Raw genomic sequence first — 57,671 nt, 5'->3', positions numbered from 1 at the left:
CGCGACAAGGCTTGGATAATTGATTTCGACGCCGTCGCAATCCGCCGACAAAGCATTGGTCCAATTGCCACCGTTGAATGCGGTATTCGTGCGTGTCGAAATCGATCTCGAGCTCATCCAGCAAGTTGATGGTGACACGCTCAAACATCTCGTTCTCGCCTGCGAGCCGATAGGCAGCATATTCGTCGTCGCCGGCAAGTACGCTCCGCTCCAATGCCATGATGGTTCGGATGCGAACGCGAGCCGCGTCGAGTCCTTCGATCAGGCGGTCATGAAGCGCTCGTGAAAACTCGGTATCGCAGCCGAAGCGGTTTGCAAGCACGACGAGCCGGAAACCGGAAAGCTTGGTGTGGAGCATAAGGTTCTGATCCGTGGTCATGATGTGATCTCCTTCATCTTGATGACGGAGATCGGCCACTCCGTGGCAAAGAGGGGTCAAGGAGCGCGGAACGCGACTTGCAAGCGGGGGAGCCGATTTTTCGGAAAGCGCAGCGGCGGAAAAATTGGGGGAGACCGCGCCGTTCTTGACGCCGGATTTGCTGGAGTACAATGGGGCGTCAGAGAGAAAAGAGACCCGCGGGCCAGAAGGGGTCGCGACCGTATCCGGCGTGAGCCGGCGGGAGTGTCGAGGGGTGAAACCCCTGACAGCCGGTAAGCCGGTCAATCCGGCGCACCGGCTCCTCGTGCCGCAGAAAAGCCGCCTCAAAAAGGCGGCTCGGCAACGATCGCACCGTCCTGTTCGGCAAGCGTCACCGCCAGATCAGCCTGGGCGAGTTCAAGCTCTACCTCGATCTGGCGGCGCTCGGCGGCGTCACAGGCGTTCTTCAGTTCGGCCCGCAGTTCTTCGATATGCTGTTCGATCGTCATCGTCTCATCTCCTTGAGTTCGTGAAAGACGAGACCGCGCGGCGGGAGGAGATGACGGGGTCAAGGAGCGCGGCAGCGACCGGCGGAGCCGGTGGGCGGGGGTGCCGATTTTGTTGGAGCTGAGGGCACCGGAGCGAAGACAAAATTGGGGGCACCGCTCGTCCTTTGACGCCGGCATTTCCTCCCGGCACAGATACTCCATCTGAGCAGACAATAGTTCCTCTCCGTATCGCACCGAAAAAGCCGGCGACAGGCTCGATGCCTGCCGCCTGCTTGTCTCTATCGCCGGTTTGGCCCCGCCTTGGCGGCGGGGCCCATCTTGATCTCAGTCGCGGTTGGGGCGGGACCAGATCAGCTGGTAGCCGTCCTCGCCTTCGACTTCGGTGAGCGTTGCGTAGATCGGGGCGGGGAAGCTCGGATCGTCGAGCTTGACCGAGAGGTAGTCGCGGTCCTGCTCGGAGCGCTTCTGCCAGGCCGCACCCAGCTCGACATTGCCCGCGTAGATGCGGAAGTGCGGGCCCTTGTCGGAGGGGTTTTCGATGCGGGCGATGCGGGCCTTGACGTTGAGGGCGAGCGTGCGGATCGAGCCGTTGAAGCCGGTTTCGGAGGTGGTGAAGGTGCCGATGGTTGCCATTGTCGTATTCCTTTGCTGTTTCGGGCCGCGCCCATCGCGGCCTCGATGGCTGTCGCAAGGATCGGGGACGATCGGTCCGCACCTGAAAGGCCGAAATGGAATGGAGGGCGGCCAGGAGAAACTTTGTTGTTCCGCGAGGAATGGGCGCATTGCGCGCAGGGGAAGAAAGTTTTGGAAGGCCGTTGCGGGAGGACGATCGAGGCGAAGCCGGTCTTCGATCAGACATGCCTCATCGAGCCCGCGAATGGAGCGCCGCTGCCCCTGGGAAATGGACGTGGCAATGACGGCCGCGCACAGTTGGGCCATAGCTCTGATCTCGGCGCATCGGCGGGCCAATCACTCCGGCTTTAGTTCAGGCCGTACCAGGTCCCGCGACCCGCTCCATGAAGGGTCAGATGCCCCTGCTCGGTCAACGCCCGAAGATGATCCTTGACGGTGTTGCGGCTTGCGCCTGTGGCCTTGGCCGCGTCCATCACCGTAACGCGCCCGCGCTCACGCGCCAGTTCGAGGATCGAGACCGACAACTCCGGCAGCTCGCCCAGCAGGAGGCGTTCACGTTCGATCTTACGCTCGAGCCGCTGCTTCTGGCGCTGCAGGCTCCGGAGGAAAAACTCGACCCACGGATTCCAGTCCTGTTGATCTGTCCGGATCGTACCCTGCGTTCGACGAAGCGCGAGGTAATAGGCTTCCTTGTTCTGCTCGACAACGCTTTCGAGAGAGCTGTATGGCACGTAGGTATAGCCCGCCCGAAGGAGCAGCAAAGTGGTCAAGGCTCGCGACAGGCGGCCATTGCCGTCCTGGAAAGGATGAATTTCCAGAAAGACCACCACGAAGACAGCGACGATGAGGAGAGGGTGAAACGTCCCATCCTTCTCCTGGGCCTGTTGCCAGGACACCAGTTCCGACATCCGGCCCGGCGTATCAAAGGGAGATGCTGTCGCGAAGACGACGCCCAGGCTTCGTCCATCTTCGTCGAAGGCTTCGACGTTGTTGGCAAGGGTTTTCCAGTTTCCCCTGTGTCGCTCATCCTTGGTCGAGTGAGCGAGTAGATCGCGATGGAGTTGTCGGATGTGATTTTCATTAAGCGGGATCGTGTCGAAGGCGGAGAAGATCGTTTCCATTACCTCGGCATAGCCTGCGACCTCCTGTTCGTCTCGGCTGGTGAACGAGCCGATCCGGAGGTTCGAGAGCAACCTTTCGACTTCTCGGTCGCTTAGCTTTGCGCCTTCGATACGGGTCGAAGAGCCGATGCTTTCGATCGTAGCAACACGGCGCAAACTGGAGAGCCGGTCCGGCGCGATACGACCCAGCGCTCGCCATGCACCTTTGAATTCGTCGATCTCGGCGATCAACGACAGGATCTCAGGCGTGATACGCAATGTCGCGAGATCGAGGGCCGTCATCCATTATCCCATCCGTTTCCATCCGAATGGGATATGACATACCGGGCTCCATTTTTCCATCCATTTTCATCCAATGAAGAAGAGCGGCGGAAAAAGTCAGAGCGTGGGAAAGGCCCCGCCTTGGCGGCGGGGCCCATCTTGATCTCAGTCGCGGTTGGGGCGGGACCAGATCAGCTGGTAGCCGTCCTCGCCTTCGACTTCGGTGAGCGTTGCGTAGATCGGGGCGGGGAAGCTCGGATCGTCGAGCTTGACCGAGAGGTAGTCGCGGTCCTGCTCGGAGCGCTTCTGCCAGGCCGCACCCAGCTCGACATTGCCCGCGTAGATGCGGAAGTGCGGGCCCTTGTCGGAGGGGTTTTCGATGCGGGCGATGCGGGCCTTGACGTTGAGGGCGAGCGTGCGGATCGAGCCGTTGAAGCCGGTTTCGGAGGTGGTGAAGGTGCCGATGGTTGCCATTGTCGTATTCCTTTGCTGTTTCGGGCCGCGCCCATCGCGGCCTCGATGGCTGTCGCAAGGATCGGGGACGATCGGTCCGCACCTGAAAGGCCGAAATGGAATGGAGGGCGGCCAGGAGAAACTTTGTTGTTCCGCGAGGAATGGGCGCATTGCGCGCAGGGGAAGAAAGTTTTGGAAGGCCGTTGCGGGAGGACGATCGAGGCGAAGCCGGTCTTCGATCAGACATGCCTCATCGAGCCCGCGAAGGACGTGGCTTGGCTCAGCGGCGGAAGGGATATGGCGATGGCAGCTGCGCCCCCGACTGCCTGCCGGGTCCCTGCAACGGCGGTCCCGCTGCCCCGTCCACATGTCAAAAATCAAACATCCGGGAACAGCCGAACAAGGGCGTTGCGTTCGCCGTTCTTCGGACTATCGTCGTGCGCGCGAATCGTCGCCTGGAGGATCTCTGCGTCAGCAGACAAAGGCATTTACCGTCGAAATCAGCCGTCCCGGAAGCTCAACCGATCGACCGCAGCACCTTGATCTGGTGCAAACTGGACCTTATTGCTGATCGTGACACGCCGACCGCGACCGAAGGCCGAGAGTTGCCGGCCGCTAGCGAGGCCAACGACCGGCGCTGACAAGTCTTCATGCATCAAGGCGCTCGTCGGCTGCGTCGGGTTGCAGCGAATGCAGGAACGTTACGGCCCGTTGCGCATGCGCCGCCGCCTGGAAGATCGCCCGTCTGTCGTCGGTCAGGAGCTTGAGCCAGGAGTTGAGGTAGGACGCGTGACCGGGGCGGGGCTCGAGCTCGGGAACAATCCCGAGGTCGGCGCACAGGAAGCAACTGCCGAGCTCCGCAATCAATTCCTCGCGGGCTCGCTTGGATTTGTCTTTGGCATAGCGGCTGAGGTCGCGACCGAGGCGGTGCGCCGGCGCCGTCCAATGCACGACTTCATGACTCAAGGTCGCGTAGTAGCTTGCCGCATCCTTGAAGTTCTCAAATGGTGGCATCTGAATGAGATCGGCGCCCGGCGAGAAGAAGGCATGGTTGCCGCCGTGGCGAATTAAAGCATCGGTATTGCGGAAGAACTGATCCGCATGCCCGACGCGATCGACCGGATCGACAACCGGCACCAGCCGGTGATGGTACTGCTCGGGAAGTCCCTCGATCTGTTCGACGTTGAATACGCTATACGCCTTTAAGAAAGGGATTTCCCGCTCGACCTCGCCGCCGCTCGCGTCGGTGTCGGACTTGGTGAAACGACTGGCGAATACGACGGTCGTGCCCGTCTCGCCTTTACGGACTGCGGCGCCCAGTTCGAGGGACTGCTTGAACGTCATCCATCTGGATGACGTATAACCCCGTGCGACACCCTCCGACCATAAAAGCAGCACGTTGACGCCAGAATAGGGTTGCCCATTGTAACGCAGCGGCCGGGTAATGCGGCCTGCCGTGTTCGCCGAATTCCATGGTTTCATCCACGGCCGCACGCCCTTCGCCAGGTCTTCGATGATCTTGTCGGTGATACGGCTGTAGAGATCGACCCGCCGATTTTCTGTGTTGCTCATATCCAAACCTCCGTTTCAAGGTCGCGCTCGTCGCGGCCCGTTGCGGAGGGCGAAAGCAGGAGCAGGTCAGCCGACGGATGCACCGGAACAGCCGCAACGAAGTGGAGGACGGCGAAGCCGTTGCGTCCGTAGGCGGCTCCTGCAGACCCGCCGAAGGAACGGGCCGCGACGGGCGTGCCATCGGCTTCATTCCTTTTCCCTGCTGGCCGGGTTGGGGAAACGACAACAGGCCGGCCCCGCCCTGGAACCGGCCGACTGGAGTTAGTGGAAAAGGCGGGGCCGGAGCTCCGGAGTGGCTAGTCGAAGGCGGAGATCTGCGCTTCGGCAGCCTTGCGATTGAGCGAGTGGCCCGGCTGTTCGACGGGGCGGTCGAACGGTTTCCAGGTCTCGCCGATCACCTGGGCATAGGCGGCGACGGCGCCTTCGGCCGCCATCCTGAGCGAATGGGCCTGTATGCCCATGTCGGCGGCGAATTCCCGTTTGCGCTGGGCGGCGCTGTCATAGCCAACGGGGCCGTCCAGGTCCTCGTCACGGGCATCGTTGGCGGCCTTGGCGGTGGCATCGCGGGCCTCGGTGACCGCGCGACTGTAGAACTGGCCGGCGCCGTGGGCCGAGCCGACGTAGGCGCCGACGATCCGCTGCAGGTGGATATGCATGGCCTTGTCGCCAAGCCCATCGGCGAGCGCATCGGCGGTTTCGATGACCAGCCGTTCGTGCAGGTCGCGGATGCCATCGCTGTCGATGACCGCGGTGCCGAAACTCTCGGCGATCTTCAGCGCCTGGCTGGTGTCGGGGCATGTCAGCCGGACCATCTCGATGGTGGCACCCTTGCGCAGCTGCACGACGCGGGCGGATTGGCGAGATGAGGTTACGGGCTTGGCCATGATCGTTTCCTTTCGAGGTCTTCCGAAGTCGTGCCGGCCCCATGCCGGCTTGCCCTTTGGTGCGGTCACCCCGAACCGGCGGAAAGACGGGCGCTTCAGGGTCCGGCCCCACCTGGACGAGCGGAGCCGGTTTGCGTGCGAAGAGGGCAAGCTGCCCTCGATGAAGCACGCGAACCTGCTCCGAGAAGGACGGCGGGGTCCGGCCGCGCCGCGGCGCGATAGCGGGCTTGAAGCGCACGGACGCCGGTTCAGACCGCAGCAAAACCGAAGGGCAATCCGGCGTGGAGCGGAAGATGACGTCCTTGAAACGAAACGAGAGGCCCCCCCCGCAAACTCCGTCTTCCCCACGCACTGGACATGACCGCTCGGCCTACCGCTTGGCCGGCTTAGGCAGCCGGTAGGATTGCAGCCAGCTCGGACCGTGCGAGTTGCGAAGGCCGCGAAGCAGACCGCCGTCATCATGCGGCGGCCCCCCATCCGGGCGTTGTTGAGGTCGATTTCCACCGGCGGCCATGCCTGGCGGCATAAGCCTGAAGCACCGCTTGCTGCTCCGCCGGCAGGGGCGGCAATACTTAACGGCGACAACGGGCAACACGCGTCTTTGGCCGGGCAGCCGGCTCTGCTTCCCTGGCCATAATGGCGACACGCATGGTGTCGACGGAGGCCTTTTCGGAGAGGTTGCAGTAACCGTGGAAGTACCGGATCGCCTCATCGATACGCAGCGCGAAGAACACTGACGTCACCCGGCCGGTCAGGAATTCCCGCATCGCGAACAGCGAACCGCGGATCCAGAGCGGCGGCAGGAACTCGAACATGTAATCTGCTCGGCCTCGGCGATCTCGAACCATTCGCCAGCGTAGCGGCGATGCGTCACCATCCGAACGATCCGGTCGCTGGGCATGGCGGTCGAACATGCGGAACATCTGCTGACGGGTTGCGATGCCCTGAAACACCTTGCGGATTGAAGAGGTCATCTGCGGCTCCCTTGCGCGGTTTTCAGGCCGAAGCGCGGCGCAGTCCTCTTGACCCTGCCATCCTCTTCAGCCCTTCATGACCCTTTCCTGCCACCGACATCGCGGCTGGCCGGGTCCAGGGCCGGCTCAAGCCGGGCGAAGCCTCCCTTGACGCGGCCGGCGCGCTTGCGGCACGCCTCTTCCTCTTTTCTTCCAGCCTCCCTGTTCCTGTTCTCATTCCGCTGCTTCACGCGAACCTTCAAAGCCTCGTTCCAATCCTCTTGCGGTGGGCGGAGCCGCATCCAGTCGCAGCCGGCCTCATTTGCAAGCGCCCGCAATCGCTCGGCAAACATGTCTCCTTGAGGATTGGCGTCGGTGGCGGCGACAAGCTGAACGTCGCGACGTGAGGCAAGCGCCCCAAGGGCTGCGGCCGTGGTAGGAGACCAGCCGCCGCCTGTGCTGAGATAGAGCGTGCCATCACGCAACCCCTCGATTGCCGCCAGGCTCATGGCATCGATGGCGGCTTCCGTCACAGCCAGGCGCATTGAAGCGTCAGGGCCGAGGCGGAACAGGACCTTCGCTCCCCCGTTCGCAAATCCGCGATATTGCGGGCCGCGCGCCTCCCAGCCCGTAATGTCGCCGGTATGGTTCGTATGAGCGGCCCATAAGCTGCCCTGCGGGCCTTCGCGAAGGAGGTCGCGTTTGATCGCCGCGTGGAGCAGGGATGTCGGAAGGCAGCGATCGTCGTGCAGATAACGCCATGTCGACGAGCCTGGCCACGGGCGGCGGCGTGCCCGCCAGCGATCGGAAAGGGAAAGGTCAGATTTGTTGACGGGGCTTCGCGATTGCCATTCGGGTGCGGAGATTTCGAAGCCCACCAAACCCGCAACCTTTTCGACGGCCTCGAGAAAGTCACAGCGATCAAGGTGATCGACGAGCCCGAAGACATCGCCCTTCGCCTCGCTGAGCGGGTCGAACCATCCGCGCCCTTCATGCGTGACGATGATGATTCCAGCGCTGCGTCGAAACTTCACCGCGCGACGGGTGCTTTCCTTGGCGTCAATGGCAAATCCGGCCTGTTCCAGCACCGCGGCGCAGCTTACGGCATCGCGCAGCGCTTCTATCTCTCTTCTCTCCATTTTCCTTCCGATCGCGAAGCGATCGCCTCCTGCTCGTCAGTTCCAACCATCTGCCGCTTTCGCGGCCGCGAAGAGCAAAGGCCGCAAGGGCGCGGCTGGCAATTTGGTGAATCATGCAAGGTCCGCCGCGGCGAAGCCTCCCTTGCGGCCTGCCGCTCGCAAGGGGCACGCCGCAGGCCATGCCGCCGGGCTCAATGCCAAGGCATGAATTCATGGACGATCTCAAGATCGTCATCGGCGTCGATTTCGTCGGACGGCAGGACGCCGTATTCGCCGTCCACGGAAAACAGGGTGACGGGGACCATCAGGTCGCGAGAGAGCTGGAAAGAGTGGGACTGGGCGAGAGTGAGATCGTGCGACATGTGAGAGGCTCCTTCGGAGCGGGCCAATTCCCGCTCGATGGCTCCTCAGAAGGCCGGGGCGGGGGGCGATCACCGCGACGCGAAGCGGAAGCGGCCGCAGCTTGCCTAGCGGACCCCTTGCGGGTTGATCGTGGAAGATCTGGAACCGGGCCAGGACGCCATCAACAGAAAGCGGGATTGGACTGGTTAGAGAGTGCGTCACGCGGCGACGCTCGGCTGCATCGACCAGGTTACGACCTACCGCCTGCGATCTCGAATGCCGGGCGGGCTCATCGGCCGCCTGCCTGCGCGATGCCATCAATCGACCGGCTTCTGGCATATTCGAACTCGGTGTTTCCCCTGATGAGAGAGGATTGAGATTGCCGACGACATCAGCATCGAAATCTCTTCGTCCGTTGAGCATGGCCGGGAAAGTAGGCTGCCGACCTCTATGAGGCCGCTTGGTGCCCTACGGGTCAGCTCTTGCAATGTGGATGCCGCTTTGGAGGGCTTTGCCATGCGCTTTGGCGAAATGCCCGTTGCAGTCGCTGGATCCAGTCCCCGACGCGAGCAACACCCCTCTTACGGCGGCGCCTTTTTCCGAAAGCGCCGGGGAAGTCAGCGCCATTTTCACGATCAGCGTGAATGACATTGAGGAAACCGCCCGGCGTGGTGTGACTGCCGGCCGCGATCTTCCGCGATCAGGTGGAGACGGACATTCTTGGCCGCCGCGTGGTCTCGATCTTCGAGCTGTTCGGCCACGTCTCTTGGCCCTGGTCGAACGAAGGGCAGAGCGCGTCTCGAAAGCCGCCTAGCGCTTTCCAAAGCGATCGCGTTCGTTATCAGCCCAGCGATCGAGACTTTCGGTCAATATTTATGAGATGACCGAGGTCATCTCATCTTTCGGTACGTCCAAAGTTGTGCCGGCGGAATGTTGCGCATCATGAAAGCCAGATGCCGGACCTCGTACCCGGCGGGAAGCGCGATGACTGGAGAGAGCAAGCCATAGGTGATTTGAACGACGGGCCTCCCTGTTGGCATCCGTTCGAGAAGATCGAGGATCAGCGACAATCGCTTTGAAGGCGGCAAATGAAGGAGAGGCACAGCGGAGATGACGCAGTCGAACTTTGCACCTCGCTCAGCGCCCAGAACGACATCCAGCGCGAAAGCGTCTCCACATCGAACGTCGACCTCGGGAAACTCCTGCTGAAGATGTCGACAGAATTCGGGCGAATACTCGATGGACAAGAGCTCCTTGGGCCGAACGCCGCGCGCCAGGATCTGTTTGGTGATCACGCCGGTTCCCGGACCTAGTTCCAAGACAGGAAAGCCAGAGAAAGGATCGATAACGCTTGCCATCTTCCTTGCCGTCGCAACGGAAGTGGGCGTTATGGCGCCTACCGATGTGCGGTCGCGCTTCCAGCCCTTCAGGAACACGATCTCATCCTTGAACTTCAACCCCATCCGCTGCCGCACGCCCATCTTGCCTCCGCTTCGACACTCGAACTGAATCACGGGAGCGACAAACACCGTCTAAATGCGACAAATGCAAGCCCGTGGCGGCATTTTCCGCTCGATTATCGCATTTGCTCATAAAAGAACTCGCGGCGAGCACAATTCACTACCCAGCCACGCCCTTGGTTGCCTCCCTGGTGAAGAGTCCGCAATGGCTAGCCCACGAAACGCTCCAATCCCATCGGGCAGGCTCTTGATGGTCGCTGATCGCCATGTCCGCGCCAACGTCGGCAATGTATCTTCAACGATCCTCCCAGTGGCAAACAAAGAGATTAATGAGCGGGTTTTTTTTCAACACTACAACGGTGCTGCAGACATACGATCCTGCAACGGCCCAGGGCCGGTCTTCTTACCGAGGCGCAGTTTCGCGGGCGCACTAAAATATCACTGTGGTTGCTAAAGACTTATCTAATAATCTGCGATAAGTTGCGGACAGGCGGGATTTTAAGCAACCGTCGTGGGAGGGAACATGAGTTCGATTGAAGAAAGTCTTCGTGCAATTGCGGAGCGTGTCAAGTCGCATTCCAGTACTATGGCGACGGAGGAAGCGGTGAAGACTGCGGTCGTTCTCCCGTTCCTGCGGGCTCTAGGCTACGACGTCTTTGACCCGTCAGAAGTCGTGCCGGAGTTCACCGCAGACGCTGTGGGGAAGAAGGGCGAGAAGGTTGACTATGCGATCAAGCTCGACAATCAGATCAGAATCCTGATCGAATGCAAACCGATTTCCGTGGCGTTGGAGCGCAAGCACCTCGACCAGCTCTATCGCTACTTCAGTGTCACGGATGCCAAGTTCGCGATCCTCACAAATGGCCGGACCTTCAATTTCTACACCGACCTTGAAGCGCCGAACAAGCTCGATGCTCGACCATTCCTGGTTTTCGACATTAGCGACGTCCAGTCGGGCATTTTGTCCGAGCTGCGCAAGTTCGAGAAGGCCACTTTCGACGTCTCGAACATTTTGGCCACCGCAGAGCGTCTCAAGTACACTTCGGGTATAAAGCAGGTCATTTCTAAGCTTATTGAGGAGCCGAGCGAGGAATTCGTAAAAATGGTCTCGCACGATGTCTACGAGGGCAGGATAACGGCTCCCGTACGGGAAATGCTGACAGGCGTCGTCCGAACCGCCTTTCGCGAAGTGATCATGGATACGGTGAAGAGCCGGTTGTCGAACGCTCTTGCGGAGACGCAGGAGGTCATCGAGAAAATTGATGCCCCCGTCGCCGAAGACCCTGAGGTCATAACGACCGAAGAGGAAGTAGAAGGCTACATGATAGTAAAAGCGATCGTTCGCGAAACCATCAGCGCCAAGCGCGTGGTCATGCGAGACGCTAAGTCCTACTGCGCGATACTCATCGACAACAACAATCGCAAACCGTTGGCGCGACTCCACTTCAACAGGGCAGTCAAGTACATCGGGCTTTTCGACGGGGAAAACGAAGAGCGCTTAATCGTCGATACGCTCGACCAAATCTACGAATACACCAACCGGCTGAGGGCGACGGCCCAAAAGTATGCCGCTGAAGCTGCTAAGGTAGCAGCGGAATAACGGAGCAATACGGCGGGCCGAGGGATTGAACAGTAATTGCTCAAACCTCGGCCCGCTAGGTCGTCTTAAAAGCCGGCTACCAGGACTCTCAAAAGGCTAGGCTGGCGGCGGCAGCCAGTCGACCGGTCACAGTTGTCGAGCGCTAACGCCGTTGCCTACAGGAGCTTGCTGTCTAGGATGGCGGAGTAGCCCAAAATCACCAATGCCGATGAGACCTTTCGAATAGTGACTTTATTACCCTGGGCAGTACGGATCGGGAACCTACGGATTCAAACCGGCATAATTCGAAAGAAATACCAGTCTTGCCATATTCTCGGGAGTTCCATTACAGTTAAAGCACACAGTGATCCTTGACCGCGCCCCGATCGGGCTGGCAACGAACCAATCGATTCGTCACATCTCCAAAAGCGAGCGAGACACAAAATTGTCGTCGAAGGTGCCGCGCATCGGACGAGGAGCCATACCCTAAGATTTCAATCGACCCCCATTTTTGTTTGGCACGGCATTTGTATGACATCAGCCGTGGTGGGACGAGTGGCGGTGAAACCGCAAGCGGCACGAAAAGCCTCCTCTGACAATCTGCTCGCAAATTTAGGGACGCGACCAAAGCCATTACTGCAAAGGGGTATGAGTGTATGAGCGCAAAGATTGTTCTGGATTGGAAGAAGACCAGGTTTCGTAACCTAGTTAAACGAATTGTCACCGCAAGTTTCAGCCTGCTGCTGCTGACCGGGGTGGCCCAAACCCAAGCACTGCCAAGACTGAAGATTGATCGCAACGCCGTCTCGGTGTCGGGCCTATCATCGGGAGCATTCATGGCCTCGCAGTTGCAGGTCGCGTATTCATCAAGTTTCATGGGAGCAGGCATTGTCGCTGGTGGACCTTATTTTTGCGCTATGGGCAATCTCACCTATACGGGTATCTGCATGGGCCAAGTGCCGCGCGTTCCTCCCAATCCTGCGATGTTGTTCGCTGCGGCGGAAATGTCTTCGAGGATCGGCGCCATCGACCCACTTTCCAACCTTGAATCGAAGAAGATTTACATTTTCAGCGGTACTGCCGATACGATCGTCAAGCAAAGTGCCGTCGATGCTGGCGTCCAGTTTTTCAAATTGGCCCGTGTTCCCGATTCAAACCTCGCCTATGTCAGCAATTACCCTGCCGGTCACTCGTTCGTTTCAAAGGTCTTCGGGAATTTGTGCCCGGCCAACGCAACGCCGTACATCAACGAATGTCCGAACGATTCTCCAAATATTGCCAACGACAACAATTACGACCAGGCTGGCGCGATTTTGCAGTTCATCTATGGCAACCTTCACCAGCCGGCGGCCAAACCAACTGGGAAGTTGAGGACGTTCGACCAGAAACTCTACGGGGCCGCCAACCCGGTGTCGAGCATGGCGGATGTGGGGCATGTCTTTATCCCCGACAGCTGTGCCAGGCCTGGGGCCACCTGCAAACTGCATGTCTCCATCCATGGCTGCCGCCAATCGCAGCAATCGATCGGAGACGATTGGTATACCAAGCTTTATCTGAATAACTGGGCGGATACAAACGATATCGTAGTGCTGTACCCGCAAGTCAATAAGTCACTCCGCAGGCCGTATAATCCCCGGGGTTGTTGGGACTGGTGGGGCTTTACAGGTAGCAACTATGCGATCAAGGGTGCCGTCCAAATGGACGCCATTATGAAGATGATCGCTGCTCTGGGCGCCTCCTGACGGCGAAGCGCCAAGACACATTTGTCGCCTGACGACATCCGTTCCGATTGAGTGGGCCGAGTGTTGTCGCACGCGGGCACCATAACCGCCTTGCACCCTGGGGCCGAGCGAATCTTGTCCACATTGGCGAGAATTCGACGCCCTACGGCATCTTCTCCCGAGCGTCGGAAAGGAATTTCACTTCAGATTTCCATCGTGCGAGAGATCGAACGCGGCGACCTTGTGCGCATGGACAGAGAGGTTTTTGTAGGTTTTTACGCGCAGCATCCGAATGAAAATGGCGCGCCAACTGCAATCCATTCGACATCGCGTCAACCTATCTCGGTTTTTGATTTTTTGCAGATTCGAAAAGATGGTGGCATTCTTAAGCGCTCGATCTCGTAGATGCTAAATATATGACTTTTAACAATTATTTTAGGCGCCCCCGCTCGGAAAGTGTTGCCAGCCCTATTGACGCTGTCTCATTAGATACCCATTTCGTCTATTGTCGACGCCAAAAGGGTCGGCTGAGTCAGAGGGCGCGGAGCTTTTTAGCGTTCCCTCGTATCTATGTTGCTCAGTGGAGGATGTAGCTGTGAGAGCAAACCTCGACGTTACCCCTTTCAATAGGTCAAGCATCGGCTTCGACCGCATGGCCGGTCTTCTCGAAAATGCCAGCCTTAACGCTGACAACTGGCCGCCTTACAACATCCTAAAACTCGGCGAGGACGCGTATCGCATCGCGGTCGCAGTGGCAGGCTTTGCCGAAAACGAACTGACGATTAGCCACGAGGCGAACACGCTTGTGGTGAACGGCGCGAAGTCGGAGGGCGACGAAGCACAGTATCTGCATCAGGGCCTTCCCGCAAAGTCGTTTGTGCGCAGATTTGAGCTGGCTGATCACGTGATCGTCGAAGGCGCAAAGCTCGAAAACGAGCTACTGCTCATCAATCTCAAGAAGGAAATACCTGAGGAGATGAAACCGCGTCGGAGCCACCCCAGCCGAGAGTGCGAAAGCCGCTTCAAAGCAGATTGAAGGCGCCAAAGCGGGCCCGCGTGATGCGCACCTGCTTACAAGTACCGACCATTGCAAGCCCCCGGGGACAAACGGACCCGATGAGCTTGGCAACGGCGAGGCTCTTACGGCCGCGATCGAAAGTCCCCTAGGCCCTCGCTGTAGTCGTAGCGCCGATGGGCACTTAATGGGCAAGCAGAGATGGAGCCGGGAAGTCCAATACGTTGCTCGTATAGCTTTCGACCAGTGCACTGAACGGAGTACCGTCCTGAAGCTTCAGCACTGCATGGTGTTCGAGAAGAAAGGGCGGTAATATAAGAGATCCCGTTGCGGCTGTCGGTAGCTCCTTTTGCACGTCCCATCCTTCTGGAAGAGGGGACCACAGCAAGTTGGAAGCCAGATTTGTGCGCGTGAAATTAAGAGATTGGACGGCTCTGCCAAAGGCGACGTCGCTCGTATTCAACGCTTTATTCATCTCCATTGTTAGCCTCCCCGGAACATACCAATTGTCGGCCTCAGAAAGGACGCGATTGCCGCAAACGAGACGGACATGTCGGTAGGCGATGGGCTCGTCGGGGCCGACTGCAAGAAGTTCTCGGATGCGGCCATCGACGGGCTTGTCTCGCCCGCGTACCCGCTGTGCAACGATCTTAGAACCTTGTGGTGCCAGATTGTGTCCGGCACACCAGCGATCGAGCGTCAATGTGGCGCTAGCATTACTCAGGAGATTTGCATTCAAGGTCTGGAGAATCGCAAGTGCCTCGATCCGGGCCGTTGGCGTGTTTGGCCATTGGACCGTGGTGAACGATTCCTGCGCCGATGTGTTATGCGCCGTCAGCATAATCGCAGCAGCGGGTGCAAATGCGACAACCCGTATAAACTTCCAACAGCAAATTGACACGAAAAGTTATCCTTTGTGGCGAGGTTGATGAGTCGAGATCGATATTTATGGCCAGGTAGGCTTTCCCACAAGAACGCTCGAAGGGGACTTTCTAGAAGGCTGCGTGAGCGGACCTTCCGTCCCGCGTTCGGGGTTTCCGTAGATTTCTGGCACCGATGGTGGCTGCTGAGCGCATCATGACGGGTGTTACTCCTGCCTCGGGGAACCGGCCGGTTTATGTCTGAGGCGACACCCATCATGCCAGCTTGAAAACCCCACGCGCCAATCCAGGACGTAAATGGGTGTGATCCAAAGAATCGATTTTCCCAATAAGTCGAGTGCCGTTAGAAAGCGCTGAATTTGACTTAGCGCGACACCACGACGGTTTTGCGACGGAGTTCTGACGAAATGAAAGCTGTCATGGCGAGTGATTGTAGCTTGTCGCACTCCAGACTGACGGACTACGTGAGTGCGTTGTGGCCGATATGCGAAAACGCGGAGAATGTATGTGCGGGATTGTGGGTATTGTCGGCCATCGTCCGGTGTCGAACCGTCTGATAGGCGCATTGAAACGCCTTGAATATCGCGGCTACGATTCGGCAGGCCTTGCGACGATTGACGGTGGAAGGCTCCATCGCCTGCGCTGTGAGGGCAAGCTCCTCAATCTTGAGGCAAAGCTGAAAGAACAGCCTCTGGCGGGCACAATCGGCATTGCCCATACGCGCTGGGCAACCCATGGCGCGCCGACGGAACGCAATGCCCACCCGCACTTTAGCGACGGTATTGCCGTCGTCCACAATGGGATAATCGAGAATTTCGCCGAATTGAAAGATGAGCTAACCGCGGCCGGCGCCGAGTTCCAAACCGACACCGACACGGAGGCCATCGCGCATCTCGTGGCAAGACTTCGTCGGGACGGCATGGGCCGGCGCGAAGCTATGCATGCGATGCTGAAGCGCGTGCGAGGCGCTTACGCGCTGGCTCTGCTCTTCGAGGAGGACCCTTCGACTATCATGGCTGCCCGCAATGGTCCGCCGCTCGCGATCGGTTACGGAAGCGGCGAGATGTTCCTCGGGTCGGACGCGATTGCGCTGGCGCCCTTCACCAACGAGATCACTTACCTGATGGACGGCGATTGGGCGGTCATCGATAAGACTGGCGTCCGTATCTTCGATATCGACGGCGAGGTCACCACGCGACCCCGGCAGATCTCGGTGGCGGCGGCCCATATGATCGACAAGGGCAACTATCGCCATTTCATGGAGAAGGAAATTTACGATCAGCCGGAGGTCATCTCCGATACCCTCAGCCATTACATCAACTTCCGCGACAATCGGGTGGTCGCGGTTTGGCGCGACACCGTCTTCGCCAACGTGCAAAGCTTGGCGATCTCCGCCTGCGGCACTGCGTACCTGGCTGGGCTAGTCGGCAAATACTGGTTCGAGCACTACGCTCGTCTGCCGGTCGAAATCGATGTCGCGTCGGAATTTCGGTACCGCGAAATCCCGTTCTCGCCGCAGGTGGCAGCTCTCTTCATCTCACAATCGGGCGAGACGGCCGATACACTTGCTTGCCTACGCTACTGCAAGGAGCACGGCCTGAAGACCGGTGCAGTCGTCAACACGCCCGAATCGACGATAGCACGGGAGTCTGACACCGTGTTCCCGATCTTCGCCGGACCGGAGATCGGCGTTGCGTCCACGAAGGCCTTTACCTGCCAACTCACCGTTTTGGCTGCGCTCGCGGTTGCCGCCGGCAGGGCGCGTGGCACCCTTACGGAAAAGGAGGAACAGACACTGGTCGGCCGCCTTGCCGAGATGCCGCGCGTCATGGGGCAGGTGCTCGACAGCATCCAACCCAGCATCGAACTTCTGTCGCGTGAATTGGCAAAGTTCCGCGCCATGCTCTATCTTGGCCGAGGCACCAGTTTCCCTTTGGCGATGGAAGGCTCCCTGAAGCTAAAGGAGATTTCCTATATTCACGCGCAAGGTTATGCTGCCGGCGAACTGAAACACGGTCCGATCGCTCTCATCGACGAGAACATGCCGGTTATCGTGACTGCACCGCACGACCGCTTTTTCGATAAGACCGTTTCCAACATGCAGGAGGTTGCGGCCCGCGGCGGACGGATCATCTTGATCACCGATGAGAAGGGCGCTAGCGCCTTGAAGCTCGACACAATGCGAACAATCGTTCTTCCAGATGTGGACGAGATCATTGCGCCGATGATCTTCTCGCTGCCGGTCCAATTGCTCGCCTATCATACCGCCGTGTTTGTGGGCACTGACGTCGATCAGCCGCGCAACCTGGCAAAATCAGTCACCGTCGAATAGGCCGTGGTTTCCGTAAGGGACGAATGACAGAGTTTAGATGACTTATAACTGCTGAGCATTTGGAGATCGACATGCCGCAAACGAAGATAATTGGCTTCTCGGGCAACATAACACGACCGTCCACGACGCGCACATTCGTCGACCATATCGTTGGGCAACTGGCAATCAAAACGCGAGCGGTGGCGCAGTCCTTCGATGTCGATGACCTTGGACCTTCACTGTTGAAAGCCAAACGGCTAGACGACCTCAACGTTCAAGCGCGCGGCGTCGTAGACCAGATGCTGGAGGCAGACGTCCTAGTTGTAGGCTCACCCACCTACAAGGGCAGTTACACTGGCCTATTCAAGCACTTTTTCGATTTGCTCGACCCAACATCGCTGAGGGGCAAGCCTATCATCATCGCTGCGACGGGCGGGGGCGAGCGTCATTCGCTTGTCGTCGAACATCAGTTGCGCCCTCTGTTCGGGTTCTTTGAAGCTCTTGCGATGCCGACCGCAATCTATGCCACCCGTAAGGACTTCGCCCACGGGGAGGTGATTTCCGAGGCCATCCGCATGCGTGTCGGCCGGGCTGTCGAGGAAGCGGCCGACGCAATAGCATGAACAGACGCAGCAAACGTCGGCGCAACAGGCTCTATTGTCGCACGCGAACCTTACGAGGCGATTTAGCGGTATTCAACGCCTCGCAGACAACTTTTACCCTGTGCTTCTCTTGTCCAATCGAATGCTTTGGCGAGCGTGTTCAATCCCGGCTGTATCCAGCAACTGATTGGCGGTCTGTGACGGTGTCGCCGACAAGAACCTGCTGCCTTGGATCGCGAAATAGCCTGACATCACTAGTGTTTCAAAGATGTTTCGAATGGTTGCGTTTTGTCACCTTCGAGAACGCCAGGCATTTCAACTTTGCTCCACAGCCGACATTCTTGACGCCACAGTTAAGCGCGCACACCCGTGAACTGCGAGGAATTGCTATTTGAGAAAGCCGTTTATTCTACTCGCCGCCTTTCTTGTGTGTGCAGCACTCCAGTTTCCCTCCGCTAATGGCATGGCTGAACAGGCGTCCGCGCCCGCTCTCACCGTCTCTCTGACGACACCGTCGCAACGGGACTGGCCGGAAACCGTTCCCGCGAGCGGCTGGCTGAAACCGTGGCAGGAAGCGATCATCGCCTCCGAGACGAGCGGCCTGCGCATCACTGACATCCTGGTCGATGTCGGCTCCGTGGTTACGAAGGGGCAGACGCTGGCCCGGCTTTCGCAGGAGAGCGTGCTGGCAGACCTTCGCAAGCAGGAGGCGGCTGTCGTGACCGCCAAGGCAAATCTGACGAAGGCCAAGGCGAATGCGGATCGGGCGCGGCAGCTCAGTTCGTCCGGGGCTCTCTCCGACGAGAAAATCACTGAATATTTCGCCGACGAGCAGACGGCGACGGCAAGCTTGGCATCCGAGGAAGCCGCGCTCGACAGCGAAAAGATCAAGCTCGGGCAGACGACCATCACCGCCGTCGATGATGGCCTCATAACCTCGCGTTCCGCCAACCTCGGCGCCGTCGTCTCAACCGGCACCGAGCTGTTCCGCATGGTCCGTCAGCAGCGTGTCGAATGGCAGGCCGAAGTATCGGCGCGCTATCTGCCGCGCATCTCGGAAGGCTTGAGCGTTGCGATCAACGGGCCGGATGGGCATGCCATCGAAGGCAAGGTGAGGCTCGTCGGGCCTTCGGTCAGTACCGACACGAGCCGGACAATCGTCTATGTCGCGCTTCCGGCCGATGTCCGTCCACGGATCGGCCTTTACGCAACGGGCAACATCGAATTGCAGACCACGCCGGCTCTGACCGTGCCCGAAACGGCGATCGTCTTCCGGGACGGCATCAGCTACGTCTTCACAGCAGGCAAGGACAGCCGGGTGCGCAGGGTCCGCGTGGAAACCGGCCGTCGCAACAATGGCCAGGTGGAAATCGTCTCCGGCGTAAATGCCTCGTCGAAGGTCGTGACCTCGGGCGGCGCCTTTCTGTCGGACAATGACCTCGTGAAGATTGCGGAGACGAACTGATGAATTTCTCCGCCTTCTCGATCCGCAATCCCATACCAGCGATACTGCTGTTTGTGATGTTTGGATTTGGCGGGCTTTGGGCATTCAAACAGCTGGCGGTTCAGTACTTTCCGGACATGGACCTTCCGACCATCAGCGTCACCGCTACACTCGATGGTGCTGCGCCGACGCAGCTCGAGACGGAGGTTGCCCGTACCATCGAGGACAGTCTCACCTCCTTGAGCCATCTCGATCATATCCTCACGACGATCACCGATGGCACCGTCTCGATCAAGGTTTCCTTCAAGCTGGAGAAAGACAGCGAAGCCGCCCTCAACGAGGTCCGCAATGCCGTTGACAGCGTCAAGGCTGATCTGCCGGCCCAGATGGCGACGCCTGTCGTTACGAAGGCCACCGTCCAAAGCTCCGCACTTGTCACCTATGCCGTGCGCTCAACCGCTCTCAACGAGACCGAACTATCCTGGTTTGTCGACAACGATCTGACCAAGGCGCTGCTGTCGGAGCCCGGCGTCGGGCAGGTCAACCGCATCGGCGGGATCGACCGCGAGGTTCATGTCGATCTCGATCCATCGACGATGGCGTCGTTCGGGGTCACCGCTGCCACCGTCTCGGCGCAGTTGAAGGCCGTGCAGGCCGATACGTCCGGCGGCCTTGGCGAGGTCGGTGGCTCTCGTCAAACATTGCGCACGCTTGGCGCCGTAGAGTCGGTCGAGGCCCTGAGGGAGCTCACTATACCCCTCGAAAACGGGCAGCAGGTCCGCCTCGACGACGTCGCATCCGTCACCGACAGCTTCGCGGAGCGCTCCTCGATGGCCTATCTCGATGGCAAGCCGGTCATCGCGGTCGAAATCAAGCGTTCGAACGGGTTTTCCGACAGCAGTGTTTCGGCTGACGTTGACACGGCAATGAAAAAGTTCGCAGCGGCGCATCCGAATGTGCAGATCCATGCAGTCTACAGCATGATCGGGTCAATTCTCGGCAATTATGACGGTTCGATGCACATGCTCTACGAAGGGGCGATCCTGGCGATCGTGGTCGTCTGGCTCTTCCTTCGGGACTGGCGCGCAACGATCCTCTCGGCCGTGGCGCTGCCCTTGTCGGTCATCCCGACCTTCCTGGTCATCTATCTCGCCGGCTTCAGCCTGAACGTCGTCACCTTGCTGGCACTGTCGCTGGTAGTCGGAATTCTGGTCGACGATGCCATCGTCGAAATTGAAAACATTGCCCGCCACCTTCAAATGGGCAAGCGGCCGCTCGATGCTGCGATGGAGGCGACCAACGAACTCGGCCTTGCCGTCATCGCGACCACCTTCACGCTGGTCGCCGTCTTCCTGCCGACGGCATTCATGAGTGGCATACCGGGTCTCCTGTTCCGTCAGTTCGGCATCACCGCCGCTGTTGCCGTCGTTGCCTCGCTTGTCGTTGCCCGTCTGCTCACCCCCATGATGGCGGCCTATTTCATGAAGGCGCATCCGTCGGAACAGAAGGATGGCCGCATCATGCGCGCCTATATGGCGGTCGCGAAGGCTGCTCTCAATCACAGAAAGACCACGGTGGCCGCAACTACCATTGTCGTTGCCCTTTCGCTTTCCGTTATCCCCCTCTTGAGAACGGGATATCTGCCCGCCGCTGACGACTCGCGGACGCAGATCACCCTCACCCTGCAGCCCGGCGCCACTGTCGAGCAAACCGATGCCGCAACCAGGAAGGCCGCAGATATTCTCAGTGAGGTTCCCGACGTGACGCATGTGTTTGCCGCTGTCGGCTCGGCATACTCGGGCGGTGGTGCGAAGGTTGCCAGGAGCAGTATCGGGTCTGCCGCGATCGTCGCCACGCTGACGCCCATTGATGGGCGCGACCGTAAGCAGTCGGAGATCGAAAACGATATCCGGCAGGCGCTTTCCGTCCTCCCCGGCGTGCGTGTGGCGGTCGGTATCGGCAACGGCACCAAGCTCGAGTTCACTCTCGCCAGCGACGACGCCAATGCGCTCGACAGCGCAAGCACGGCGTTGGAGGAGCAACTGCGCACGCTGCAGGGCATCGGCGCTGTGACATCGACAGCGGCCAGGCAGGCGCCGGAAATTCAGATCACGCCCGATTATGCCCGCGCCGCAGCGCTTGGCGTGACGTCGAATGCGATCGCCAGCGCCGTGCGCGTGGCGACGAACGGAGAATATTCTTTCGATCTGCCGAAGCTCAACCTGCCGCAGCGGCAAATCCCGATCGTCGTCCGCTTCTCGCCTGAGACGCGCACCAATCTCGATGACATCAAGAACATGCGCGTCGCCGGCACCAACGGCAATGTCGATCTCGGATCGATCGCCGATATCCGCATCGGCGGCAGTCCTTCGGAGATCGACCGCATCGACCGTATGCGCAATGTCACCGTTTCCGTCGAACTCAACGGCCGCATTCTGGGCGACGTCAACCGCGAGGCGAAGGCACTGCCGGCGCTTCAGCACCTGCCGCCGGGCGTCACGCTGGTGGAACACGGCGAACTTCAGCGCAGCTCGGAGCTGTTCCAGAGCTTTGCCCTCGCAATGGCGATCGGTGTGTTCTGCATCTATGCGGTGCTCGTCCTGCTGTTCCACGATTTCCTGCAGCCGTTGACACTTCTAATGGCCCTGCCGCTCTCGCTCGGCGGTGCGCTGGTGCCGCTTGTGGTAACGGGCACCAGTTTCTCGATGCCCGCCGTCATCGGCCTTCTCATGCTCATGGGCGTGGTGACGAAGAACTCCATCCTGCTCATCGAATATGCGATCATGTCGCGTCACCAAGGCATGTCCCGCTTCGATGCGCTCGTCGATGCCTGCCACAAGCGGGCGCGGCCGATCGTCATGACCACCATTGCCATGGCTTCGGGCATGCTGCCGGCTGCGCTCAGCCTGATGGGCGGAGATTCGAGCTTCCGGCAGCCGATGGCCATCGTTGTGATTGGTGGCGTGGTGATATCAACGCTGCTCAGCCTCATCATTATCCCGGTCATCTTCACCTTCGTCGATGACCTGCAAAATTTGCTCAAATCGTTCAGTCGCCGAGCGCTTCGACGCCACGCGACCTGCGGTCGAGAGACGGAATTCGGTTTGCCACGCGTGCTCGGCGGCGATACGGGGAAAATCCCTAGCGATGACTCCATCTCAGCATAAAGTCATCGAACCCACAATCGGGACTGCAGGCGCTTTTTGACATACGCTTTTCGTTGTCGATCAAATCACCGAATTCCAAAAACAGCTCCTTTGTTTGTAACGATTTCCTGCGCGCGCCTCTAGTGCCCACGGGGCGAAGTCGCTACGCTGCTGATTTCCACAGTTTCCATGTTTTCTCCCTGATTTGTTGGAGGAGATGCCTTATACCGATTTGCCAGACAATGTAGTCTCGAGAGTTCGTTCTGAGATAACGTCGGGGATTGAGTGACGCAGCAGTTCGATTTATTTGTTTCAAATGAGACACCTTCCGCGAAGGCAACTGCTTCATTGCCTGCAAAGCGCCGGTCGTCAGCTGCTTTGAGTGAGGACGATATGGTGCAGCAACTCCAGGCGACCGGCCGATATCGCATCCTCAAAAAGCTTGAACCGCGTGCCGTCGCAACGGAGGCGCGTCCGGGATTCCCGTTGAAGGGCGTTATTCTTGATACAGAAACAACTGGCCTCAACCATCGCAGGGATGAGATAATCGAGATCGGCACTGTTGCGTTCAGCTTTGATGAAGCGGGCAATTTCGGCGACGTCATCGGCGTCTATGGCGCCCTGCGGCAGCCGAGCACACGAATCCCAGAAGAGATCACGCGTCTGACCGGCATCACCGACGAAATGGTGGCCGGCCAGACCATCAATCTTCAGCAACTCCGCTCGCTTGTCGAAGGAGCCGACCTCATCATCGCTCACAATGCTGGCTTCGATCGGCCCTTCTGCGAAGCCTTTTCACCCATATTCGCCGGCAAAGCCTGGGCGTGCTCGGTCTCGGAAATCGATTGGGCGTCACGTGGCTTCGAAGGAACCAAGCTTGGATATTTGATCGGACAGGCAGGCTATTTTCATGAGGGGCATCGGGCAGTGGATGACTGTTTTGCGTTGCTCGAAGTTCTCGCAGAAGATTGCGTCGGCCACGGGCAAACGCCGTTCGCCGAACTATATCAAGCCAGCCAGCGCTGTCGTGTCCGCATCTACGCGGAAAACAGTCCGTTCGACATGAAGGATCACCTGAAGGCGCGCGGCTACCGTTGGTCGGATGGTAGTGATGGGCGCCCGAAATGTTGGTGGACCGAGATTGCAGAAGATGGTCTCGATGACGAGCTTCGCTATCTGCGCTCGGAAATCTATCGCTGGGATGACGCTGATCCACCGATGAGACGCCTCACCTCATTTGACCGTTTCAGGGCGTGACGACGGCTGGTGTGGCGTTGATATTGCAGGCTCTGCAAGTGCGAATCCCATCTGAGGCGCGTTACGAGAGTACCAAATGCCGGAAAGACCGTGAGCAAGCGAAGCTCACATTACGTCGGTCTTGAGCGGCTTCAACGTGCGCTCATCACCGGTGAGATCAGTGATGGTCCGGCATAAGACAGACAAATTCACATTGATCCAGGCTCATGAAATGGCGGTGCGAAGGATGTTAATAGACAATGGCTGATCGGTCGCAGACGGCAAGCGAGAGCCTCTTTCATCGCAACCTCACACGGCCGTGGTAAAATGCTCGGATTAAGGCTGGAGCGGAAGTTGTTCGCGGGCAACTTCCGCCGAGTTTCAATATCAGCAACACCAAACCGAAGGAAAAAACGATGTCTGAACTCGTAGTGCTCGGCTTTGACAACTCCGACCAGGCGGACGTTGTCCTCAATCGCCTCATTCAGCTCCAAAAGGAATATCTAGTCGATCTCGAAGACTCCGTGGTTGCGATCCGCGACGCTTCGGGCAAGGTTCGTCTCAAGCAGAGCGTCAATCTGGCGGCAGCCGGCGCCGCGAGTGGCGGGTTGTCGGGCGCCATCTGGGGATCGCTTGTCGGCCTTTTGTTCCTCAATCCTCTTGCGGGCATAGTTATCGGCGGTGCCTTCGGGGCAGGTTCCGGCGCTTTGGCAGGCTCGATGACGGACTACGGCATCGACGACGACCTCATCAAGCGACTTGCCGACACCATCCCCGTAAACAGCTCGGCGCTCTTTTTGCTGATCCGGAAGGTTCAGCCCGAGAAGGTGCTGCAGGAGTTCCAGGGTGAACATGCGCGGATATTAAGAACGTCGCTCTCGCCCGAGCAGGAGGAGCGTCTGCGCAGCGCGCTTGCGTTCGAATCATCCGCCGCGGCGCCGCCGACAGGAGCATGACGAAGAATAAGAGGCCGGTGGGAAAACAAATCGACTTGCGCCACGAACCTCGTCTTCAAAGGCGGCGCCGCGACGTTCTGACTTACTTCGCGGTCTCAAGTCGGACCCTTCTGAACCACACAGGTTCCCAATTCTGACGCTTCGTTATTGCCTAGGTTATTGAACCACGCCTGACGGTATGAACAAGGATTGTCCAGCCGTCAGTCGACACATTTTTAGCCATCGAGCTCGTATTCCGGGGTGGGGCTGAAACGCAGGCGGCCAATTTGCTGACGAGATCCCGAGGCTGAAGGCGAGCCCGTGACACCCTCACGCGCGGAGGAATAAAGGCGCAGCTTTCGAGACGCCGCCCTCAACTGGCGGGTTTGACGATCCAGACCGTAATTTGCGGCAACTTCGATAAACATCAGGCGGCCCCACCGGAGTGACCATGCTCGGCATCGATTGCCCTTTCCTCTCCGGTGGCCAACATCGTGCGAGTCGCATCAATCGAAGCGTATATCCAGAAAATGCGCATCGGCTGGCTATCCGAGGCGTTGATGAAGCGGTGTGGGACGTTGGCGGGAATCCATGTGGTGTCGTTCGCTGCAAGCCGGTGCTGGACGCCGTTGATTTCTGCTATGGCTTCACCATCGAGGATCATCACGCTTTCCTCACAATTATGCTTGTGGAGCCCAATCGAAGCGCCTGGATCGAAAGCCGTGATGCCATTGATCATGCTCGTCGAGCCGCACTTGCGGGTGACCAACGGCGTAGTCTTCGCTCCGCCGCCACGGTCATTTGTCTTCAGTTCTTTTGGACGAAGTATCGCCGCCTCAGCCATCTCGTTTCCTCCTGCTTAGGCTTTAGTCGGGCCGACCCAGACCGTTTTGATGTTCACGAATTCCCGGATGCCGTAGAGACCAAGCTCACGGCCGTATCCCGACCGCTTGATGCCCCCAAAGGGGTAACGGGGGTCCGATGCCACCATTCCATTGATGAAAACTGCTCCGGCCTCGATTTTGCGAGCAAGCTGCTTTGCCCTTTCGGTGTCGCGTGACCAAAGGGCAGAACCGAGACCAAACTCCGTCTGATTGGCCAGCCGAATGGCTTCGTCGGCGTCCTTGGCTCGGATAATAGCGGCGACAGGGCCGAAGGTTTCCTCGCAGAACGCCACCATATCTGGCGAGACATTGTCGAGAACGGTCGGAGGATAGTAGAAGCCATCGCCTTCAATGGGTTTACCCCCTGCACGGACGGTAGCCCCGGCAGCAACGGTCTTCTCGACTTGCGCATGAAGAGCCGCAAGCAGGTTTGCTCGCGCCATTGGACCGATGTTCGTGTCGCGCTCGGTGGGATCGCCGATCTTGAGCTTGGCGACGCCTTCGCAGAACAGCTCAACGAAGCGCTCTGCCACCGGCTCCTCGACGATGAAGCGCTTTGCATTCACACACGACTGACCAACGTTGATATAGCGGGCCTTGACGGCCACGGCGGCAGCTTGCTCCAGATCTGCGTCGGCAAGCACAATAAAAGGATCCGAACCGCCAAGCTCCAGAACCTGTTTCTTCAGGGCCTTGCCCGCTTGCCCGGCAACGATGGCACCAACCTCGGTGGATCCCGTGAGCGTGACGGCGGCAATCCGGTCATCGGCTATCAATCCGGCGACCTTTGACGCATCGATGAGGAGGGTCCCGAATAGGCCGTCCAGGCAACCTGCCTTCCGCATGATGTCCTCAACGGCGAGTGCGCACTCCGGAACGTTGTTGGCGTGTTTGAGGATCGCGCCATTGCCCGCAGCTAGCGCCGGTGCCGCGAAGCGGAAGAACTGCCAAAACGGATAGTTCCAGGGCATAATCGCAAGGACCACACCCAACGGAGCAAACGCCACTACGCTCTCGGTGGCATTGGAGGCGACAGGCTCGTCGGCAAGATACTGCACGGCGTGCTCAGCATAGAATTCGCAATTGTACGCACATTTTTCGATTTCAGCCTCTGCCTCCGCGATAGGCTTGCCCATTTCGCGGGTGATCATCTTGGCATATGTCGACTTGCCTTGGCGAAGGACAGCCGCCATTCGCGTCAGGAGGCCTACACGTTCGCTGATCGGAACCTCACGCCATTTTCGCTGAGCATTATCGGCCGCAGTCAGCGCGGCGTCTATGTATTCATCGGTATGCAACTCATAGGTTGCAATCTCTTTTCCGGTCGCTGGATTGATCGAGGTGAGCACGTTTGCCTCCCTGGGCTTGCTTGACTGTAAGACATGAGACTGCGAGGTGATGTCCCTGGTCATGCTGCGGCTCTTACAGACCGACCGTGCTCGCATATAGCTGAGAACTGTTTTGCATCGAGGCTTGCGCCACCTACCAGCAGTCCGCCCACTTCAGCGATTGCTAGAATCTCCGCTGCATTCGATGGCTGGACTGACCCTCCATAAAGGATACGAATTTGCTGGCCACTGTCGCCCCAATGCGCCAGAAGCTCTGACCGGATATGCCGGTGCACGTGAGCGATTTCATCCAGGGTCGGAGTGACACAGGTTCCGGTAACCCACGTCGGTTCATAGGCGATAACGATCTGGTCGATAGAGGAAACGCGCGGAACGGAATAGGTCAGTTGGCTAGACAGAACCGCGAGGGTTTTGCCTTCTGCCTTTTCCTGACCGCTTTCGCCGATGCAGATGAGGGCCGTGAGACCGACCTCTATCGCCTGAATCGCCTTTTGGCGAACCAGATCGTCACCCTCAGCGTGACGCAGACGGCGCTCCGAGTGGCCAATCATGACGAATCTTGCTCCCGCGTCTTTCAACATTTCGGCAGATATCTCGCCGGTGAACGCTCCCGATCTTTCAGAGCTACAGTCCTGGCCGCCCAACTGCAGTTTCGTGTCCTTGATCACAATCGATGAGACTGCCAGCAGCGTTGCAGGCAAAAACATGACGACTTCGACGTCACCGTCCATGCGCTCACAAGAGCGGGCTGTCTCTTCAAGAACAGCCAAGGAGCTGTTCAGGCCATTCATTTTCCAATTGCCTGCGATGAGATAGGGACCGGTCATCGCTTCTCCTGTCGTACAAGTTGCTGACTTTTCTCAGTATGCGCCGAATACAGCTCTCAACTCGGCCACGTTTTCTTCGGTCAGCATCCGCGTTGGTGCGCCACGTAGGAGCACGAGAAGCTTTGACGTCTCCTCAAGTTCTTCTGCCGCATAGACAGCTGATCCGATATCCTTGCCGGTCACCACGGGTCCATGGTTTGCCAATAAGACTGCCGCATAACGTCCTTTTAGTTCACGGATCAGATCACCGGCCTTCTCGTCCCCCGGTCGCACATAACGAACGAGTTTCACCTGGCCAACCCGCATCACCACGTAAGGGGTCACCGGAGGAATGCAGTCGTCCGGATCGATATCTGTCAGGCATGAGAGAGCGGTCGCGAAGGTCGAATGCAGATGCACAACGGCCCCGGTCTGCGGTCGTGTCTCATAGAATGCGTGATGGAGGAATATTTCCTTGGAAGGCTTATCCCCGGAAAGATGCCGACCATCTCGGCTAAGCTTGCTGATCCGAGCGGGATCAAGAAAACCCAATGATGAATTCGTTGGTGTCATGAGGATGCCGTCATCGACGGCGGCACTGATGTTTCCCGCTGTACCGACTGAGTACCCTCGTTCGAAAAGCGACCGTGACAGGCGCACGATTTCCTCGCGAACCGTCGATTCATTGCTCATGTGATGTCAGCCTGTTCAATGCTTTCGTGAAGAAATCCTGCGCACCGAAGTTTCCAGACTTCAGCGCGAGAGCTATCGGCTTGTCACCGAGCGACAAGAGGACTGGTACGCCAGGGTCAATTTCCTGGCCGATGGTGAGCGCACCAAGATCAAGGGCGGAGACTACGGCTCCCGAGGTCTCGCCGCCTGCGACCACCAATCTGGTTACACCAGCAGCCACGAGTTTCTGCGCAGTCTCGGCGAATAACCCGTCAAGCTTATGTGCGACTTCATCGCGGCCGTACTTATCCTGCATCCGGCGAACGTCTTCAGGAGTTCCGGAAGAGTAGGCAAGTGGTGCTTTTCCGTGATTTGCCTGGATGAACTTGACGATATCGTCGGCAGTCGTCTCACCGCTCATGACCTTGTCTACATCAATAGGCAGCGTCGGATGGCTCGCCTTATGAAGGTCAATCTGGCCCCGGGTCGCGCCAGAGCAGCTTCCGGCAAGAATGGCTTCCGGCCCCGTCGTACCGATGGAGTTGCCGTGGGATCCTTTCGCCAATCCGCGTCGAATGAAGTTGGCGGGCAGGCCGATTGCGATGCCGGAGCCTCCGGTCACCAACTTATGGTCGGCAATTGCGGCGCCGATGATCGCCAACTCGTCGTCCGATGTGGCGTCGACGATGACCATGGTGCCTTCAGCGTTAGCGAGCGCTTCTTTTATCGCAGCTTCGCCTTGCCTGACCACTGGGGTAGGCACCAGACCAACCGGGGTCTTCGTCTGATAGCCGAGCCAACGCCGAATGTCGGAATCCGTCATTGGAGTCAGCGGGTGGTTTTGCATGCCAGACTCATTGAGCGGACGGTCATTGACAAACAGATGTCCCATGTAGACGGTACGACCCGCTCCGGGGAATGCAGGGCAAACGACGACACCTCTAGCGCCTAGCGCCTCCGCGAGTGCTTCACCAACCGGACCAATGTTGCCCTCTTTCGTTGAATCGAATGTCGAGCAGTATTTGAACACGATCTGCTGACATCCCTGTGCAAGCAGCCAGTTTAAGGCGGCAAGCGATTGTTGGACGGCGTTAGCTACCGGAATGGACCTGCTCTTCAAGGCTACAACGCCAGCTTCGACCTCTTGCGGAGCAGCTGCTGAAGGTACCCCCAGGAATTGCGCCGTTCTTAGACCTCCGTGGGAAGGCAAGCCTTTGGCGATAGTATTTGCTATGTCGCTTGCGCCCGTGAAGTCGTCTGCGATTACCCCGAGTAACATTGTGCACTTCCTTCCCGCGATCTTCAAAAGCCGTAAAGCGTGGCCGCATTATCAGCAAAAATCTTCTGGCGGGTCCCGTCATCGCCCGCCCACTCCGCGCAAAGATCCATCAGCGTCGCATCGTTGGGCTTGCCGAATTTTCCAGGAGAAGGATGGGGCCAATCGGACCCCCACAGCACCCGCTCGGGCGCAATCTTAAGGTAAGCCCGTGCGACCGCTCCCATGTCTTCGTATGTCGGTGGCCCGACAACCGTGTCTTGGTAGATGCTTGATAGCTTCGTGTAGGCCTTTCCCTGTTCGAGCAGAGCGCTGATCACGGCAAATGCCGGGTGCTTGATGCCATCGGGCTGGGGAATTCGCCCAAGGTGATCAAAGACGACGGTCAAGGGAAGACGTGCGAACAGATCGGCATTCTTGGCTATGTCGTTGCCGGACATGTGAACCTGGATATGCCAGCCGAGGTCGGCAACCCGCTTGGACAGCGGCTCGATCATCTCGACCGTCGTTGCACCAGCCCTTCCTAGATTGAAACGGATGCCCCGTATCCCAGCGGCGTTCAATTCCTTGAGCTGCTCATCGGTTACCGATGTATCGACGACGGCAATCCCTCGGCCACGCGATCCCAGAATTTTAAGGGATTCCAGCAGGCAGGAGTTGTCGGTCCCGTATGTCGACGGCTGCACAATCACGCTGCGCTCGAATCCCAATCGAGAGCGGAGCTTTTCATAATCTGCAATAAGGGCATTCGGCGGTATCAGGCTTGCGTTTGGCGCAGCCGGAAAACGATTGTCATAGATATGGAAATGGGCGTCGCATGTATGAGCAGGCGCTTTGAACTTCGGATTGTTGTCCCCGGATGAATAAGGAATCGTGTCGGCGCTATTTGCAGCCGTTGAACAAGCAACGGCAGCAGCTCCAAGGGCGCCCACCATGAAATCCCGTCTCGTCAATTGCATATGCGTTACTCCTCCTATTTTTCCGCTCGCGTTGCCCTACCGGAGCAACTTCTTCAACTTCACGACCGCAGCGTCTGGGCTGCTGAAAACTGGGATAGAGGTGACTTCGCGGACTGGCGAAAGAGCGCGAGCGGTTGAAAAGTGCGCAAGCATGATTGCGTCGAAGTCACGGAGAGACGCGGCTGCTTCCTTCACAAGACGGTTGTGGGTCTCGGCATCGCCGCTTCTCACAGCCTCGATTGCCCCCTCGACAAGAAAACTTTGAATACTTGCCTCAGGGTTCAGCCGCTTTGCCTCTTCGTGAAATTCCTCCTCCATGCCCTCGCGAGCTGGAGGAAACGTGTAGAGCATCGCCGTTCGACCGCCTTGGTTGATAGCTGCTTCAAACATTGCTTGGTTGGGCTTCAGAACCGGAATGGGAAGCTTGGCGGCGGCCGCCTCAACTGCGGTACCGAAAGCTGAACAGGTAAAGAGGACAGCATCGCATTTCGCTTTCAAGGCATATTCTGCGAGACTGAATATCCGTTCCGCCAACTCCGGCGTGATTTCATCAGTCTTGGCTCGATCCGGTGAAAGGCTATCTTCAAGAAGATTGACAGTTTCCGCTTCCGGCCAGGCGGAGGCAAAGGAGGCCTTGATCGGCTCCATCGCGACGGGCGTCGCGTGGATCAGGGCAATACGGGGGGCGGACATTTTTGACCTCTGATCTGAACTATGAAGTCAGCGGCCGCCCGGGAGGAGGGCGGCCGCCCGAGGTGGCCTACTTTTGCGCGCCGGAGAACAGCCAGACACTTTCAGGCGGGATTTGGGCCCACACCTTTCCAGTTGGCATCCGTTTCGTTCCATGCGCCTTCGCCACGAAATCACCGCGCCGCAGCCGGTATTCCCAACGATCACCAAGGTAGATGCTGTCATCAAGGTCCATCTCGATACCATCGTTTAAAGGAGCATCGGCAACCTTGATCTGTTCGACACGAATGACAGCTCGCGCATCCTGCGCCGCTCCAAGGCCTGACATTTCGCGAACCGTTCCATTGAGCGTCCAGCCGTCACCGCCGATCACGGCAGCCTTGCCATCGACGGTATGAACCTTGCCTTTGACGATGTTGTTAGCGCCCAGGAAGTCCGCCGAATAGAAGCTGTTCGGGTTGGAGTAAATCTCCTGCGGACCGCCTTGCTGAACGATACGGCCGTCCTGCAGCAGGAGAATGTTGTCGGCCGCAGCCAAGGCTTCGCTTTGGTCATGCGTAACCAGGATTGCACAGATTTCCAGATCGAGGATCAGCTTACGAATCCAGTAGCGAGCCTCTTCGCGCAGCTTGGCGTCCAGATTGGACAGCGGTTCGTCAAGCAAAAGAACGCGCGGTTCGTAGACCAGGGCGCGGCAGATCGCGACGCGCTGCTGCTGACCGCCGGACAACTGCGACGGATACCGGTCCGCGAGATGGCCGAGACCGAGGCGCTCAAGGATCGCTTGAACTCTGATGCCGATCTCGGTCGGATTGATGCCGCGCAGTTTCAGACCATAACCGACGTTTTCCTTGACGGTGCGGTGTGGCCAGAGCGCGTAAGACTGGAACACAAGGCCGATGTTGCGCTGTTCAGGCGGCAAAATTAGCTTCTTTTCGCCATCGAGTACAGTCTTCCCGCCAATTACGATTGTCCCGATCTCGGGCTGTTCGAGACCAGCGATGCAGCGAAGCAGGGTGGTTTTCCCACTGCCAGAGGCTCCAAGGAGCGCAACGATGCTTCCACGCTCCGCGGTAAAGGATGCACCCTTGAGGATTTGCAGGCCGCCCAGCCATTTCTGGACATTGTTTACAACGAGTTCAGTCATGGATTTTTGCTCCAAGTCGCAGGGCAAGGGCAAGGCCCGCACCTGTCAGGACGATGCTGATGAGAGAAAGTGCGGCAATGGTATTCATCGCGCCGGTCTGCAGCAGCGAAACCATGAGCGAACCGATGACTTCGGTGCCAGCGCCCATGAGATAAACACCTGTCGCGTACTCACGCAGGAAGATGATCATGATGAGAGCCCACGCGCCTGCAAGGCCGGGACGAACGATGGGGATTACGACGTCTTTCCACGTCCGGCCAATCGTCGCACCCGTCGTGCGAGCGGATTCTTCGAGTTCAGGAGCGACCTGCAGCAGCGTGCCTTGAAGGAGACGCAGTCCATAGGACAAGCCAACGACAACGTAGGCGACGAACAAGCTGACGAGGGTCGGACGCAGCGGCGTCAGGAATGGCACGAACAGAAAGACCCAGAAGAATGCCAGGCCGACGACGAGACCTGGAAGTGCTCGCGGCAGGAGGACGATGTAATCCAGAACCGTGTTCGACATGCCCCAGTTGCGGTGACCAGCCAGTCCAACGAGCAGGTAGATGAACACCGCAAGAGCGCCGCCGACGACCGAAAGAAGGATCGTGTTAACGATGCCGTTCTTAAGCGCCGGAACGTCCATCAAGTGGGCGAAGTTTGCCAGCGTGAACTGGTCAAAAAGGTTAACGCCCTCGCCCCATGCATCGACGAACGCACGGACGACGATCCCACCGATAGGCAGGACGACCGAAATGAACAGCCACAGCCCGATGATGGCAAGTGCGATGGCCTGTCCACTGGTGCCGAGCTTAAGGGTGGCAACGCGGGCACCCTTACCACCAAGAGCGGCATAACGCCGGGCGTTGCGCAGCAGTCGGCGCTGGATCGCAACGAGCGGCAGCGTGATGAGCACCAGGACGACGGCGACAACCGCCATCAGCTGGTAGGTCGGAGTGCCGAACAAGGTGGTGAGCTTGTATATGTAGGTCGTCAGGACCATGATGCCGTTCGGATCACCCAGGACGAGCGGAATGCCAAAGGTCTCAAAGCCGAGCAGGATATTCAGGGCAACCGCGAAGATCAGCGACGGAAGTACCATTGGCAGAGTTACGTCCCGGGACACGCGCCATACCGATGCACCAGTCGTGCGAGCGGCTTCTTCGAGGTCCGACGGCAAATTGCGCATTGCGGCCGATACGTAAAGATAGACGTTCGGAACGTGGCTGAGCCCCGCGATTAGGATCATCCCCGAGAGGCTGTAGATATTCCACGGGACGAAGCCGATCAGATCACGAATGAAGATCGAGACAAAGCCTGCGGGACCGACCGAAACGGTGTAGCCGAACGCCAGAACGATAGACGAAATGAACATTGGCACGAGCACCAGAATCTCAAGTATGCGCTTGAAACGAATGTCCGTTCGAGTGATCAGGAAAGCCAGCACCCCGCCGAGAGGAACGGCGATGGCGACCAGGCCGAACGAAAATACGGCGGTAGTGCCCAGAGCCCGGTAAAAGGCTTTGTCCGTGAAAACATAGCGATAGGCATCGAAGCCAAAGCGGGCGCGAGCGCTGAAGAACGGTGCACTGAGGAAGCTCTGATACACGATCAGGCCGACAGGGGCGAGAACGGCAACGGCAAGGAGAGTGATTACGACAACGCGGTAAGCGTTAGCATTCCCCACCCGTGGCATTTTCGGCGGATATTTCTTCTCGGCTGGCGCTGACTTTGTGGTGGCCGCAAGTGCGCTCGGAGCCTGTGCGTGTGTAGACATTGTTGCCTCTCAACTGGTCTGAGAGGCTGCGGCGCGAGCGCGCCGCAGCCGATGGGCATTAGCGACCGAGCGCGGCCTTCCAGTCGTTAAGAAACTGGACGCGCTTCATTTGATCCATGTATTCAAGAACGCCTTCGTCCACAGCGATTGGCTTCAAACCACCGCCGACACGCTCGTTCAGGGTCTTGATGTTCAGACCGGCAGTGACATCCTCGCGGACCGACGGCAGGCCGCTTTCAGAAAGGAGAGCCTGGCCTTCGGCGGACAGCATGAAGTCAATGAAGAGCTTCGCGGCATTCGGATGCGGAGCTTCCTTCGTCTTCATGATAAGGCGGGAGAAGGCTGGCGTGTAATCGGTGGCGAAGTGAACACCGAGGTTCGGGCTTTCCTTGGCCCACTTAAGGGCATAGGAACCGATGATGTTGATCGCGATGACGTTCTCGCCGGAAACCACGGTTTCCTTCATGCCGCCCGAGCTGGAGTAGATCTTGGCACCATCATCGCCCATTGCCTTGGCGAGGTCCCAAAAGTCCTTGCGGTTGCGCGCATCGTTAGAATGATGCAGGAAGCCCGAGCCGCTCTTTTCCGGATCGAAGGTGGCAACTTTGCCCTGAAGTGTGGACTTGTTGTCCTTCAGGAAGGTGATCATATCGGCGTAGGTCTTCGGAAGCTTGTCTTCCGTCAGTGCCTTGGTGTTGAAGATCACGCCGATTGGCTCGACCGTCGTTGCGTAAAGCACGTTCTTGTAGTTTGCCCAGCTCGGGAGCTTGCCAGCTTCAGGGGAAGCGTACTCGTCGGCGTAGCCGTCCTGTACGAGCGTCATCTGCAGGTCCATTGCGGAACTCCACACCACGTCTGCCGTGGTTTGACCTGCTGCAGCTTCTGAAATGACCTGGTTATATGCACCGTTGGTACCAAGGTCGTTGTAAGCGATCTTGATGCCATACTTTTTCGTAAATGCGTCCTGAAGCTTCTGCGACTGTTCAGAGTCGGTCGAGGTGTAGACTGAAACGGTGCCTTCCTTCTTGGCAGCTTCGATGATGGCGCTGTAATCGGCCGGGTACCCGGCGGGGACCTCCTGGGCGAAAGCTGCGGAAGTGAGGAGGGACAGCACGGCAGCCGTCGCGAGCCCTTTCGGGCCGATAAAAGAGTTCATTTGTTCTTCTCCCAAAGATGCGCCCGAGCAATCTCCTCCGGGCGGGCGAACCCGAGGGCGCACCGTGCGTCCCCGGGAAATCCAAACTGGCCAGCCAGAGGCCAGAAAGCCAATTGCTGCTAAGCGTTGGCGACCTTCTTGGCGGAACCTCCGTTGTTCACCGCCTGCGCGACGAACCTGCCGAACGTGTCGGTGTTCGTGTTGCCGCCGAGATCGCGGGTGCGCTTGGCCGGATCAGCGAGAACTTCATCCACGGCACGCTCGATCTCCGCGCCTGCAGCTTCGAAATGCGGAAGCTTCCGCTGTTCGCCGAGCCAGCTGAGCATCATTGCTGTGGAAAGAATGAGCGACGTCGGGTTGGCAATATTCTGACCCTGGATGTCCGGGGCGGAACCATGCTGCGCCTGGGCGCATACAAGGCCAAGTTCAGCATTGGCATTGATGGAGCCGGCAAGGCCAAGACTGCCCGAAAGTTCGCTGGCGAGATCCGACAGGATGTCAGCGTAGAAGTTCGTGGTCACGATAACGTCGAAGCGCGAAGGATCGCGAACGAGGTGTGCGGCCATAGCGTCGATGATGAAATCGTTGACCTTCACTTCAGGGAAGTCCTGAGCAACCTTTCGGACCTGCTCCAGGAACAGACCGTCGGTCAGGATGAAGTTGTTTGCCTTATGGACTGCGGTTACGCGCTTGTCGCGCTTCATTGCGAGCACGAAAGCCTGACGAGCAATACGCTCACATGCCTTCGCCGTGATCTTGCGAACAGAGAGCGCGACATCGTCGGTGGGCATGAATTCGCCGGTCCCCTTGACCATGTTACGGTCCGGGTAGAAGCCCTCGGTCGCCTCGCGCATAATGACGAGGTCCATGGTTTTCGAATTGTTCAGGAACGTTCGCGAACGAGCGGGGCGGACGTTTGCATAAAGATCAAGCTTGACGCGGTAACCGGCGGAGACGTTCACCCCGCCCTTGTCGCGTGCGGGGTAGTCCATGTGCGACTGCGGACCAAGGATGATACCGTCAGCCTTGCGAGCACGCTCCAGAACCTCATCGCGCAGGGTGGTGCCGTATTTTTCCAAGCTCGTGAAGCCAGTATCTTCGAATTCATACTCCAACCCGAGACCAAAGGCTTTATCGGTGGCCTTCAGCACTTCCAACGTTGCAGCAGTGATTTCCGGGCCAATGCCGTCGCACTCTGTGACCGAAATTTTCATGTGATCTAATCTCCCTAGAAGGCGAAAGCATTTTTCCGCCGCTCATCACCACGGCCTGATATTGGCTTTTTACGCATCAAAATGCAAATACGTTTTGGAGAAAGCAATTATTTTCTACGACCTCGACGCAAATGCGGGCGGTGAGAACCGTTTTTCCCGGGACGAGATTGCGAAGAGATTCGATTTCTTCGAAAAACCAATCGCTGCTGGCGAACGGCGACACAAACAGATGCATTATTGGTTTTTTAAATATCTAAATGCAAGATTTGCTAGATATTTGCCCCAGCGGAGGAGTTTTGATGTCATTCTTGAAGAACAGCAGCATCGGGCTGAAAATTCTGGCAATCACGGCCGGTATCAGCGTGCTCGCGGCCGGCAGCCTCGCTTACACGTCGCTACGCTTTCGGCAGGCAGACGATCGCTACACTCGGTTTGTCAACTCTGAGGGAATGGCAAACACTGATGTGGTGGCAGCCGCGCGCCATATGCAATCGGTGGCTTATCGTGCCTATCAGCTCACCGCTTATTCGCCAGACGCCAAAGATTTCGACGATGTGGCGAGCAGCTATGACAAAAACGCACAGAGGATGTTTGACCGCCTCAATGCTGCAATTACTGCTTACCCGGACGCAAAACCGGAACTGGAAGCGTTTCTGGCAAAAGCCACCGCGATAAAGGTTGGTCTCGATAAGGCCATTGTTGCTGCCAAAGGCAACCGCGACATGAACGCCTTGGCGGTTCTCGGGGCTGTTGACCCGAAGATTGACGAACTGGCTACGAGCCTTCGAGAGTGGAATGAAAAAATGGAAAAGCAGGTTGCGGACGGCATTCGCGACCTCTCGGAAGCGAACCATTCTACCATTCGCCAGAGCGCTACTCTGCTAGCACTCGCCATCGCTTTGGCAATCGCTGCGTCAACGGCACTGGCGTCTTTCGGAATCTTGAGGCCTATCGCGCGGCTGCGGCAGCAGATGATGCGGCTTGCTGAAGGAGACCTTAGCATTGACGTGGAAGAAGCGGCTCGCGGCGACGAAGTGGGCGAGATGGCAAAGAGTGTCATCAGCTTTAAGGAGAATGCAATGCATCGCTTGAGACTGGAGAAAGAGGCACAGGCGACGGATTGCGCAAACGAAGAGGCCCAGCGTAGCCGTGCTGCCGACAAGGCTAGACACGATGCGGAGACCGACTTCGCCGTAAATACCCTGGCAACTGCACTCAACGCGCTCGCGACCGGCGACGTCACCTACCGAATCTCAACGCCCTTTGCTGGTAACTTCGACAGAATCCGGCAGGATTTCAACGCAAGCGTCGAAAAGCTGGAGAACACGCTGAGCGCCGTCACGCTTAATGCTCGTTCCATCTCGGCAAGCGCAGCTGAGATCCGCTCTGCTGCCGATGACCTTGCCCAGCGCACGGAACAGCAGGCCGCTTCTGTCGAAGAGACGGCAGCCGCTCTTGAGCAGATCACGACCACGACACGCGATGCGACGCTGCGAGCACAAGAGGCAGAGGACCTCGTTCGAAAGGCGCACCAGGCAGCTCAAACATCGGGTGCAGTCGTTGGCGAGGCTGTCAGCGCGATGCAGGCCATTGCCACCTCATCGGGCGAGATCAACAACATCATCGGTGTGATCGACGATATCGCGTTCCAGACCAACCTACTTGCGCTGAACGCAGGGGTGGAAGCGGCGAGAGCCGGGGAAGCTGGCAAGGGGTTCGCCGTTGTCGCACAGGAGGTCCGCGAATTGGCGCAGCGGTCCGCACACGCGGCGAGGGAAATAAAATCGCTTATCACGACCTCTGGGGAGCAGGTCAAATCCGGTGTCGATCTGGTCGGACGGACGGGCAAAGCCCTACAGGAAATTGTCAGCCACGTCGAAGAGATCAACAACCGGGTACAATCCATCAACACAGCCGCCCGAGAACAAGTCGTCGGCTTGCACGAGATCAATCGCGCGATCATAATAATCGATCAGGCGACGCAACGAAACGCTGCGATGGTCGAGGAATCGACCGCCGCCAGCCACGGCCTTGCCAGCGATATCGCCGCGCTAAATCAGCTCCTGCGGCAATTCATCATCTCTTCTGATAATCATACCTCGGCTTCCTACTCGCGAGCAGCGTAATGCTGCTATTGGGAGAGTGGCTATCGTTTCCTCAAGTTTATTAGATGATGAAATCGAATTGCTGATCATGGAATTGCATTTAACTCAAAAATCAAGGCCGCTTAATCTTGAACATATGGCTAATCGACATCAATTCTCGACCGCGGCGGGACTGAGATATTCAGCCTGCCTCACTCCTGCAACCTCTTGAGACCAGAGCAAGGGCGACTTTCGAGTCAGTGCTCCGCCAAGATGCCTGCGCATGGCGTAAGAGGCCTCGACGATTTCACCGCGTTCGAGGAGGGACAGGATTGCGAGATGATCCTCGCACTGAACGTGCAATCGTTCGCGGTCGACGTTTGAGCGATATTCCAGGAGGCGCCGCATCCGGTTCACTCGAACCAAGGACAGGTGGAAGAACGGATTGCCGCTCATCTTGATCAGCTCTTCATGAAACAGTGACCCGTTATAGAGCAACCTCTCGGCCGGTAACGTACGGATATCGGTTTCGAGCATCCGGGACTGTATGCGACGTTGCTCATCGATGATCTTCCGGTCCAAGGCGAATGTTGGTTCGAGCATCGCGGCAGGTTCGATAAGCATTCGGAAGCGGTAAATCTGCTCGAAGGCTTCAGCCGTTTTCGCGACCGGCAGAAACCGCCAGCCGTAACCCTGCTTTCGTTCCGCCCATCCTTCTCTGGCAGCACGCATCAGAATGTCGCTGACCTGCGCCTTCGTGAAGCCATATCGGTCTCGAAGCATTTGTTCGGTGATATCGGCAGGAATGCGGTCCGTCAGCCAATCTTCCGCCAGGCGGTGGTAATCGCTCATCGTCTCTTGCAATTGGTCGCCCGGAGCCTCAACGGCCTCATCGATCACCTTCGTCGATACGAAAAAGCCGCGATTGGGCTTTTGCTCAAGGAAGCCCTGTTCGAAGAGCAGCTGCATGGCCTCACGGACGGGGGAACGCGAAACTCCGAATTTGTCAGCCAAGCCCTGAGTGCTCAGGTGATCGTCTGGCTTCAAATCACCGGACCGGATCAGTTGGCTGATCTCTTTCGCAATATTTGCAGTCAACTGGCTACTGTTTCGCATCCTGGCGCACTCATGGGTCTGAATCGTCTTCGCCTAAGTTAAGGTCTCATTGAGCGGAACGCAAAGGTAAGACCCCATCCCTGTGCCAATCAGGGTGCAACATCCGCATGGCTCATTTGGTTTTGGTCGTATGCGGCGCGAATGGTGCCGTCGGCCTTCATTTCATCCATCATTCGAACGGCTGCATCCAGCGCATGGACATTTGCCGGAGGCACCACAATGGCCGTACCGGCCTCATGGAAATGGCCTTGAACGGCGTGACAGCCGTCTAAACCGGAAAGCATGCTGATAATGGACTCTTTGCCCAGAGCAATCGCGTCTAGTTCGCCGCCTTTGAATTTAGCCATTGCTTCATCGAGCGAGCCGTATCCCACGATGTCGGTATTTCTCAACGTCCTCTCGGCGCTTCGCAGCGTCGCCGTCCCCGCGACACCAGCAACCCGGACACCTTCCTGGTCAACGTCCTGCACTGTTTTGAAGGCGTCCTTTCGAGCAAGATAGGTGCTCACGCCAAGGTAATAGCTGGGGCCAACACCAAGCACTTTTCGGCGTTGATCATCAACGGGGACGAACGACAGGGTCCAAGATCCGCTTTCGGCATTGGACACGATGTCGCCCGAGCTGGAGAATTCGACGAGTTCGAGCGGAAGGCCGGTGCGTTGTGCGATTTGCCTTGCAAGGGTTATCGTGACCCCTCTTGCTTGCCCCGATATCTCGTCGCGAACACACCAGACCGCCGAGGCGGCGGGTCCAACCGCTACGGCAACCTTCAGCACGCCAGTCGGGGCGAGTTCAGCTTTTTCATTCCCCGAGAGTTCAAATGCATTAACAGACATAGACTCGTTCCGTTGCGTGTTTCTCCAACAGCCAGTATTGCATTTGTGTCATTAAAAATGCAAATCAAAGGTGATTTCATCGAAGGAGCCGCCATGTCGACTTGGTCCCCAGACCAATATCTCAAGTTCGAAGACCAACGGACGCGTCCGGCAATTGACCTTTTAGGACGGGTTGTCGCGAATATTGTCGAGTCCGTGACAGACATAGGCTGCGGACCAGGCAACTCCACGGAGCTGCTCATCGATCGTTTCGGTTCGGCTGCAATTGCGGGCATGGACTCATCACCCAAGATGGTCGAAGCGGCCAAGAAGCGCCTGCCCGACTGCGATTTTCAGCTGGGCGATATCGCGCAGTGGCAACCGAAAGTGCCGCAGGACCTGCTATTCGCGAACGCCGTCCTTCAATGGGTTCCAAACCACCACGAGCTTTTTCCGAAATTGCTGTCATTCCTTAAGCCTGGCGGGACGCTTGCCTTGCAGATGCCCGACAATCTAGACGAGCCGACACATGTTGGCATGCGCACGGTAGCAGGGGACAAGCGCTGGTCTGATGCATTGAAGGATGCCGATGGCGAGCGGACCTCGATCCTTTCGGTTTCGGACTACTGGTCTATCCTCAAACCGCATGCATCGAGCGTCGACGTATGGCGTACCACTTATTACCACCCGCTTCGGGGACTGAACGGGATTGTCGAGTGGTTCAAGGGGACCGGTCTTCTCCCTTACCTCAGCCGGCTGAACGAAGCACAGCAGGCGGAATATCTTGCTTCATACGAGGAAGAGCTTTCAAAGCATTACACAGTCATGGATGATGATACGATGCTTCTGCCGTTTCCTCGTCTCTTCATTGTTGTGCGACGGTAATTAAACTAAAGATCGCGCCGCGACGTCGGGACCGCAGCTCATTGGGGCAATGAAAGCCCCGAATTCATCGAGTTCGGCGTCGGCCAACTGCGCTGGGCTTTGCGGTCTTCGCCGCACCCACTTTGCCGAACCTGCAGTCAATTCTGGTCGCCGCAGGGACCGGTGAAAAGCATCAGATGCACTGGGGCTCAGTAGGGGCTGCAGCTTCCTAATTCAGTCGACCATACGCAAGGCCGATTGGTCGGGTAAGTTCCGTGCCGTCTCCGCAGCGACCTTGACGACCGTGGCCGGCTTTGCAGCAACGGTCGCCTGTTCGGCGGGAATATATCCGGCGCCGATCGCGACGTTCAAAGAGATGTAGTCGAGAGCGCTCTGCTGAACGGCCTCAGCGAGGCTTTCCTGCGCGTTAGAAACGGAACGCTGCGCATCGAGAACGTCGAGCAGCGAAGAGGCGCCGTCCTTATAGCTTACCGTCGAAAGGTCGAGGGCCTGCTGATAGGACTTCACCTGTGCCCGCAATGCGGCAACCGTCTGATCATCGCGTCTGACGGCCGACAGGGCGCTTTCGACCTGTTCGACACCAGACAGCACTGTCTGCTTCCAGACGATATACTGCTCGCGGCTGGTGGACTCGGCGTTTTTGACGTTAGCACGCAATGCGCCGCCGTCGAAGATCGGCAGCGACAGGCTTGGGCCGAACGACCATTTCGTCAGGCTGCCACTGTTGGACTTCGTGTGGATGTAGGACGGCGAAATCGAACCGCTAAGCGTGATCGTCGGATAGAGCTGGGCTTCTGCCACGCCGATCTGAGCGGTCGCAGCGGCAAGGTTACGCTCGGCATTACGGATGTCTGGCCGGTTGCGGATGAGATCCGCCGGGACGCCCGTATCAACGCGACCGCGGAATACCGGCTGGCTGCCGCCACCGTGCAATTGGGCGATAATGGTCTGCGACGGTACGTTGAGTAGGGTCGCGATATGATGCACCGCCTGACGGTAGCTGATTTCGAGGCCTGGAATTTCAGACAGTGTCGAGTTGACGAGACCTTCGGCCTGGACGACGTCGAGTCGGGAAACGGCGCCGGCATCAAGCTGGAACTTGGTGAGTTCGAGCGTTTCGCGGCGAGACTTCAAGTTATCCCGTGCGATCGCGACGCGGGCCTGATAGTAGCGGACGTTGACGTAGCTGTTTGCCAGATCCTCTAGATAGGTCAGGCGAGCCACGTCGACGTTGGAATAGGCTGCATCCAGCGATGCGTTGGCGCTTTCCTTGGCGCGACGGTATTGGCCCCACAGGTCGAGCAGCCACGAAGCCGTGACATCGCCGCTGGTGGTGTTTTCCGTTTCCCTCTTGTTGCGCTGGCTTCCCTTTTCGCCGCTGGTCGTATTACCGCCTAACAGGAGGAGGCTCGGCATTCCGCCGGCGGCGGCGGAGACGACCTGCGCCTGCGCCTGATTGATGCGCTCCAGCGCCTGCTGGATATTGAGGTTTTCTGCAAGTCCTTGCTCAACCAAGCCGTTCAGCTTCCTATCGCCGAAGGCGGTCCACCATTGTGAACTCGAGACGTCGCCGTTGATCTTCGTACCGCCCTCCGAGAACTTGGCCGCGAGTGGCATTTCCGGTGGCTTATGATCGGGGCCGCTGACGCAACCTGCCAGAAGAAGAAGCAGGGCGGGGGCGGCAGTACGAATGGATACCATCACATTACCTACAATTGAATTACATGATCACTGTCTTAGGGGAAACGTGACACTCGGCGCTTCGATGGCGACGCTCCCTAACTTACAGCTTCGTTTTTCTACGCTTGATAACGGCAGGCGACTGATTGGAAAAATTGATTGTTCGGATCACACTGATCTACGTCACGGATAACAGCGCGGGTTCGTTTGGACTGATGGTGGAAATTCGCCTCCGCATTCGAACTCGTCATCGCAGGACGAAGCCAATGTTCATACTCACCTGGATCCATGCTCATTTTGCCAAGGGCTCCAAGTCGCGCCAGTACTTGAAAAATCTTCCACATGGATTGCGTAGAATGCAAAAGGCGGGGCCGAAGCCGTAATAAGGAAAGCTGCGGATGAACTGGCGCGGCTCATAGATCTTTCTCCGTTCACGCGGGTTTCCGGATGAGCCAAGCATTATTCGTGCCGAAGCAGAAATCTCCCGGGCGAAAGCAAGACTGAGAGTAAGCTTGATGATTGCCGGCAACGTGTGCAAACAAACAGTCGAGCCAAACTGCAAATTCCGAGGCAATCCGCCCCCTGATTCCGAAATGATGTCGCCCCCCAATTCCGAGAAATAGTCGCCCCCTTGTTCCGAGATGATGCCGCCCCCTTGGAGGCGTCTGGCAAGGGTGGGTCTGCAGGTGTGAAGTTTCTTCCTTCGACGTTGACGAGGAAGGAACGGGATGCCTGCGGAGAGATTGGAGATGCGGCGTGTCCGCGAGATATTGAGATATCGCTTTGAGCAAGGACTTGGGCACAAGTCGATTGCGGTGAGGGTTGGGACTGCGCCCTCGACAGTACGTGAGACGCTTCGGCGTGCGGCAGTTGCCGGGCTTTCGTGGCCTCTGGGCGACGACGTCAACGATACAGTCCTGGAGGCAACGCTTTACAAGGCGGCTGGAACGAAGATTGGGCACCGTCGCGCTCCGGAGCCGGATTGGGCGCAGGTCCATCGCGAGCTCAAGCGCAAGCATATGACGCTGCAGATCCTGTGGGACGAATACATCGGTCTTCATCCCGAGGGATATCGTTACAGTCGCTACTGTGACCTTTATCGGGGTTGGGCACTGAAGCTGCCGGTGACGATGCGGCAGGATCATATGGCGGGCGACAAGTTGTTCGTCGATTATGCCGGCGACACGGTGACGGTTGTCGTTGATCGGCTATCGGGCAAAACACGGCAAGCACACTTGTTCGTGGCAGTTCTGGGAGCGTCGAGCCTATCGTTCGCGCAGGCGCGCTGGAGCGAGACGCTTCCCGACTGGATTGAATGCCATATCCAGGCGCTGGAGTCCTTCGGCGGTGCGCCAGCCTTGCTGGTGCCCGACAATGCCAAGGTGGCGATCATCAAGGCGTGCCACTTCGATCCCCAAGTCAACCGGACGTATTGTGCGATGGCAGCGCATTATGGCAGCGCCATCCTGCCGACGCGGCCACGCCGTCCTCGCGACAAGGCGAAAGTAGAGGCTGCGGTTCGTATCGTCGAGCGCTGGCTGCTGGGCCGCCTTCGCCACCGCACCTTCCACAGCCTGGCCGAGGTCAATGCGGCGATTGCCGACTTGCTATATGATTTGAACGACAGGCGTGTCCTGCGCCGGGTTGGCGTCACGCGCCGCCAATTGTTCGAAGAGCTCGACCGGCCCGCTTTAAGGCCATTGCCTGTGGAACGCTATGTCTTTGCGGAATGGCGTATCCGGCGTGCCGGGCTGGATTACCACGTCGAGATCGAGCGGCACTATTACTCCGTTCCCTATCGCTTCGCTCGCGAGCAGGTCGAGGCGCGCATCACCGCCAATACGATCGAGATCTTCCACAAAGGCGAGCGAATAGCCGCCCATCGTCGCTCCAGCGGCAATGGCAAACACACGACGATTCCCGATCACATGCCCTCAGCCCATCGCCGCTTTGCCGACTGGACGATCGAACGCATTCAACGCGAGGCCTCTTCCATCGGGCCGGAGGTGGCGTTGCTGTGCGAGAAGATCCTCGCCGACAGGCCGCACCCGGAGCAGGGCTTTCGAGCCTGCATGGGAATTATCCGCCTGAACAAAAGCTTTGGCCGCGACAGAGTGAACGCTGCTTGCAGCCGTGCACTGGAGATCGGGGCCCGGACCTACGGTTCGGTGCGCTCCATCCTCGACAATCATCTAGATCGAACGGCTTCCACCAATGGACCGGCTTCGCATGAACCGATCCATCACGAAAACATCCGCGGACCTCGCTATTACCACTAAGGAGAACGAAGAATGCTTGCGCATCCAACACTCGATAAACTCAATTCCATGGGCCTGGCCGGCATGGCAAAGGCCTTCGGGGAGCTCGTCACCAACGGCGAAGCCGAACATCTCTCGCACGCCGAGTGGCTAGGACTGCTGCTCGAACGGGAGTGGAGTTCCCGCTACGATCGTAAGCTTGCCGCACGCCTCAGGTTTGCCAAGCTTCGCCACCAGGCCACCCCGGAAGATGTCGACTATCGCAGCGAGCGCGGCCTTGATCGCGCGCTCTTCATGAAGCTGCTCGGCGGCGACTGGATCAATGCTCATGATAATCTGGCCATTTGCGGACCCTCGGGCGTCGGAAAGAGCTGGTTAGCCTGCGCTCTCGGCCACAAGGCTTGCCGAGACGATCGCTCCGTTCTCTATCAGCGTGTCCCAAGGCTATTTGCCCAGCTTGCGCTCGCTCGGGGCGATGGCAGGTATGCCCGGCTGCAGCGGACTTTGGGCCATGTTCAAGTCCTGATCCTAGATGACTGGGGCCTCGAACCGCTCAACGAACAAGCCCGGCACGACCTCCTCGAAATCCTCGAAGATCGCTACGGCCGCCGATCAACCATCATCACCAGCCAACTTCCCGTATCGGCATGGCATGGCGTCATAGGAGACCCGACTTATGCCGATGCCATACTGGATCGCCTCGTTCACAACGCTCATCGCATCGAATTGAGCGGCGATAGCCTACGCCGAAACCTGCCCCGAAAAGCTTGACACCCTGCCTAAATGAACTGACAACAATCATCGCCTGCAGACCCCACTAAAAAGGGGGCGAGATCATCCCGGAATCAAGGGGCGCAATTATCTCGGAACAAAGGGGCGGCTTCATCGGAATCGGCAAGCCAAACGCCTCGTTTAGCTAGGATCGGCGTGCCGCACGCAATCGATGGAGATGAAAACCCCAATTCGAAAACACGCCCGCATTTCCCACCGCCGTTATCATCTGTGCTGTGTGACGCTCAAACATCATCCCGACTAAGCGGTCCAATGCCTTCTATTTCAACAGGTGTTTTAAGGTACCGGGCTCACCACCTACATCCATCGCCAAGCTAAGTTGGTGAAGACTTAGGAAATGCCGACAACACAGTCGGTAATGGCACTTCGCCTTGTCCGATATCAGACAATGCTGAACACATCAGCCGGTTCGGTTAGACCTATTTTATTAAAATCAAAAAGGAATTTTCGTCCGGCACGCATGTTGCCTCAGATCCTCTGCTGATGGGTACAAATCACGCGGAGATATCTAGATGCCAGTGGAAGACACTCGCGAGGCTGTTAGCGCAGGGCGTTCCAACTCCAGAAAGACGCTTTCTCCAGCAGCAACATCAGGGATGCCCAATGACTCGTACTAGGATGGAGTCGTGTATTCGTGCATTTGCCCTAAGCTTGGCTGCGTTGCAGAGCCTGACAACCTGGGAAGCGGCGGTCGGGGCTCCGCTGGGCCAATCCGATATCAGCGACTTCTTGCTGAACAATGGCTTGGAAGTGGTCGTCATACCCGATCACCGCGTGCCGATCGTCACGCATATGGTCCTTTACAAGGCCGGAAGTGCCGACGAGCCACCCGGCAACTCCGGCATCGCTCATTTCCTGGAGCATCTGATGTTCAAGGGTACGAAAAAGCACTCGGCCGGCACATTCGATACACAGGTGGCGGAGATCGGCGGTGAGGAGAACGCCTTCACTTGGTCCGACTACACCGGCTATTTTCAAACTGTCACGCCAGCGGCGCTCGAAACGATGATGGAATTCGAAGCAGACCGGATGCGCAATCTCGTACTCACCGATGCGGTGATTGCGCCCGAGCGCGATGTCATACTCGAGGAGCGGCGCTCCCGCGTCGAAGCCGACCCCGAGGAACTTCTCGAGGAGGAGATGCAAGCGACCCTCTATCAGAACCACCCTTACGGCCGACCGGTAATCGGCTGGATGCACGAGATGGAAGGGCTCAATCGCGCAGACGCAGTAGGGTTCTACGATCGTTACTATACGCCGAATAACGCAGTGTTGGTCGTGGCAGGCGACGTGAGCGCTACGACTGTGCGCAAGATGGCGGAGGAAACATACGGGGCTGTACCGCGCGGCTCGGATCTTCCTTTGCGCATTAGGCCGCAAGAACCGGAGCAAAACACCAAGCGGACAGTCGTGCTCACCGACTCTAGGGTGACTGTGCCGAGCTTCGAAGAGTCCTGGGTGGCGCCGTCTTACAGGACGGCCAAGCCGGGCGAAGCGGAGGCCCTTGATCTTCTTGCAGAAGTCCTAGGCGGAGGAATGCGCAGCCGGGCCTATCAAGAATTAGTGGTGAAACAAGGAATAGCCTCCTCGGCCGGCGCCCATTTCCAGGGAACATCGCTCGATCCATCCAGTTTCACAATTTACGGCTCGTCGCGAGGCAAGGGGAAGATCGAGGCCGTGAAAGACGCCATGGACGCCGAAGTTCGGAAAATCATACGAGCCGGCGTTTCGGATGTGGAACTTGCGAGGGCCAAAAATCGCCTTGTGCGCTCGATGATCTTCGCACGCGACAACCCCTCGACAATGGCCATCATCTACGGGGCTGCCGTTGCGACCGGCGGTACTGTCAAGGACGTGCAGGAATGGCAGGAGAGAGTGCGCGCGGTAACGACGACGCAGGTGCAGGCAGTTGCCGAAAAATATCTTAACTCAGATCGATCAGTGGCGGGATACCTGCTGCCGCGCGAGAACACCTCTTCAGGAGATTAAAGAGTCGATGGTGACATTCAACGGACTACCGCTCGGAGCAGTCAAGCCGCTATTGTTCGTGCTTGTATTGCTAGGCATTGCTGCGGCGACGCCTGCGCGTGCGGCCATGGTCATCCAGGAGGTCAGGACAGCGAGTGGAATCAAAGCGTGGCTCGTGGAAGATTACACAGTTCCGATTGTCACCATCCGTTTCGCGTTCCGAGGAGGTGGCAGCACCCAAGACCCTCCTGGCAAGGAAGGCCTCGTCAATCTCATGACCGGGTTGTTCGACGAGGGGGCCGGCGACCTTGACAGCGATACATTTCAGGAACGGCTTGACGACGCTGGCGCTGAGATGCGATTCAGCGCCAGCCGCGATACAGTCTATGGCTCCATGCGTGCGCTTGTCGAAAAAAAGGATAGTGCGTTCGATCTTCTTCGACTAGCCATCGAACAGCCGCGCTTCGATCAAGTGCCCGTAGATCGCATCCGCGCTCAGATCGTCTCCGGTATCTTGGCGGAAGCCAAAGATCCAGACATGGCGGCACAGGTCGCATGGGCAAAGGCGATCTACGGTGATCATCCCTATTCGAAGCGGGAAGAGGGCACCGAGCAATCCTTGGCCGCTGTCCAGATCTCAGATCTGAAGGCATTTCATAAGCGGCTTTTCGCCCGCGGTAACCTTGTCATCGCCGTGGCGGGAGCAATCGATGCAGGCGCACTCAAGCGCGATCTGGATCAAATATTCGGCGAGTTGCCGGCCGAACCGCACCTAACGCCAGTTATCGAAACCGAACCAAAGCTGGGGCAGGAAATTCGCATTGCCTTTGACTTGCCTCAGGTCCAGCTACGCCTAGCCTACCCGGGGATCAGCCGCCAGGATCCGCAGTTCTTCGCGGCCTATCTTATGAACCAAACCTTGGGGGGTGGGGCGTTCACGTCCAGGCTCTGGAACGAAGTGCGCGAGAAGCGAGGGTTCGCCTACGGTATCGGATCTACTCTCGTGACAAATGCCCATTCCGCGGCGCTCGCAATCGACACCAGGACCCGCCCGGATCGGGCGGCAGAAACGCTTTCCCTCATTCAAGCCGAAGTGAGCCAGATGGCAAAGGACGGGGTCAGCGAAAACGAACTCGAAACTGCAAAGAAAAATACGATCGGCAGTTTTGCGATTAACAACCTCAACTCATCGAGAGCAATTACCGCCACTCTGGTCGAGATCCAGTTGGAAGATCTCGGAATCGACTATATTGAGCGGCGGGAACAGCTGATCCAGGCAGTAACCCGTGACGACGTCCGCTCCGCCGCGAGGCGGCTTCTCTCCGCCGACCCCGCCGTCATGATCGTCGGACCGCCGCTCGAAGGGCGCAAAAAATGATGGTCTAAGATCGAGATAGATGCTGCCGGGGCGCATCCGGCAGCAGAGGCACTTCATTGACTGGCCAAGGTCATCCTATGGTCGAACTACCGGGAACAACCAATTGTGTTCCCATTGATGACGGCAATATTCGGATTGTTGACGAAGACAAGATTAGCCATACCGGCCGCGGCCACCCTTGAAGCTGCGTTGTTATTGCCGTTTGAAATTGCGCCTCTTGCAATGCTCCAGTGACCGGCTGGGTTGTTGTCGAAATCGATCTGCCAGGGAAAGGCGCGGGGTTGATCGACGGTGAAGGCACCGACCGCCACACCCGCATTTCCGATGAGAGAGTGGTGACCTGATGCCGGCGGTGGGACGATGTTGCCTAGATCGATCTTGACGATGCACTGGAAGGTAGACAGTGCGGCTCTTGCGGCCGCGTCATCTGCATTATGGAAGAAAGACAAGTTTGGAGTAGCGCCACTCACTCCAAAATTCTTTTCGTCCCAGATTACATGGCGGAGCGGATTGGCCACCACTCCGCGATAGACGGAATAGGCGCTGGCGGGACTTCCTACAGCGAGGACTGCCAGAATTGCAAACATGATTGCGATGACGTCGCGGCGTTGATTGTTGCTGTTCATAACGGTTCCTTTCACGATAATTGGCAAACGCTCCGCTTTTAACGAAGACGCAAGACCGGTGCGTTCTGCCGGATCGGTAGGCGTTGTAGCGGAGCCCCGCCCTTCGCCTTTTGAGCTGTTGTGAGAGACAAATGCTGGTCGCCTCCAGAACTGGTGGGCCCGGGTCGATGTGGCTGGTGTGAGGGAAGGGGTGCTCTCAACCCGTTGCGGTTCGAGGGCCGTGCTCCAGGCCGGAGTTGCGGCCGACCCGGGGTGACGGCGGCTTATCTGCCGCCGTCGGTCCATGATCACGAAATCCTGATCAGATTTTCGATGTCGAGCACCGCCGTGCGGGACGTGAGCGCGCCACCATAGGTGACCTCGACAGCGTTGGTCACATCTTGGATGTCCATCACATCGCCCGTCTCATAATTACCGAACACAATCCAGTAATTCGGGTGTGGGGTAAAGACGGCCGTCATGTTTGGAGCCGCCTGGACGGCAAAGGTACCCGAGCCCGACATCCCGATACCGACGGACGTTTTGTCGGGCTCCACATTGGACAACTGCTGGATGGTGAGCGAACCGAGAGCGCCGCCGCCGCTTTGCTTGCCAAAGGTTGTCGCACTATACTGATCCTTTGTCAGTTGGATCAGGTTCTGGCGATCCGGATCGGCAGGCACGGTCTGCGTAGCGGAAAAATTGATGCCAGGCTGCAGCAGGCCGGTCTCCGACCAGACGAAGCTGTAGTCGATGCCCCATGTAAACGCTACTCGACTTCCTGGTGCGGTCGCACGGGCGAACCAGGCGAGCGAAAACACGTCGCCAGGAATCGTACTCGGCGGGGCTTTCTGGAACACTGCGAAGCTTCCATGAAGCTGCGAGTTATTGATGCAGGTCAGGGAATATTTCGTCATCTTTACTTCCTTTCGTGTGAGTACTGCCCGGTTCTAAGAGTGTGACCGGCACCGCCGGGGCTGGAACGGTGCCGGTCTATTTCTCGCCGCGAGTGAAGGAAAAGCGGCGAGGGCTACCCGGCTCTCGACGTGTGGCCGGGAAGGTCGGTCGGTGTCAGGCGCTTTGAACGATAAGTCACCGGCCCACTGTGATTTGCGTGCTGGTCGCAGGATTGCTGCTTTGCGAACCCTTCATAAAACATACGTTCATTGCGCGGCTCATGTCCGATTGATCGGACTTTTTGAACTGAAGGGCCTGCCAACAATCACAGCAGCCGTCGGCGACTGGTTAGGCTCAAGGCTGAGCGAGCCAAAGGCTTTCTGGATCAGCTAGGGATCGGCGCAGGTCGGCGGTCGGGCCGATGAAACCGTACGTCGAGGTTCCCTTTTTCCGGAGAATTGAGACGGTGCCGTTGCTCAAGGCACTTCACGCCGTCGCCCAGCGAAAGCTTGGTTTTCCCCGAAGCGGCAGGCGCCTTGCCACCAAAAGCCAGCAGGGTCAGCGCCCCGCTTCCGCTTGTACGTGCTCGGGCCGGATACGAGGGTCATGATGATCTGCGTCCATCTTCGTGCGGCGCTTTTTAATTTCGGCGGAAAGACGCTGAAATACTGTGTGTCGGGCGCGTTGGTGATTGCCGTCCGTTCAAACATTGATCCGCTTCCTTTCAGAAGGCCGTCGCTCGGCTGTCCTTTTGAGTGAGATGATCCTATGTGGTCCACCCGGGGGGTGTCAGTGGGCTAGCGTTCCAGAAACTTGGACCGGCGTCCCGAAGTTCGCAGCCGGACGTCAGCTGCTGCCCAGTCCGGTCAGCCAAGGTGCGAAAGAGGCGCAACCCGGCGGCGGCAACAATGTGCCGAGCCCTGGTCCCTCGCCCATCCGGGCGGCAGTCCGGGCAGCTCTCGGAGAAAGTCCAAAGGTTCGGCGAAACAGACGGCTAAAATGGGCCTCGTCTGCGAAGCCCATTTCATAGGCAATGTCGGCGATGCGGCGCTCAGCATGGCGCGGATCGCAAAGAACGAGTAGGCAGCGTCTGAGACGGCGGCGACGGATATAGGTCTTAACACCGCCCTCTGTCCCGAATTGGCGATAGAGTTGGCTGCGGGAAATGCCCAGGTCCCGGGTCAACCCGGTTGGACTCAAGTCACGACGATGCAAGTTTTCCTCGATGTGACGGCGTAGTCGGCGCCCAAGCTTGCCCCTTGCTTCCCTTGACGTAACCGCAGACACCGGTCCCAGCGACGATGCGATGAGATCAGGTACGGAGGCTCCGAGAGCGAGCAACTCGCCGGCGGACAGGCTGCGTGCGGCCTCGCACAACGCTTCCAGAAAACTGCGCAGAATTATCCCCATCGCGGCGTTCTTGGTAAGAATCCGGCCAGGAATCGGCTGCACCGGCGCAACCGCCGATGGAAGCGAGGTGCGCGGAAGGATCAGGTGCATCGTCTCTGCCGCCTTCATGGCAAAAGCCATTGGCGCCGAGAGATCCAGCACGGCCACGTCGCCCGGACATAGCCTGCGGGCGGCAGGGGGGGCCAGCGTGACAACGCCACGCAGCAGGCAGGAAATGACAATGTGGTCTATGTCATCACGTGCAAGGCGCGCCGGCATCCGCCGATATCGGCCGCCGTCGACAACGCTGCGGCAAAGCAGAAACGTGCCGAAGTGATGGACTATGAGATTGGCCTCGAACGCGCCGGATGGTGATGTATCGGGCAGGAAACTGTCGAACAGTACAATGAGAAGAGAACGCCAGGCCTCAAACGGAAAGCGACTACCCGCCGTGGTAAAATGGAAGCTCGGGACCGTACTTTCTCCGCTCGTCGCAGAGGTGAGTTCGTCCGATGTATGCACAAGTGCCTCCCCAAATGGAAGAGACATAGTTGCAGCTAACGGTTTGATTTTGCAAACAAATAAGTGTATTTAATTCATAATTTTTTAAACAATGCTTTGGTTGGCACGTTGATCTGCAGGACTTTGCGCCGCAGACCGTCGCCCACAAGACGGTGACAAACCGTTATGGAAATACGTCTCCGCTGCTGCTCCTACAAACTTTGTTAAATGCAGAGCCTTCCCGCAACTTCGATAGGAGGCGACATATGGAGAAGCTCGGCATTGGCATGGCGCTTTGTTGCGACACTAATCGATTCAGCGGACAAGGTGGTCGAATGAGGGGTGAACGCAATGCCCGTGATAGGCCCTATAGTGCAAGCCTTTTAAGACTAGCCTTCATGCTGCACATACTCAAATCGTACTCGGAATAGTTGCTCCTCTCCTGGGGCGAGGTTGATATTATAGTCTCGCTCGTCAAATGGAATGCGTCTGCCCTCTATGTCACCGTGACCTGTACAGGGTTCCAACGCGAGAAAGTCTTGCTGTGGCAGAGACCATACAACCCAGTGACGTGCACTTGGCGCCTCAATTCTAATGGAGGCCTCTTCCCCAACCAGCGACAGCCATCTACTGTTTGCATTCAAAAAACAGAGGGCTTCATTTTGGAAAAGGCTTTCATTTAGATGAAGATATCGCCCGCTGAGTGAAATCTTCCGTTGAATGCTTCGAATTAGACCTTCGGAAGATATGCATGGGACGAGAGGAGATTCCAATTTCTCGAATTCCAGCCGCCAGGTATCTTTGCGGGCAGACAGTAACGGCCATCTAAATCCTGGATGTATTCCGATTGCATAGGGCAGGAATTCACTATGGGAGCTGTTTTTTACGGAAATATCGGTGTTCAGTGCTCTGTCTAAAATTTTATAAGTAATTCTGAAAATAAAAGAAAATGGAAACATTGTTTTCGTGAATTCGTCGTCAGTTGTTTCTAACGTCACCTCGCTCTCTGAGATGGAAACCACGTCAAATTCCTGCATGCTAATAAAGCCGTGAACGGGCATTGGATAATATTGCCCTTTAATTTTGACAAGCGAAGCGTCACTCCATCCGCATGAAGGAAACATCAGCGGACAAGCTTGGTTCCAACCTGGAGGGCGCCGCGACCAAAGGAGGTCGTTTGCACCGACCTGCCACCCAATTAGCTCTGCTCCTTTTCGGTTGACAACTGCCTGTGCAATACCGGAACGAATAACGACAGCATCATTCATGAATGTTGTTACCTTAGAACCTTCGGAATCGGCAACCGCGCAATCCTTGCCTTCCACAATCGTCGCACGGCTGAATTAAGAAGAAAGAAGCAGTGACGTTTCACGCGTTCTGCAATGTGTGTCAGTGCTATTTGAAAAGTGCGGCGCCTCAGCCGCATCTGGTCAGCATTGCACATCCGCGCGCCGGCAGATCCACGGGGTCGGGTGACTCAACTAGCGGTGGGAGGCATTCGAAGCTTGGCAAGCTGCGTCGATCCCGGGTTGGGTGGAAAACGGAATGAGGTTTATGCAAGGAGGTTCTCCGCGAACAAAGCAGGCAGGGTCGTCGTAAGTCGTGGGGTGAGATCATACCCGTTTGACACGGTTATGAAGTGCCGTGTCCAGCACCGTCTGAACTGCCGTGAGGACTTCCTCATCGACCCTCCGAAGACGGTAGACATTCAAATCAATGATGCGGCACGCGTCGGCCAAAGCAGGCTTATCCGCGTCCTGTGCTGTCATTGAATTAATCTGCCTCTCGATCAAAACTTGAATGACTTGCGACCAGTGCGGCTGAGATAGCCGGCTACCTGAGCTGGCTTTGGTGGCCGGAGGTAGCCAATCCTTTTCGGCCGTCGTTGAAATCTATGCGTCAGGCCCCACGAGCGCGCAGCGTGGAGGGTAGAGGAGATTCCTGCGTCCAGCATATACGGCGCGATTTGTCCGCAGCCCGATGCGACGTCGAGTGGCGTCCCATGATCCATGCATTCTATCAGGTAAAGCTCGATTGCGTCCCTGCCAAATTGATCTCGCCAGGCCAGCCGTTTGTGCCCGTCGACGATTTTCACGGACGAGGGATTGAGCGGGACGTCATGAACGCGGCTCCACTGAGTTATGATCGCACTGGCGTTCGCTTGTGCGACCGTCCCGTCACTTGTGCCGTGCCACACCGAAATCGTCGGCCAGGGACCTATATGAGGCGAGGCTTCGGCCAGCCGTTCTTGCAGGCATTCCTCATTGGGGATGCCATGACCACGCATGCGATCGAAGGCTGCCGGTACCGATGTAGCAACGGCATAGGGAAGGCCAGCGATGATTGCGCCGCCGGCGAAGGTCTCGGGATAGGCACAAAGTGCGGCGTTCGCCATCGCACCGCCCGCGGACAGTCCAGTGATATAAATTCGGCCTCGGTCGATGCCATGTTCGGCGGTCATGGTCTCCACCATCTGCCATATGGAGTGCACCTCTCCCTGACCTCGGCGAATATCGCTCAGGTTAAACCAATTGAAACATAACCTGGGGTTGTTCGTATGGACTTGTTCGGGGTAAAGCACGGCGAATCCGAAATCCTCCGCGACTTTCAACCACCCGGCTGCTTGATCATAGCTCGCAGCATTCTGCGTACATCCATGAAGAACCACCACCAACGCCGGTGCCTTCGTCAGCCCTTCGGGAACATGGTACCATGCTTGCAAAGCTCCAGGGTTTGAACCGAAGCGTTGCAGCCGGGATAGCGTTGCCGTTGTCGGAGCGGCGCTTCCTTTATGAGATCTGGCAAGTCGTTTAAATCCGTCTGAAAGGAATCGCATATCGCCTCCTTATCGTCGCCGGAGGCGATCTGGATATATAGCAGAATGCTCTTCGTGCTGCATTGCACAATACGCTAATTCGGCTGCTTTGTCCTACTAATATGGCGTATTTGCTTAAACTCAGCGGAATGGACGACCACTTCGACAACGCTTTGTGAGTAGATTTTCTCCTTAACCTCTCAGGGCTGCGTGCCCACACTACCTATCGGGCGAGGAATCGGCGGCTCACCCATCAAGCCTGCGCGTTCGTCCAAATAACCGCAGCAGAAATTGACAGACACGGCGCCCTCGACGAGGTCCTATGAATATTGACCCTGTAAAGCTTCAGAGTTGTTTGCCACGATTTCGCATATCCTTCCTGCGCAGGAACCATCGTACGCTTCCGCGCCGTTCCTCTGGCACGATTTTTGCGTTGAATGATCCGCCCTGGTCCGTGTTTAACGGCCACAACGGAAAACTGGAGACTGCTTTGAAGGATGTTTCGAAACACGCGCAGACGGCACTTGCCGTGCTGAGGATCGTTACCGCGCTACTATTCATCGAACATGGCACCATGAAGCTATTTAGCTTCCCTTCAGGCGGCGTAGCCGGAACAGGAGGTTTAGGTGGTTTGTCACCCTTCATGTTGACGGCGGGTCTTCTGGAGGTGATCGGCGGCCTGGCTATTCTTGTTGGCGTCCTGACGAGACCGGTAGCCCTTCTTTTGTCAGGTCAAATGGCCGTTGCCTATTGGATGATACATTTTCCGGGCAACAGCATCTTTCCCGTGCTTAACGGCGGCGATGCCGCGATCCTGTTTTGCTTCGTGTTCCTCTACCTGGTCTTGGCCGGTCCGGGAGCGTGGAGCCTTGATGCCAAGTTCAAACGGATATGAGTGGGGCTTCGCAGCGGCGGCGAGATCTCAACGGGATCCGACAATAAGTTCGAATGAGTGGGCACAAAGCGACTCCAGATTGCGTGGGATGACAGGTGAATCCTTTATCCCTGCGCGGAGATGCCCCATCATCGATGGCTTCCCGGAACATTGTCTCGCGCGCGCTCGGAAGTTTTAGCACGAGCGCCTGGTTTTGCGATTTCGGCAGGTCTCAAGCGTGCCACGCCGTGTAAGGAGACTCAAAATCACGCAGTAGGGAAAGCGAAAGGCGGCTTTACGCAAAGATCCTCGCCCTGCCCAATGCGCTTAGAAGCTTGTGCATCGTGAACTCCTGCCGACAGCGTAGGATGGGATTGACATGGCGCGTCTGATCGAAAGCCTCACTTTCCATGCGATCCTTACCAATTACGCTTTTGACGCCAACCAGATCATTGATGCAATGGACGAACGCGATGTGCGGATCGGCATCTCGCAGCGCCGCATTCTGATCCCGCTTACCGGAAACGCCTTGGTGCACAGAGCTTGCCCCTATTTTCGCAAATGTCTGGCAGCCACCGCCCTTTGTCGCATTTGTCGAGATCGCGACGAGTGGTTCAGCCCTCTGTCCTGCAGGCACCCGTTTAAGCCACAGGACCGCAAGCAGGAACGCGCTTTGATGGGTACTCAAAGTTGGCATGGAGCTTGCCTATCCTCGTTGGCAACTAGAAGCAACGACCATGTGTTGCGGGTCATGAAATGAGTAGAACGGCGGGCGAATGCCAGACATTTTTCAAATCCGCATCCCACGAACTAGCCATGCATGGCCGGCGGGCGGCAGTGCAAACCCAAACTTCACGAAGATCGTCGCGGTTGCTGTCGACATCGTCAGTCACACCGAAGTCAAGATGGAGAAAAAACGCAATGACCAAGGTTCCAGAAAGATCCTTTGAAACAATCGAAAATTTAGCATCGTCGCCTCTCAAAGTGGCCGATCAGATCGGGGCCGCCGTAGAAACGGGGAACAAGCAGTTGACGGAGGTCTTTTTGAAATTTGCCTCGAGCACTGAAGAGACCCAGAAAATACTCACCCCGATCTTCGAAACTACGAAACAGGTCGGGTACGAATTGTCACGAAAGGCGATCGCGG

The 57,671-nt window shown here is 57.7% G+C and carries 48 protein-coding genes and 4 pseudogenes (2 of these 52 cut by a window edge); 19 read left to right on the top strand and 33 right to left on the bottom strand.

Annotated features, from left to right (window positions below):
• From NXC24_RS23920 to pmtA, 11 genes and pseudogenes are all read right to left on the bottom strand, one after another.
• Positions 1–379: pseudogene (locus NXC24_RS23920) on the bottom strand (hypothetical protein) (it extends 114 nt beyond the left edge of the window).
• 323 nt (positions 380–702) lie between these two features.
• A complete protein-coding gene (locus NXC24_RS35545; RefSeq protein ID WP_199773605.1) occupies positions 703–867 on the bottom strand; it encodes a hypothetical protein in 165 nt (54 codons plus the stop codon).
• Between the two features lie 324 nt (positions 868–1,191).
• Positions 1,192–1,500: a DUF736 domain-containing protein gene (locus tag NXC24_RS23910; protein ID WP_015341939.1), complete on the bottom strand. Its 309-nt coding sequence runs from the start codon at positions 1,498–1,500 to the stop codon at positions 1,192–1,194.
• Between the two features lie 347 nt (positions 1,501–1,847).
• Complete coding sequence (locus tag NXC24_RS23900) at positions 1,848–2,903, bottom strand: DUF977 family protein (RefSeq protein WP_104825895.1); 1,056 nt, start codon at positions 2,901–2,903, stop codon at positions 1,848–1,850.
• A gap of 144 nt (positions 2,904–3,047) precedes the next feature.
• Positions 3,048–3,356, bottom strand: coding sequence for a DUF736 domain-containing protein (locus tag NXC24_RS23895; RefSeq protein WP_015341939.1), 309 nt, complete (start codon positions 3,354–3,356; stop codon positions 3,048–3,050).
• Between the two features lie 627 nt (positions 3,357–3,983).
• Positions 3,984–4,907 (bottom strand): zincin-like metallopeptidase domain-containing protein, encoded by a 924-nt coding sequence (locus NXC24_RS23885; RefSeq protein WP_199773604.1) that lies wholly within the window; start codon positions 4,905–4,907, stop codon positions 3,984–3,986.
• Positions 4,908–5,203: 296 nt separating this feature from the next.
• A complete protein-coding gene (locus NXC24_RS23880; protein ID WP_104825893.1) occupies positions 5,204–5,791 on the bottom strand; it encodes a hypothetical protein in 588 nt (195 codons plus the stop codon).
• A gap of 572 nt (positions 5,792–6,363) precedes the next feature.
• A complete protein-coding gene (locus NXC24_RS23875; protein ID WP_199773603.1) occupies positions 6,364–6,765 on the bottom strand; it encodes a DUF1419 domain-containing protein in 402 nt (133 codons plus the stop codon).
• A 74-nt stretch (positions 6,766–6,839) separates the two neighbouring features.
• Complete coding sequence (locus NXC24_RS23870; protein WP_104825892.1) at positions 6,840–7,883, bottom strand: DUF3991 and toprim domain-containing protein; 1,044 nt, start codon at positions 7,881–7,883, stop codon at positions 6,840–6,842.
• Between the two features lie 191 nt (positions 7,884–8,074).
• Positions 8,075–8,245: a hypothetical protein gene (locus NXC24_RS35540; protein ID WP_199773602.1), complete on the bottom strand. Its 171-nt coding sequence runs from the start codon at positions 8,243–8,245 to the stop codon at positions 8,075–8,077.
• 870 nt (positions 8,246–9,115) lie between these two features.
• Positions 9,116–9,706, bottom strand: a complete 591-nt coding sequence (gene pmtA / locus NXC24_RS23865; protein WP_104825891.1) for a phospholipid N-methyltransferase PmtA — start codon at positions 9,704–9,706, stop codon at positions 9,116–9,118.
• Between the two features lie 502 nt (positions 9,707–10,208).
• Between pmtA and NXC24_RS23860 the strand changes: the two genes are divergently transcribed.
• From NXC24_RS23860 to NXC24_RS23845, 4 genes and pseudogenes are all read left to right on the top strand, one after another.
• The gene (locus NXC24_RS23860; protein ID WP_199773601.1) at positions 10,209–11,285 is read left to right on the top strand and encodes a type I restriction endonuclease; all 1,077 of its coding nucleotides are present in this window, start codon (positions 10,209–10,211) and stop codon (positions 11,283–11,285) included.
• Positions 11,286–11,920: 635 nt separating this feature from the next.
• On the top strand, positions 11,921–13,006 hold the full coding sequence (locus NXC24_RS23855) for a PHB depolymerase family esterase (protein WP_104825890.1): 1,086 nt from the start codon (positions 11,921–11,923) through the stop codon (positions 13,004–13,006).
• 114 nt (positions 13,007–13,120) lie between these two features.
• Positions 13,121–13,390: a hypothetical protein gene (locus NXC24_RS23850; protein WP_245464042.1), complete on the top strand. Its 270-nt coding sequence runs from the start codon at positions 13,121–13,123 to the stop codon at positions 13,388–13,390.
• A 190-nt stretch (positions 13,391–13,580) separates the two neighbouring features.
• Positions 13,581–14,034 (top strand): annotated as a pseudogene (locus tag NXC24_RS23845) (Hsp20 family protein); the annotation flags it as partial.
• 150 nt (positions 14,035–14,184) lie between these two features.
• On the opposite strand, the gene NXC24_RS23840 reads toward NXC24_RS23845, so the two are convergent.
• The gene (locus NXC24_RS23840; protein WP_104825888.1) at positions 14,185–14,901 is read right to left on the bottom strand and encodes a hypothetical protein; all 717 of its coding nucleotides are present in this window, start codon (positions 14,899–14,901) and stop codon (positions 14,185–14,187) included.
• A gap of 485 nt (positions 14,902–15,386) precedes the next feature.
• Here NXC24_RS23840 and glmS point away from each other — a divergent pair, with 485 nt between their 5' ends.
• The 6 genes from glmS to NXC24_RS23810 all read left to right on the top strand — a co-directional run bounded on the left by glmS (position 15,387) and on the right by NXC24_RS23810 (position 24,576).
• Positions 15,387–17,213: a glutamine--fructose-6-phosphate transaminase (isomerizing) gene (glmS, locus tag NXC24_RS23835; RefSeq protein WP_104825887.1), complete on the top strand. Its 1,827-nt coding sequence runs from the start codon at positions 15,387–15,389 to the stop codon at positions 17,211–17,213.
• Positions 17,214–17,284: 71 nt separating this feature from the next.
• Positions 17,285–17,815, top strand: a complete 531-nt coding sequence (msuE, locus tag NXC24_RS23830; protein WP_104825886.1) for an FMN reductase — start codon at positions 17,285–17,287, stop codon at positions 17,813–17,815.
• Between the two features lie 370 nt (positions 17,816–18,185).
• Positions 18,186–19,259 (top strand): efflux RND transporter periplasmic adaptor subunit, encoded by a 1,074-nt coding sequence (locus NXC24_RS23825; RefSeq protein WP_104825885.1) that lies wholly within the window; start codon positions 18,186–18,188, stop codon positions 19,257–19,259.
• Positions 19,259–22,405, top strand: coding sequence for an efflux RND transporter permease subunit (locus tag NXC24_RS23820; RefSeq protein WP_245464040.1), 3,147 nt, complete (start codon positions 19,259–19,261; stop codon positions 22,403–22,405). The genes NXC24_RS23825 and NXC24_RS23820 overlap by 1 nt, the downstream gene beginning before the upstream one ends.
• Before the next feature lie 264 nt (positions 22,406–22,669).
• A complete protein-coding gene (locus NXC24_RS23815) occupies positions 22,670–23,641 on the top strand; it encodes a 3'-5' exonuclease (RefSeq protein WP_104825884.1) in 972 nt (323 codons plus the stop codon).
• Between the two features lie 395 nt (positions 23,642–24,036).
• Positions 24,037–24,576, top strand: coding sequence for a DUF1269 domain-containing protein (locus tag NXC24_RS23810; RefSeq protein WP_104825883.1), 540 nt, complete (start codon positions 24,037–24,039; stop codon positions 24,574–24,576).
• A gap of 215 nt (positions 24,577–24,791) precedes the next feature.
• On the opposite strand, the gene NXC24_RS35235 is transcribed toward NXC24_RS23810, so the two are convergent.
• The 12 genes from NXC24_RS35235 to NXC24_RS23755 all read right to left on the bottom strand — a co-directional run bounded on the left by NXC24_RS35235 (position 24,792) and on the right by NXC24_RS23755 (position 36,467).
• Positions 24,792–24,983, bottom strand: a complete 192-nt coding sequence (locus tag NXC24_RS35235) for a hypothetical protein (RefSeq protein ID WP_158704546.1) — start codon at positions 24,981–24,983, stop codon at positions 24,792–24,794.
• Complete coding sequence (locus tag NXC24_RS23805) at positions 24,983–25,399, bottom strand: cupin domain-containing protein (RefSeq protein WP_104825882.1); 417 nt, start codon at positions 25,397–25,399, stop codon at positions 24,983–24,985. Before NXC24_RS23805 ends, NXC24_RS35235 begins: the two co-directional genes overlap by 1 nt.
• A gap of 15 nt (positions 25,400–25,414) precedes the next feature.
• The gene (locus NXC24_RS23800) at positions 25,415–26,788 is read right to left on the bottom strand and encodes an NAD-dependent succinate-semialdehyde dehydrogenase (RefSeq protein WP_104825881.1); all 1,374 of its coding nucleotides are present in this window, start codon (positions 26,786–26,788) and stop codon (positions 25,415–25,417) included.
• 59 nt (positions 26,789–26,847) lie between these two features.
• A complete protein-coding gene (gene tpiA, locus NXC24_RS23795) occupies positions 26,848–27,615 on the bottom strand; it encodes a triose-phosphate isomerase (protein WP_104825880.1) in 768 nt (255 codons plus the stop codon).
• Positions 27,616–27,648: 33 nt separating this feature from the next.
• Entirely contained in the window at positions 27,649–28,287 is a 639-nt protein-coding gene (otnC, locus tag NXC24_RS23790; RefSeq protein WP_104825879.1) for a 3-oxo-tetronate 4-phosphate decarboxylase, read from the bottom strand.
• Positions 28,277–29,545: a 3-oxo-tetronate kinase gene (otnK, locus tag NXC24_RS23785; RefSeq protein ID WP_104825878.1), complete on the bottom strand. Its 1,269-nt coding sequence runs from the start codon at positions 29,543–29,545 to the stop codon at positions 28,277–28,279. Before otnK ends, otnC begins: the two co-directional genes overlap by 11 nt.
• 23 nt (positions 29,546–29,568) lie before the next feature.
• Positions 29,569–30,501, bottom strand: coding sequence for an amidohydrolase family protein (locus NXC24_RS23780; RefSeq protein ID WP_104825877.1), 933 nt, complete (start codon positions 30,499–30,501; stop codon positions 29,569–29,571).
• Between the two features lie 36 nt (positions 30,502–30,537).
• Positions 30,538–31,149, bottom strand: a complete 612-nt coding sequence (locus tag NXC24_RS23775) for an aspartate/glutamate racemase family protein (protein WP_245464039.1) — start codon at positions 31,147–31,149, stop codon at positions 30,538–30,540.
• A 112-nt stretch (positions 31,150–31,261) separates the two neighbouring features.
• Positions 31,262–32,338 (bottom strand): ABC transporter ATP-binding protein, encoded by a 1,077-nt coding sequence (locus NXC24_RS23770; RefSeq protein ID WP_104825875.1) that lies wholly within the window; start codon positions 32,336–32,338, stop codon positions 31,262–31,264.
• The gene (locus NXC24_RS23765; protein WP_104825874.1) at positions 32,331–34,097 is read right to left on the bottom strand and encodes an iron ABC transporter permease; all 1,767 of its coding nucleotides are present in this window, start codon (positions 34,095–34,097) and stop codon (positions 32,331–32,333) included. Before NXC24_RS23765 ends, NXC24_RS23770 begins: the two co-directional genes overlap by 8 nt.
• Before the next feature lie 58 nt (positions 34,098–34,155).
• The gene (locus tag NXC24_RS23760; RefSeq protein ID WP_104825873.1) at positions 34,156–35,253 is read right to left on the bottom strand and encodes an ABC transporter substrate-binding protein; all 1,098 of its coding nucleotides are present in this window, start codon (positions 35,251–35,253) and stop codon (positions 34,156–34,158) included.
• A gap of 119 nt (positions 35,254–35,372) precedes the next feature.
• The gene (locus NXC24_RS23755; RefSeq protein WP_104825872.1) at positions 35,373–36,467 is read right to left on the bottom strand and encodes an isocitrate/isopropylmalate dehydrogenase family protein; all 1,095 of its coding nucleotides are present in this window, start codon (positions 36,465–36,467) and stop codon (positions 35,373–35,375) included.
• 299 nt (positions 36,468–36,766) lie between these two features.
• Here NXC24_RS23755 and NXC24_RS23750 point away from each other — a divergent pair, with 299 nt between their 5' ends.
• Complete coding sequence (locus NXC24_RS23750; RefSeq protein WP_158704545.1) at positions 36,767–38,593, top strand: HAMP domain-containing methyl-accepting chemotaxis protein; 1,827 nt, start codon at positions 36,767–36,769, stop codon at positions 38,591–38,593.
• Positions 38,594–38,722: 129 nt separating this feature from the next.
• On the opposite strand, the gene NXC24_RS23745 is transcribed toward NXC24_RS23750, so the two are convergent.
• The 3 genes and pseudogenes from NXC24_RS23745 to NXC24_RS23740 all read right to left on the bottom strand — a co-directional run bounded on the left by NXC24_RS23745 (position 38,723) and on the right by NXC24_RS23740 (position 40,503).
• On the bottom strand, positions 38,723–39,451 hold the full coding sequence (locus NXC24_RS23745) for a GntR family transcriptional regulator (RefSeq protein WP_245464068.1): 729 nt from the start codon (positions 39,449–39,451) through the stop codon (positions 38,723–38,725).
• Between the two features lie 21 nt (positions 39,452–39,472).
• A pseudogene (locus NXC24_RS35895) lies at positions 39,473–39,667 on the bottom strand (winged helix-turn-helix domain-containing protein); the annotation flags it as partial.
• Positions 39,668–39,756: 89 nt separating this feature from the next.
• Positions 39,757–40,503, bottom strand: coding sequence for a transporter substrate-binding domain-containing protein (locus tag NXC24_RS23740; RefSeq protein ID WP_104825869.1), 747 nt, complete (start codon positions 40,501–40,503; stop codon positions 39,757–39,759).
• 93 nt (positions 40,504–40,596) lie between these two features.
• Between NXC24_RS23740 and tam the strand changes: the two genes are divergently transcribed.
• Positions 40,597–41,367: a trans-aconitate 2-methyltransferase gene (tam, locus tag NXC24_RS23735; RefSeq protein ID WP_104825949.1), complete on the top strand. Its 771-nt coding sequence runs from the start codon at positions 40,597–40,599 to the stop codon at positions 41,365–41,367.
• A 213-nt stretch (positions 41,368–41,580) separates the two neighbouring features.
• On the opposite strand, the gene NXC24_RS23730 is transcribed toward tam, so the two are convergent.
• The gene (locus tag NXC24_RS23730; RefSeq protein ID WP_104825868.1) at positions 41,581–43,068 is read right to left on the bottom strand and encodes an efflux transporter outer membrane subunit; all 1,488 of its coding nucleotides are present in this window, start codon (positions 43,066–43,068) and stop codon (positions 41,581–41,583) included.
• Between the two features lie 728 nt (positions 43,069–43,796).
• Here NXC24_RS23730 and istA point away from each other — a divergent pair.
• The 4 genes from istA to NXC24_RS23705 all read left to right on the top strand — a co-directional run bounded on the left by istA (position 43,797) and on the right by NXC24_RS23705 (position 49,443).
• Positions 43,797–45,326 carry an IS21 family transposase gene (istA, locus tag NXC24_RS23720; RefSeq protein WP_104825866.1) on the top strand — a complete coding sequence of 510 codons (1,530 nt, stop codon included), beginning with the start codon at positions 43,797–43,799 and terminating at the stop codon, positions 45,324–45,326.
• Between the two features lie 12 nt (positions 45,327–45,338).
• Positions 45,339–46,076, top strand: coding sequence for an IS21-like element helper ATPase IstB (gene istB / locus NXC24_RS23715; protein WP_104825865.1), 738 nt, complete (start codon positions 45,339–45,341; stop codon positions 46,074–46,076).
• 624 nt (positions 46,077–46,700) lie between these two features.
• The gene (locus tag NXC24_RS23710; RefSeq protein ID WP_104825864.1) at positions 46,701–48,086 is read left to right on the top strand and encodes a pitrilysin family protein; all 1,386 of its coding nucleotides are present in this window, start codon (positions 46,701–46,703) and stop codon (positions 48,084–48,086) included.
• A gap of 7 nt (positions 48,087–48,093) precedes the next feature.
• Entirely contained in the window at positions 48,094–49,443 is a 1,350-nt protein-coding gene (locus NXC24_RS23705; protein ID WP_104825863.1) for a pitrilysin family protein, read from the top strand.
• Positions 49,444–49,529: 86 nt separating this feature from the next.
• Here the strand turns inward: NXC24_RS23705 and NXC24_RS23700 are convergent, their stop codons facing one another.
• From NXC24_RS23700 to NXC24_RS23675, 5 genes and pseudogenes are all read right to left on the bottom strand, one after another.
• Positions 49,530–50,069 (bottom strand): hypothetical protein, encoded by a 540-nt coding sequence (locus NXC24_RS23700; RefSeq protein ID WP_104825862.1) that lies wholly within the window; start codon positions 50,067–50,069, stop codon positions 49,530–49,532.
• Positions 50,070–50,356: 287 nt separating this feature from the next.
• Positions 50,357–50,965 carry a protein rhiA gene (locus NXC24_RS23695; protein ID WP_104825861.1) on the bottom strand — a complete coding sequence of 203 codons (609 nt, stop codon included), beginning with the start codon at positions 50,963–50,965 and terminating at the stop codon, positions 50,357–50,359.
• Between the two features lie 826 nt (positions 50,966–51,791).
• On the bottom strand, positions 51,792–52,856 hold the full coding sequence (locus NXC24_RS23685; protein WP_158704544.1) for a helix-turn-helix domain-containing protein: 1,065 nt from the start codon (positions 52,854–52,856) through the stop codon (positions 51,792–51,794).
• A 368-nt stretch (positions 52,857–53,224) separates the two neighbouring features.
• The gene (locus tag NXC24_RS23680) at positions 53,225–54,103 is read right to left on the bottom strand and encodes a hypothetical protein (protein WP_104825858.1); all 879 of its coding nucleotides are present in this window, start codon (positions 54,101–54,103) and stop codon (positions 53,225–53,227) included.
• Between the two features lie 501 nt (positions 54,104–54,604).
• Positions 54,605–55,671, bottom strand: a pseudogene (locus tag NXC24_RS23675) (PHB depolymerase family esterase); the annotation flags it as partial.
• A 469-nt stretch (positions 55,672–56,140) separates the two neighbouring features.
• Between NXC24_RS23675 and NXC24_RS23670 the strand changes: the two are divergent.
• The 3 genes from NXC24_RS23670 to NXC24_RS23660 all read left to right on the top strand — a co-directional run.
• Positions 56,141–56,545, top strand: coding sequence for a DoxX family protein (locus NXC24_RS23670; protein ID WP_245464067.1), 405 nt, complete (start codon positions 56,141–56,143; stop codon positions 56,543–56,545).
• A gap of 358 nt (positions 56,546–56,903) precedes the next feature.
• On the top strand, positions 56,904–57,284 hold the full coding sequence (locus NXC24_RS35230) for a hypothetical protein (RefSeq protein WP_158704543.1): 381 nt from the start codon (positions 56,904–56,906) through the stop codon (positions 57,282–57,284).
• A 161-nt stretch (positions 57,285–57,445) separates the two neighbouring features.
• On the top strand, positions 57,446–57,671 hold the 5' portion of the coding sequence (locus NXC24_RS23660) for a phasin (RefSeq protein WP_104825855.1). Its footprint extends 230 nt past the window's final position; only the first 226 of its 456 coding nucleotides appear in the window; it begins with the start codon at positions 57,446–57,448; its stop codon lies off the right edge, out of view.

It is taken from the genome of Rhizobium sp. NXC24 (assembly GCF_002944315.1).
GTDB lineage: Bacteria > Pseudomonadota > Alphaproteobacteria > Rhizobiales > Rhizobiaceae > Rhizobium.
This window is presented reverse-complemented; position numbering and strand designations above follow the sequence as displayed.

What these genes read in the sequence shown, in the direction of transcription:
- NXC24_RS35545 (WP_199773605.1), bottom strand. Translation starts at nt 867, where the DNA reads ATGACGATCGAACAGCATATCGAAGAACTGCGGGCCGAACTGAAGAAC.
- NXC24_RS23910 (WP_015341939.1), bottom strand. Translation starts at nt 1,500, where the DNA reads ATGGCAACCATCGGCACCTTCACCACCTCCGAAACCGGCTTCAACGGC.
- NXC24_RS23900 (WP_104825895.1), bottom strand. Translation starts at nt 2,903, where the DNA reads ATGACGGCCCTCGATCTCGCGACATTGCGTATCACGCCTGAGATCCTG.
- NXC24_RS23895 (WP_015341939.1), bottom strand. Translation starts at nt 3,356, where the DNA reads ATGGCAACCATCGGCACCTTCACCACCTCCGAAACCGGCTTCAACGGC.
- NXC24_RS23885 (WP_199773604.1), bottom strand. Translation starts at nt 4,907, where the DNA reads ATGAGCAACACAGAAAATCGGCGGGTCGATCTCTACAGCCGTATCACC.
- NXC24_RS23880 (WP_104825893.1), bottom strand. Translation starts at nt 5,791, where the DNA reads ATGGCCAAGCCCGTAACCTCATCTCGCCAATCCGCCCGCGTCGTGCAG.
- NXC24_RS23875 (WP_199773603.1), bottom strand. Translation starts at nt 6,765, where the DNA reads ATGACCTCTTCAATCCGCAAGGTGTTTCAGGGCATCGCAACCCGTCAG.
- NXC24_RS23870 (WP_104825892.1), bottom strand. Translation starts at nt 7,883, where the DNA reads ATGGAGAGAAGAGAGATAGAAGCGCTGCGCGATGCCGTAAGCTGCGCC.
- NXC24_RS35540 (WP_199773602.1), bottom strand. Translation starts at nt 8,245, where the DNA reads ATGTCGCACGATCTCACTCTCGCCCAGTCCCACTCTTTCCAGCTCTCT.
- pmtA (WP_104825891.1), bottom strand. Translation starts at nt 9,706, where the DNA reads ATGGGCGTGCGGCAGCGGATGGGGTTGAAGTTCAAGGATGAGATCGTG.
- NXC24_RS23860 (WP_199773601.1), top strand. Translation starts at nt 10,209, where the DNA reads ATGAGTTCGATTGAAGAAAGTCTTCGTGCAATTGCGGAGCGTGTCAAG.
- NXC24_RS23855 (WP_104825890.1), top strand. Translation starts at nt 11,921, where the DNA reads ATGAGCGCAAAGATTGTTCTGGATTGGAAGAAGACCAGGTTTCGTAAC.
- glmS (WP_104825887.1), top strand. Translation starts at nt 15,387, where the DNA reads ATGTGCGGGATTGTGGGTATTGTCGGCCATCGTCCGGTGTCGAACCGT.
- msuE (WP_104825886.1), top strand. Translation starts at nt 17,285, where the DNA reads ATGCCGCAAACGAAGATAATTGGCTTCTCGGGCAACATAACACGACCG.
- NXC24_RS23820 (WP_245464040.1), top strand. Translation starts at nt 19,259, where the DNA reads ATGAATTTCTCCGCCTTCTCGATCCGCAATCCCATACCAGCGATACTG.
- NXC24_RS23810 (WP_104825883.1), top strand. Translation starts at nt 24,037, where the DNA reads ATGTCTGAACTCGTAGTGCTCGGCTTTGACAACTCCGACCAGGCGGAC.
- NXC24_RS35235 (WP_158704546.1), bottom strand. Translation starts at nt 24,983, where the DNA reads ATGTTTATCGAAGTTGCCGCAAATTACGGTCTGGATCGTCAAACCCGC.
- NXC24_RS23805 (WP_104825882.1), bottom strand. Translation starts at nt 25,399, where the DNA reads ATGGCTGAGGCGGCGATACTTCGTCCAAAAGAACTGAAGACAAATGAC.
- tpiA (WP_104825880.1), bottom strand. Translation starts at nt 27,615, where the DNA reads ATGACCGGTCCCTATCTCATCGCAGGCAATTGGAAAATGAATGGCCTG.
- otnC (WP_104825879.1), bottom strand. Translation starts at nt 28,287, where the DNA reads ATGAGCAATGAATCGACGGTTCGCGAGGAAATCGTGCGCCTGTCACGG.
- otnK (WP_104825878.1), bottom strand. Translation starts at nt 29,545, where the DNA reads ATGTTACTCGGGGTAATCGCAGACGACTTCACGGGCGCAAGCGACATA.
- NXC24_RS23780 (WP_104825877.1), bottom strand. Translation starts at nt 30,501, where the DNA reads ATGCAATTGACGAGACGGGATTTCATGGTGGGCGCCCTTGGAGCTGCT.
- NXC24_RS23775 (WP_245464039.1), bottom strand. Translation starts at nt 31,149, where the DNA reads ATGGAGCCGATCAAGGCCTCCTTTGCCTCCGCCTGGCCGGAAGCGGAA.
- NXC24_RS23770 (WP_104825875.1), bottom strand. Translation starts at nt 32,338, where the DNA reads ATGACTGAACTCGTTGTAAACAATGTCCAGAAATGGCTGGGCGGCCTG.
- NXC24_RS23765 (WP_104825874.1), bottom strand. Translation starts at nt 34,097, where the DNA reads ATGTCTACACACGCACAGGCTCCGAGCGCACTTGCGGCCACCACAAAG.
- NXC24_RS23760 (WP_104825873.1), bottom strand. Translation starts at nt 35,253, where the DNA reads ATGAACTCTTTTATCGGCCCGAAAGGGCTCGCGACGGCTGCCGTGCTG.
- NXC24_RS23755 (WP_104825872.1), bottom strand. Translation starts at nt 36,467, where the DNA reads ATGAAAATTTCGGTCACAGAGTGCGACGGCATTGGCCCGGAAATCACT.
- NXC24_RS23750 (WP_158704545.1), top strand. Translation starts at nt 36,767, where the DNA reads ATGTCATTCTTGAAGAACAGCAGCATCGGGCTGAAAATTCTGGCAATC.
- NXC24_RS23740 (WP_104825869.1), bottom strand. Translation starts at nt 40,503, where the DNA reads ATGTCTGTTAATGCATTTGAACTCTCGGGGAATGAAAAAGCTGAACTC.
- tam (WP_104825949.1), top strand. Translation starts at nt 40,597, where the DNA reads ATGTCGACTTGGTCCCCAGACCAATATCTCAAGTTCGAAGACCAACGG.
- NXC24_RS23730 (WP_104825868.1), bottom strand. Translation starts at nt 43,068, where the DNA reads ATGGTATCCATTCGTACTGCCGCCCCCGCCCTGCTTCTTCTTCTGGCA.
- istA (WP_104825866.1), top strand. Translation starts at nt 43,797, where the DNA reads ATGCGGCGTGTCCGCGAGATATTGAGATATCGCTTTGAGCAAGGACTT.
- istB (WP_104825865.1), top strand. Translation starts at nt 45,339, where the DNA reads ATGCTTGCGCATCCAACACTCGATAAACTCAATTCCATGGGCCTGGCC.
- NXC24_RS23710 (WP_104825864.1), top strand. Translation starts at nt 46,701, where the DNA reads ATGACTCGTACTAGGATGGAGTCGTGTATTCGTGCATTTGCCCTAAGC.
- NXC24_RS23705 (WP_104825863.1), top strand. Translation starts at nt 48,094, where the DNA reads ATGGTGACATTCAACGGACTACCGCTCGGAGCAGTCAAGCCGCTATTG.
- NXC24_RS23700 (WP_104825862.1), bottom strand. Translation starts at nt 50,069, where the DNA reads ATGAACAGCAACAATCAACGCCGCGACGTCATCGCAATCATGTTTGCA.
- NXC24_RS23695 (WP_104825861.1), bottom strand. Translation starts at nt 50,965, where the DNA reads ATGACGAAATATTCCCTGACCTGCATCAATAACTCGCAGCTTCATGGA.
- NXC24_RS23680 (WP_104825858.1), bottom strand. Translation starts at nt 54,103, where the DNA reads ATGAATGATGCTGTCGTTATTCGTTCCGGTATTGCACAGGCAGTTGTC.
- NXC24_RS35230 (WP_158704543.1), top strand. Translation starts at nt 56,904, where the DNA reads ATGGCGCGTCTGATCGAAAGCCTCACTTTCCATGCGATCCTTACCAAT.